This is a genomic window from Mucilaginibacter sp. 320_HR (assembly GCF_059691875.1).
Genome location: NZ_JCAWAI010000004.1, coordinates 458,397 through 516,067, shown reverse-complemented (window position 1 = coordinate 516,067; position 57,671 = coordinate 458,397). Strand labels below are relative to the sequence as shown.

Here is a 57,671-nt window from a genome sequence, read left to right as displayed (position 1 = left end):
TCATGTTGGTAAGGATGCAAACGGTACACTCATAGCCGGCCTTCTCAACAGCTACGCAGGCGGAAACGGCGTTGCTGTTGCAGGTCTGACCAACATCAGTTCGAATGGTAATGGTACCCAGGTCAGCGGCGTTTTAAATAAGGGAGGAAACATCTCCGCATTGCAGGTTTCAGGCCTTGTAAATATAGCCGGAAATGTAAAAGGCCTTCAAGTCGCCGGATTTTTAAATACAGCGAAAAAGGTAAGGGGCCTGCAGCTGGGCTTTATCAATGTAGCAGATAGTGCCTCGACCCAAATCGGAATCATTAACATTTCTAAAAACGGTGAACAGGCACTTGGCCTGACCATTGATGAGAATAGGACGCTCATGCTGACTTACCGCACGGGTGGCAAAACGATCTACGGGATCATTGGTACCGGCTATAATTTCAAGAACAAGCGCGACAAGTATGCCTTTGAGGCCGGTCTTGGAGCTCATGTATTAAAGATCAAAACTTTTGCACTTAACGCAGAACTTGTTGGTGGCGGTATCCAAAGCTTCAAATCGGGTGAATATTTTAAATCGTCATTCAGCCTGATGCCTGCCTTCAGGATCACGCCAGCCATAGAGCTCTTTGGCGGGCCGTCAATCAATTACATGAACACGAATACAGACGATGGCCGGAAGTTAACGAGCAATTATATCTCTAGTTGGTCAAGAAATAACGGACGTGATCTGTACGGATTCTACTTCGGTTATACCGCCGGTGTTAAGGTATCCCTGCTCTAAGCTCAGTGTACAAGAACGGTAACTTATCCAATAAATCTCAGAAGCCTTTAATCAACAAGTACATAACATGAAAACAAACAAAAAAACAGACAACATGAAAATGATCAGATCGTTAACAGCAGCCGCATTTGTGATGCTGCTTGGCATCACTACTGCGAAAGCGCAGTCAGCTTCAGAAGTAAATTTCGGCGTCAAGGCCGGTGTGAATTTCTCTACGCTGAAAACCGGTCTCAATGCGGTAACCGACAAGTCCGGCAAAATCGGCTTTAACGCAGGCGTTTTCGCCAGGGTTGGTAATAACGTATTCTTCCAGCCCGAGCTGAACTACGTGACCTTCAGCGACAAGTACCGCTTCAATGCGAATTCTTACGAAGCAAAATTCAGACAATTGAATGTGCCTTTGTTAGTGGGATACAAAGTTGTGAACACCAGTGATTTCAATTTCAGGGTATCGGCAGGCCCGGACCTGTACTATAACCTAAAAAAGCCGGTTGCCCCGGCAGGATTTGACTATAAAAAATTCTCGGCAGGTGCTGCACTGAATGCAGGTGTGGACATAGGTCCGCTTACACTGGATGCAAGATACAGCCTTGGTTTAAAGAAAGTGAATCCAGAATTAGGACAAAAGGCCAATATTTTCAGCCTTACGGCAGGATTTAAATTTCAATAGCATTAAGTTTGATGGTCAGGACAGGTGCTCGCGTACCTGTCCGCCTTCAGACCAATAAACATTTGGTTACGCTGGTAATGGATTCAATCGAAAGTACTCCCGGTAATTATGATAGCCGATTCGTGTGTGCCTTTGATGAGCAGTAAACTCACCAATACAATAATGATTAAGGCCGGCAGGTTGATCAGCCCGTGAGCACCTGTTGCCGCCTGCTGGAACGGCGAATGCGAAAGTGCATACGGGATGGCGGGCAAGTGCAGTACATTCACTAGTAAGTTGTTCAGGTACTGGCTCCAGGATATGGCTACGGTAGCGGCGCCTACGGCATATTCCAAAATCAGGTCCCAGCCAATTATCCAGGCCACCAGTTCGCCCATAGTGGCATAAGTATAGGTATAGGTATAGGCGCTGCCGGATACCGGTATAGCCGAGGCCAGTTCGGCATAAGAAAAGCCGCTTAATGCGCAGCCCAAAGCTGCCACAAAAAATGCGATGGTTACGGAGGGTCCAGCATCGTCGGCAATGGCGGTTGCCGTGCTTACAAACAGGCCCGAGCCTATAACCGCGCCTATGCCGAGTGCAATGAGTGACCAGGCAGTGAGTGTTCGTTTAAGGCCTTTGCTTTCACCAGTCTCTTCAAGCAAAAGTTTGATTGATTTCTTTTTCCAAACAGAGGGCATATATCAGCGGTTTAGTTTTGATTTAAGTGCGGTAAGTTCTCCCAGGGTACGGGTGATGGTAACTTCGTCTTTCAAGCCAAAGGAACCGGCAATGGCGGCTACCTCGAGATTTAAGGTATTGATCTCGGTGGGCCGATGGTTTCGAATATCTTGTAAGGTAGAAATGAATTGGCCGTCTGAAGCACGGCTGATCGATAGCAAGGTTTCCCTGATCTCATCCTGCTTGAGTGCTATGGCTGACCGTCTAGCGATCACAATACATTCATCAATGATGCGGTTTGCGATTCCCATCGCTGAAGGATCCCGGTAAAAAACACCGTTATCTACTTCTAGTAAAGGGCAAACTGAATTAAAAACGCAGTTGACGATCACCTTCTGCCAAACCAGTTTGTTAATATTATCCTCTTGCCGGAATGGAAACCAGGTCGTATCAAGTTTGTTGACGATCAGTTTGCTAAGAATAGCCTCATCGGTGATGCTTCCGATTGGACTGGCAGTGACCGTCCGGAATCGCAATTCATTTGCACTAGTGAACTGGCTGGTGGCCATCAACACGCAGCGGTATAAATTAGTGAACCCATCGCTTTGGAATGTCTCTCAATGTTCAAGCCATTCTGAAGCAACACTATAGGTGCGTTTATCGCTACCTTTCTTAACTTTTCGGCAATTACTCCATTAGCGAATGACTTACTGGCAACAACGAAAATACTGTTGGATTCGCTTAGGGAACTGAATGTTCTTACGTCCAGATCTGCATAGAGCATTGAACCGTCGGGTAAGTTTAGCCTGATGGCTTCTACCTCGTCAGGCTGGCGATCCAGACTACTTCTTACTAATACCACGTCTTTTCCTTCGTTTGCAAGGCAAACAGCAAGGGCTTTGCCGATGGCACCGGCGCCGATAATATAAATGCGCTCCGCCATATCATTTCTTGCAATACACGATAAGCGATGCTTTTGCGATAGCCGCCTTGTTCAGCAGGAAACCCGTTAAAGCTGCGGTTGCGTTTGGCGGCGCCGGAAGCTTGTCGGTATTCAAGGCATAAACCGTGATGAGGTAGCGATGCGGTATATCGCCGTCAGGGCACGGGCCTTGGTAGCCCTGTCCGCCCGTATCATTCCGGCCATGCAGGCTACTGGCAGGTAAAAGCTTAAGGTCGGTATTGCCGGCACCTTGTGTAAGTTGCGTGGCAGAAGCCGGTATGTTGATAACCACCCAATGCCAAAAGCCACTACCGGTTGGTGCATCAGGGTCGTACATGGTAACCGCAAAGCTTTTGGTTCCGGATGGCGGGTGGGACCAGTGCAGTTCCGGAGACTGATTTTTGCCGTGGCAACCAAAGTTGCCGGCCACAAACGCATGGGTAAATTGCCCGCCCAGGTCTTTACTGGCCAGCGTAAACGTCTGTGCAAAAAGACTGCTGTAAAGATTAATAAAGCAAACAAGGATGAACATCTTTTTCATGCCCAAATATGGGTGCTAACCATATCACCCTGTTATTGCGCGGAGCTCAAAACATTTTGCAAAAAGTTCAGATTAAGTGGCAGACCGGTAATTTGATGGGGTTAAACCAAACTTGCGTTTAAACGCCGTGTTGAAGATGGATAAATGCTGGTAACCGTAATCCAAATAAATTTCACTGGCTGACATCCCTTTGAGTAGTTCTTTTCCGGCCATTTCCAGCTTGCGATCGCGAATATATTGTTGCGGAGGCACACCGTACATTTTAATAAAATCACGCTTAAAGGACGAGACGCTGCGGTTGGCCAAAAATGCCAGCTCTTCCAGGCTAAGTTCTTTGAATAGGTTTTGCTCAATGACACTCCTTAAAGAAAGGTCTTGCCGGTCGCTGAACAGCGAGACAAGCAGTTTAGCATTCAGATCATATAATGCAGTCAGTAATTCGTTTACTTTAATTACCGCTAATTCGGGTGAAAGCCTTTGTCCACGGCTGATGAGCGTTTTCAGACTTTTAACATACTCGTCAATGTAACCGTCGATCCCGAAATGAATATAAGGTACAAGATCGTTGCCCATCTCCTGTGGCTTCCGGGAGGCTATGAATTCTTTACCCAGTGAGGCAGGGAAGAAAATGATGATACTGTTGTAAGACTCGTCCGAATCGCTATGCTCTGCAATAATAGAATGGCCCTCGGGTATCAACATCCCGTGTCCTGATCGCAGAATGGTGCTGCCCTCCGCGCGGTAAATCAGTTTCTGCCCATGCTGAACAAAACTGAAAGCAAACGTCTTGAAAAGTACACGGTTCCTGAACGGACCGCCTTTATCCCGGTAATCAACGAAACGAATGTTACCCGCTTCGATCTCAGGATGACCCGTAACTATTTCCGGCACATTGAAGACTTGCATTGGCTTTGTTGAAAGTAAATAGAATTAAGACTACCAAGGTAAAAGTTATTTAGGAATTCTTAAATGTTGATTGCTTGCATAAAACGCATGAAGATCCAAACATTAAGGCAAAAGACTCTATTCATTCGGAGATATCTATTTTCCCATTCGTTCTAATTCAACGATGCTACGCCTGGCATTATTATTTAAAGACATACAGCGTCAATCCACTACATCTATTTAATGGTTATATAAGTAATAGTTGAATTACAAGGGAAACAGTGTTTTTTACTCTTTTGAAACTGAGAGACCTGGTTGGAAATATTTAAGAAATATAAAAATATAAAGCATTGAACATCAATCGTTTTTTAGAACTGAGTAAAGTCCTCCCAGGTATTAAAAACCACTAAAACCCTTCAAACGTTACGTTTGAGGGGTTTTTTGTTACATCTTGGTGTCATTTGCTCACCTATTTATAGCCACTTTATTAGCAGGTTACTTTACACTTAAACTTGTTGGACTTCAACAAGCAGATTTCGGCATCAAACAACCAAATATTTGCTTTTCCTGATGCATTGTTGATATAAATCAGCTACTTAACTGCGCAAATAGGCCACTTTGAACTCTTCTGCAAAGTTTTCCAGTTTGGTCTGTCCAATCACCTTTGCTCCGCTGGCAAAAAAGTCCCTGGTGATTATACCGGCCCTTACACCCCGTCCCATTTCAACAATAAGGCCGACCAGTTCCTCGGGTAATCCTCCGGCAAGCATGCCCTGTGTTAATTGTTCATCAGGGATATTTGTCCAAACTAATTCTGGCTTATTGATAGCTTGACCAAATACTGCGGCTAATTCTGCTCCTGTCGAAATATCACTTACTACATACTTTACTTCAAAGCTGTTTCCTTTAGCTTGTAACTCTTGCGCTAAAGCCGTGGATAGATCCTCGGGATGTGTAAGCGCCAACCGGTCGTCACCGTTATAATTATTGCCGAATATGTCTTGGCTTTTGAGCAGAGGTATATCTCTCAAAAAATTGATATAGAAGAATCCGGCCCTTAAAACAGTAACATTTACACCATCTAAGCCTTGCAATATACGTTCAACGCGATGTACACCTTGTATTGGCCCCGTACCTTGACTAGCGTCTGCACCAATGCTGCTTAGCATTACTACGCGTGTTACACTTGCAGCCTTAATAGCATTTGCATAAGCATGTCCGGCCTTGGCAATGTTCTCTATCATGTTACCCGGCCCCATTGATGGTGGCATCATGGTATACACGGCGTCTGCACCATGGAAAACTTCAGTTAGAAATGTTTCGTCGCTGATAGAGCCGACTGCGGCCTTTGCGCCTAATTCCTCAATTTCGTCTTTTCGGTCGTCTTTCGTGCTGATCACGGTTACTTGGTGACCGGCTGCTATCAATTTTTTAACTAATGGTTTGGCTACATTTCCTAATGAGCCTGTTGTTGTAATTTTCATTTTATATGTTTTTTAAGGAGTTGATAATTAGTTTAATTCAGGATAATCCGTGTATCCTTCGTCACCGGGAGTATAAAGTGTATCATAGTCTAGCTGGTTCAGGGGGGCGTTTTTTTCAATCCTCCTCATAAAATCAGGATTAGCTAAAAAGCTTCTGCCAAAAGCGACAAGATCCGCGGACCCATCCTGTAATTTGGCCTCGGCCGTTTCTGCCGTAAATCCATTACAATAGATAATGGTGTTGACGAAGGACTTACGAATATCCTGATGGGTTTTTTCGGGAATGCCCGGATTGTTTGATATATGCAGGTATGCAATACCCAACTGGTTTACTTGCTCAGCAAGGTGAATGTAGGTTCCATGAACTTCAGCTTCTTCGTAGGCAGGCATATCGTTAGAGGTTAGAAACGGTGATATGCGCAAGCCAATCTTATCTGCTCCTATAGAAGCTGCTATTTTTTGCACAATTTCGAGTATCAGCCTGCTGCGGTTCTCTATGGATCCGCCATAATTATCTTTACGGTTATTTATGTGCGGATTTAAGGATTGCTCGAGCAGATACCCGTGTGCTCCGTGCAATTCAACACCGTCAAAGCCGGCGGCAACAGCATTTTCGGCCGCCTTGATATGATCTTGTACGATACGAGCTATGCCACTTTCATCTAAGGCTTTTGGAGCTGAGTATTCAAACATGCCGGCATCTGTATAGATTTCGCCAGTTGCTTTTATGGCTGACATTCCTACAACGTGGTGGCCCTCCGGCAAGTTAGAACTGTGCGCTATTCTGCCGGTATGCATCAGTTGCAGAAATATCCTGGAACCTCTATCGTGAACGGCATCGGTAATTAATTTCCAACCTTTTATCTGGGCATCTGTAAAAATGCCCGGTATGCGGGGATAGCCTAAACCTTCGGGACTGGGTGAAGTACCTTCGGTAATGATCAGTCCGGCACCTGAACGCTGTTTGTAGTAGGTGGCCATCATAGCGTTAGGCACATTGCCAATGGCACGGCTTCTGGTCATGGGAGCCATCACTACATGGTTCTTCAACTGAAGAGAAGCTTTATTATAAGGCTCAAATAATTTTTTCATTTTGCTTTTGTTTTTATTTACAAAGCAAAATTGCACCTTATACTAAGCTAATAATAGCTGAATAAGATATAAAATCAGTCCGATACGGCGAGTTAATCAAGTTTGCGACGAAAACCGCTTAGGGGCAAATCCGTAATGTTTTTGGAAGAGCCTGCTAAAGTGACTAAGGTTTGTAAAGCCCAGCTCATATCCAACTTCAGCAACCGATCGTTTACCTTGCTTTAAAAGAAAAGCAGCTTCCTCCATCCGGGCACGTTGATAGTAATTGTAAATAGTATCGCCAAAGGCCTGCTTAAAGAGTTGTTTAAGTTTGGTTTCGCTCATGGTGGCAATTTGTGCCAGTTCGGCCAGGACCGGAGGAGTGCCTAAGTCACTAATAATTTCATTTCGGATATGCAGAAGCCTGGCCACATCCGAACTGTTGATACTCTGGTGCTGTAAACTTTCGCGTTTGGACAGCTTATGAAAAAGCAGGTAAAGCAGCTCCTGTACTTTAATTTGCATGTAGAACTGGCTTAACCCGTCGCTCATATCCACTGCACTTAAATTTTTGAGCAGCAACTTAGCCTCTGCCGTCATGTTCTCGAAAAAGAGGAATGTACTACCCGGGCTGGTTATTGTTTCAAGCGTAGAGTTAAGTTTATTTAGGGCTAGCAGGTTTTTTAAATAAGTTGGCATAATGGCGATCACAGCATACCTTATGATGTGCCCAGCCGGGAAACGAATGGTTGAGTTCAGGTTGTTAGAGGTAACCTGGATTGCGGATTCATCCCGTTCGGAAAACTGAATATCTGGGTTATTGTCAAACGCTATCCCGAGCGTTTGCTCATTACTGTAAAAAAAGATTGTAATCAGTTCATTTCCTAAGCCGGAGCTATTGCGTTTGATAATCAGGTCCTCTTTTAGCACGTAATGGTGCATGGTGATCTTGAATTCTGCGCTGAAAGACAACTTTCGAATATATCCGGTACCAATGTGGTCGGGAATGACCAGCAGATCATTATCTATTATTGCACCGATGTGCCGGGCAAAATAGGTCATGAAATCAAACCCGGGTGTTGAGTTAAAACTGAAGATCATTAATTGATGACGTGCTGATCACCAAAACTAAGCATATTAAGTATTTCTCACATGCACTTTGATTTGGAATTAAAAAGAGGAACATAAAACCCCAGGCTACTTACCGCCTGAGGTCTTTACGGGTATTTAAAGGTTAGTTAAGGGAGATTCCTCTAATATCCCTTATAACTGAAACCATGTTAAGTGCCTCACGGATCAGTTTAATTTTTCCGTTCTCGGCAACTACACGCCCCATATAGTGTTGAGCATATTCTTTTCCGTTGGAAGCAATTGTAGCGGTAGCTTCGTATTCACCAAAAGCCTGGTCAGGAGTGTCTATATGAATTTGGATGTTTTTAAACTTGAAGCCTGGGAAAGTTTTTGGCAAGTTGCTTAAAAAGTTGTACAATGCTTCGCGTCCTTCCCAACGCGCTGGTATCCCCAGGCTTGCCAGGTAAGGTAATTCAAATACAGCATCATTGGCGAAGAGTTCGATCTGAAAATCTGGATTGCCTATATTTTCTAAATAATCCAGTAATAATTCTTTTGCGGTTTTCATGACTTTATTTTTATATTTTTATGTTATTGTTAACTCCACAAAAGTGGAATGTTTGACTAACCCGCACATTGACGTATCATAAGAAATAAATTGATTTATATCAACTAGTATGACATCCAATGCGGAAAATACACCGCTGTTAAAAAACAAAGCCTAACTAGCTATAATAGCTAATTAGGCCTAAGTAGGGATATAATATTATCGACTCTGGTTTCCTAAAAACGTAGTTTATCTCCAGCCGCCGCCGAGGTTGCGGTAAATAGTGTTTACAGCAGTAAGCTGCGCTTTTTTAGTTTCCACTAGTTCTAGTTTTGTCGCGAGTGCATCTCTCTGGGTCATCAATACCTCAAAGTAATCAGCACGGGCAGATTTAAACAATGCATTGGAAATTTCTACTGATTTTGTCAAAGCATCAGCCTCTTTTGTTTTCAGGGTATAACGTTTGTCTAGGTTATCTATAGCGTACAGTTGGGTGTTAACTTCTATGTAGGCGTTCAAAATTACCTTCTGATAATTATACATGGCCTGCAGCTGACGTGCGTTAGCACTGTTAAACTCAGCTTTTATACCAGCCCTGTTTACAAGAGGCGCGGCAATGTCTCCAGCTATAGAGTAAAGCAGCGATCCCGGGTACTTAAACAGGTAGCTTGGCTTAAAAGCCTGAAAACCCAACGCAGCGGAGATACTAAATGACGGGTAAAACTCGGCCCGGGCAACCTTCACATCCAGCTTAGCGGCTATCAAGTCAAGCTCCGCCCTTTTAACATCTGGCCTGTTCGCCAGCAATTGCGACGGAATACCTGTATAAACAGCTGCGGGTGTGAGCGTTAAGAAATTGCTTGTGTCTCGTTTTATTTCCTGCGGATAACGCCCGAGTAATAAGTTAAGATCATTTTCTGTCTCCCTTATTTTCTGCAGGGTTTCAAATTCAAGTCCTTGTGAACTTAATACTTCTGCCTGAAATTTCTGTACAGCCAATTCGGTAACCCTGGCTGCATCCTTTTGCACCTTTACAATCTCAAGTGCATTCTTTTGTAACTGGATGCTTTGGCGTACAATTGCCAGCTGGCAATCTAACGATTGCAGTTCGTAGTAAGCGTTGGCAATCTCACTGATCAGATTGGTAACTACAAAATTTCTACCCTCCACTGAGGACAGGTACCGCGTTATGGCTGCCTTTTTCGCATTGTGCAGCTTCTTCCAGATATCTATCTCCCAATCAGCATAAGCGGCAACTGTATAGTCGGCTAATGGGTCAGGCACTTCCTGCCCTGGTGTAATATCCGTAGATGCATCGCCTGCTCCCTGGCTGGTATAACGTCCTGTTTTCTCCAGCCCTGCCCCTGCCCTTAAACCAACTGTCGGCGATAGCTGGCCTTGCCTGATGCCGATATCGTTTCTGGCAATTTGTATCTCCTGCAGAGTGGTCATCAATTCCTGGTTATTCTTTAAGGCAGTATCTATCAGGCTTACCAAATTAGCATCTGTAAAAAAATTGCGCCATTGCATAGCGGCAATATTGGTAGTGTCTGCGCTGTTACCGTACATTCCAGGCAGAGGCTTATTTTCACCTACCTGCGTAATTGCAGGTACTTTGCAGCTGGCAATTCCCAGGCAGATCGCCAGTACAACAAAACCTTTATATTTATTTAGATTATACATGATTATTGTCTATTTCTTCGGTAAACGGATTTTCATCTTCATACTTAGCAAGCCTGCTTTTTTCTGCTATAGTGCCGAATATGTAGTACAAACCCGGTATAACAAATACACCGCAGATGGTACCCAAAAGCATACCGCCCGCAGCGGCTGTACCAATGGTTCTGTTTCCTACCTTACCAGGTCCGGAAGCAATTACCAGTGGTATTAAGCCAGCAATAAATGCGAAAGATGTCATCAGAATTGGGCGGAACCTGGCTTTGGAGCCCTCCATTGCTGCCTCTAATACAGACCTACCTGCAGCATGGCGCTGTACAGCGAACTCTACTATCAATACAGCATTTTTACCTAACAGACCGATGAGCATTACCATGGCCACCTGCGCATATATGTTATTTTCCAGCCCGGTTAGTTTTAGCAACAGAAAGGCGCCGAAAATACCCGCGGGTAAAGAGATGATTACCGATAGCGGCAGTATAAAGCTTTCGTATTGCGCGGCAAGAATGAGATAAACAAAGCCCAAACAAATTAAAAAGATGTACACCGCCTGGTTACCCTGGGCAACCTCATCTGCAGAGATACCTGCCCAACCAATACCGAAGCCGCGCGGCAAGGTTTTCTCTGCTACTTCCTGGATAACTTTAATTGCTGTTCCGCTACTGTATCCGGGTGCGGCAGAACCGCTAATCTCAGACGAGTTATACATGTTATGCCGTGTGATTTCCGAAAGGCCATAAACTTTCTCCAACTTCATGAAATCAGAGTAAGGCACCATTTCGTCACGGTTGTTTTTCACATACAGCTTTAAAATGTCGTCTGGCTGTGCACGGTACTCTGGGCCTGATTGCACAATAACCTTATAATTAATGCCGAATTTGATGAAACTGATCTCGTAATTACTACCCACCAGTGTAGAAAGGGTATTCATTGCATTATCAACAGTTACTCCTTTTTGTAAGGCCAGATCATTATCGATCTTTAACATATACTGTGGGAAACTGGCGCTGTAAAAACTAAATACCGACGAAAGCTCCTTGCGTTTGCTCAGCTCTTTTACAAAGTCGTTGTTTACAGTTTCCATCAGCTTGTAATCACCCGACCCAGCTTTATCAAGTAAACGCAACTCAAAACCACCCGCAGCACCATAACCCGGTACAGCAGGCGGCTGAAAGAATTCGATGTTTGCTCCTGGTATATCTTTAGACTTCTCCTCCAATTCGTTTATAATTTCCTGTACGGAGTGCTTGCGTTGATCCCAATCCTTCAGGTTAATTAAACACGTGCCAGAGTTAGATCCGGTACCTTCTGTAAGTATCTCATAACCTGCTAATGCAGATACTGATTGCACACCATCAACTGTTTCGGCAACTTTTTGCAGCTTTAAAGCGATATCGTTAGTGCGTTCCAGTGAGGAACCGGGCGGCGTTTGTATAATAGCATAAAACATCCCTTGGTCTTCATTCGGGATAAAACCTGTCGGAACTGTATTGTTTAATAAATAAATGCCCGCACAAAAAACAATAAGGCTAACAAAAGTCACCGATCTGCGGCTTACAATACGCCCCAGAAGACTTTGATATTTATCCTGAGTTTTGTTGAATCTGTTATTGAAGCCATCTAAAAACATGTTTACAGGCGTCTTCTTTCGTGGCTTGCCGTGATTGTTCTTTAGGATCATAGCGCATAACGCAGGCGTTAACGTGAGCGCTACAATACCCGATAATACAATGGCTGTCGCCATAGTAATAGAGAACTGCCGGTAGAAAATACCTACCGGACCAGACATGAACGCTACAGGCACAAATACCGCTGCCATTAAAAATGTGATAGCTATAATAGCTCCGGCTATCTCATGCATTGCTTTTTTGGTTGCATTCAACGGCGAAAGATGTTCCTCTTCCATTTTAGCGTGTACGGCTTCAATCACCACAATGGCGTCATCCACAACAACACCAATGGCCAGTACCAACGCAAAAAGAGTGATTAAGTTGAGTGTAATACCGAAGAACTGCATGAAAACAAACGTGCCTATTAAAGAGACAGGAACGGCCATGGCTGGAATTATTGTGGAACGCCAGTCGCCCAAGAACAGGAATACTACAAGCCCCACCAATATAAAGGCTTCCACCAGGGTGTGAATTACCTTCTCTATCGAGGCATCCAAAAATTTCGAAACGTCATAGCTGATCTCGTAATCTACACCTTTCGGGAAAGATGTTTTTTTGATCTCCTCCATTTTGGCCTTAACGTCTTTAATAACCTGGCTGGCATTGCTCCCGTAGGACTGTTTTAATACAATCGCTGCTGATGACCTGCCATTCAGGTTAGAATAGATATCGTACATGGAGCTGCCAAATTCAATATCAGCTACATCTTTCAATCGTAGTATTTCGCCGTTAGCATTAGCCCTTAAGCCAACATTTTCGTACTGTTCCTTAGTAGTAAACCTGCCGGAATATTTGAGAACGTACTCAAAAGTTTGTGACCTCTTGCCCGAGCTTTCGCCGGTTTTACCCGGCGATGCTTCTAAGCTTTGTGCAGCCAGCGCCTCCATTACCTCGTCTGCCGAAATTTTATAGGCCAGCATACGATCCGGTTTCAGCCATATCCTCATGGCGTAATCCCTGTTACCCAAAATATCTGCAAAGCCTACACCGTTTACCCTTTTTAATTCAGATAGGATATTGATCTCCGAGAAGTTGTATAAGAACTTCTGATCCATTGTTTTATCCTTACTGTAAAGGTTAACATACATAAGCATGTTAGACTCCTCACGGGTGATCTTCACCCCTTCGCGTACTACCAACGGTGGTAATTTGTTTACAACAGATGCTACACGGTTCTGCACGTTCAGTGCTGCCTGATTAGGGTCGGTACCAAGGTTGAATATGATTTGTACAGATGCTTCACCATCGTTGCCTGCATCTGACGTCATGTACTTCATACCCGGCACACCGTTCAGAGCTCTTTCGAGCGGAATTACTACTGATTTGATCATCAGCTCGCCGTTGGCTCCAGGGTAATCGGCGGTAACGTTAACCTTTGGCGGAGAAATGGATGGGAACTGCGTTACCGGCAGCGTTGTGATAGCAAGCACCCCTAAAAAGACGATCATGAGCGATATTACTATCGACAGAACCGGCCTTTGAATAAATTTATTAAACATCTAATTACTTGATTAAGAATTGAGTGTGATTATTCCGCTTTTAATTTCAATTGAGAGATAACCTCTTCGGGCTTCTGGAATTTGTACTTGATTTTATCATTATCACGCACCTTTTGCACGCCATCAAGCAGAATTTTGTCACGAGCAGATATTCCGCTTTGAACAACATACAGGTCAGGCATACGGGCACCTATCTCAATATTGGTTGATCTAACCACGTTTTTATCATCAATTACAAACACGTAAGTTTTATCCTGCACTTCATAAGTGGCTTTCTGTGGAATAACCAAGGCATTTTTAAAAGGAACCGTCATTAATACTTTGCCCGTTTCGCCATTCCTAAGCAGTTTTTCCGGGTTATTAAATCTGGCCCTGAAAGCAATATTGCCTGTTTCACTGTTAAATTCACTTTCTACGGTCTCAACATCACCTTTGTATTTAAATGGCTGACCGTTTGCAAGTAACAGGCTTACCTGGCTGTTGCCTCTGTCTTTAACATCTGTTTGGTAGTTCAAATACTCAGGTTCTGATACATTAAAATACGCAAACATCTGATTGTTATCAGATAAGCTGGTTAACAGTGCACCTTCGTCTACAAGGCTCCCCAGTTTTAATGGAATACGGTCTATTATGCCATTAAAAGGCGCTTTTATCTCAGTAAATGCAAGGTGCATTTTAGCGAGCGCACGTTCTGCCTTGGCCTGATCAAGCTTTGCCTGACCTAACAGATACTCGTTTTTTGATACGATATTTTTGTCTGCCAGCGTTTTGGTGTTTTGCAGTTCGATTTCCGCAGAACGCGTTTCAGCTTCAGCTTTCTGTAATTCGGCTTCGAAAGCTTGAGGCATTATTCTGAAAAGTGGCTGGCCCGCTTTGACAAACTGACCTTCATCCACATAGATTTTTTGAAGATATCCTTTCTCCTGTGCCCGTACTTCAATGTTACGCACAGATTTTATCTGCGATACATACTCCTTGGTATAGGATGTATCAATTTTTAAAGGACTAGTTGCCGTGTAAGTGGCAGTTTCTTCCGTTTTTTCTTCCTTGTTCGAGTTACAGCCTGTGGTATATAAAAGAACACACAGGGCAATGAACATCACATTCCTATTCATGGTATATTAAAAAAATTAAATTTGATGGCTGGCAACAAAGCGGTTGTAGAAGTTAAAAGCATCAGCTGCGTAAAAGCAGTAGCAACAGGTAACCGGTTTGTTATCTAAAAATTGTTGCTTTGACGCACTCAACGGCACAAATAACATTGTACCTCGTGCAAATCTGATGCGCGGGAGTGCTTCAGATCCTTAAAACCCGTTGGGTTATATACCTGTCTGTGAACGTAATTAACGATCCGGAATAGCTAAACTGATTTTTACCTGGGTCTTGAAAAAAACCCGAGAAAAGCTGTAAATAGTATTGAACTATTGGCGATTTTACCAGTAATACATACTTCCTGGCAGATACAGTATCATTATCGTCATCGTCTATAACAACGACAAGATCATTCTGATCGCTTTCGATACCTGACTGAATATAAATATCTTGGTGACTTTCACCACTGAAAAGAGAATGGCTTACCAGGCGACTATTTTTAGCCCCGCCGGTATGATCATGAGCCTTTGTAATAAGGTGGCACAGTGACAATAAAAGGATGAAAACGAACCTCATGTATCTTCCGCAAAAATAGCACGATTAATCGTTCTTAAAAATATAAAATGTATTATTTACAGTCACCTGTCTTTCGGATGAACTGACAAGGTTGTGTCACCACATTATTCAAATAAAATGACGATATTGAATTGTCCAAAAGTTACCAGATAAGCCCCGCCAACAGTTTTTTTATGAGCAAAAATCTGCAAAAACCACATTTTTTTATCCGCTAAATTCGCGTAGAAAACACACTTGAGATTCAGTTCGCTAAAATCAGCAAAATACTCGTTTTTAACGTGCTTTTGAGAACCCAAAAACTTTCCTGACTTTTGGGAAGAATACTGGTTAGTGACCTGTGTCGGTAGCGTTATGCTGGCTGTTCTTTTGATCAGCGCGGCGGTTGCTTTCGTTGGCAGATGTGCTGACCTTCTTCTTACGGCTACCGCCCTGTTTGGTGTGCGGCGGAGAAGGCTGCATGGTCTTGGTTTCTTTGTTATCTTTTATAACCGTACTATTAAGTTGAACCGAACTTATGGATGGTATGTTTTCTGATGGTCGTAAGCAGCAGGCTTAGCACCGTTGTTCTTCCCCTCGGGTGTTTCCAGCGCGGCATGTGGTTGGTTACTTTCCTTAAAAGTATTAACCCCGTTCTTAATATCTTCCTGGCTTAAGCTATCCTTGTCGACCCCACTCTCCTGCTCTTCACCGGCAAGTAGCGGCTCATCGCTTTCTGTTTGCTTGTTCTTTATCATGATCTGTTGTTGCTTACTTTATTAAGCTAATCACCTGCAATTAAGTTTTAATTGGTAAGGTTTTTTCCTGATTATCTACTCGAAAAAAAAACCGTAAAAAAAGAGCCTTCAAACAAAGACTCTTCTGTTTTCATAGGTATATATGTAGATCAGGCAATGAAGCCTGTAAATTGCGTTGTCTGAGTTCCTGAAGCAGCAGCTACCAATCGCTCGTGAATTGTTTTAAGGGTGATCTTTTGTTTAGTAAACAGATCTACAATAGCGTTGGTGGTGGTTTTAACTGGTGTACCAGCGTTTAAGTGTACTACTTTCATATTATGTTCATAACTAAAGCTGTGCCAAAACAGCCACCAACACTCCAAAACTTTACAATTACCTGTAGTACAGCGATTTTAGTTTGTTAAATTAGCTTAAAAGATGTAGTGTTCAAACTTCTGTACAGTTCACCGACCTACCTTCCATTCACCAATTGTATTGCGTTGTATTTCTTCTTTTGTTTTTAAATACATTATCTATCTTTATAAAAACCAGACACTTACCATATAATGAAACTAAACCTAATCCTCACTGGCCTGGCACTTGCCGCCTGCAGTACAATTACAATGGCACAACAGGAAAACCCTGATACTGCAGTGTTCCGTCGTATCCGTAACGCGGAGATGAACAGCTCACAAATACCGCAAATCGCACATTATCTTACGGATGTATCCGGCCCGAGGCTAACCAACTCGCCCGGCTATAAACGCGCCGCCGAATGGGCTGTAGCTACCATGAAAAAATGGGGATTGACCAACGCCACGCTGGAGCCCTGGGGCGAGTTTGGCAAGCAGTGGGAGATTAACGACTTCAGCATCAGCATGACTGCGCCTTACTCAGCACAACTCCGCGCTTACCCCGTGCCATGGAGTGCAAATACAAATGGTATGCAGCGTGGCAGTGTGGTAATACTAGCGCCTCAGCAATCTATAGATACCACCTATCTTGCCGGACACGCTGCAGAATTTAAAGGTAAAATCCTCTTGATAACCGGCGGCCCTTACAATGGAGAAGGAAATTTTAAACCAACAGCTACCCGGCTGGCAGACACCTCCCTGGCTAATCTTAAAGATTCTTACCTCGTAAGCCGGAAAGAAATTGAAGGCGCTTTCAACTATATGGCCATGTTCCGTAAAATAGACCTGATACTTAAAAAAGCAGGTGTACTTGCGCTTATCTCCGGCGGCAGAAGAAATATCAATGGTACCGTGTTTGTTCAATCGCAGTATGGCCACAAGGTTACCGACCCTGAAACCATTCCGCAGGTAGACATGTCCCTTGAGGATGCACAAAAGATAAAACGGCTCATAGCATCAGGACAAAAAGTAGAGATAGCCATAAACCTGCAAGGCACTACATCTACCAGCGATACCAAAGGTTATAACGTAATTGGTGAGATACCGGGTACCGACCCTAAACTTAAAGCACAGGTAGTGATGCTTGGCGGCCACCTCGACTCGTGGTCTGGCGCTACAGGCGCTACCGACAATGCGGCGGGATGTATAGTAATGCTGGAGGCCGCGCGCCTGCTGGATTCGCTGGGCATTAAACCAAAACGTACCATTCGCATTGCGCTGTGGGGCGGTGAGGAACAAGGGCTGTATGGCTCTTACAACTATGTTAAAAACCACTTTATAGATGCGCGCACCTTTACCCCCAAGCCAGAACAGGGCAAAATATCCGCATACTTTAACCTGGATAACGGTACCGGCAAAGTAAGGGGTATTTACGCGCAGGGAAATACTGCTGCCGCCGCAATTTTTAAAGAGTGGTTTAAGCCATTTCATGATCTCGGCGCTACAACGGTGACGATGAGCAACACAGGTTCTACCGATCATCAGAGTTTTGATTGGGCCGGAATACCGGGCTTCCAGTTTGTACAGGACGAGCTGGACTATGAGACCCGCACTCATCACAGCAACCTGGACGATTATGACCACCTGAGCATGCCTGACCTTAAACAAGCTGCTGTGATTGTAGCATCGTTTGTTTACCAAACCAGCATCCGCCCTGCTATGCTGCCGCGTAAACCGCTAAAGAAAGAAGTTTTTGTATTTGACGGCTTGTAAGCACACCAATTGGAAAAACAAGAGGGCTGCCGTAATAGGGTAGCCCTCTTGTTGTTAGTAAACGTTGTGATGGGTGTAGGATGTCCATCCAAGGAAGCCTACATCGCCGCCGGGTAAACCGTATGGCGGACTAATGTTGCGTATAAAGCTGGTCTCGGTTGTATGGTAGCGGCGGTCGGCAATCTCTATGCCCGGCCATATCGGGCTCGACGGCGAACCGTTAACGTTGCAACCCGGCGATACCGTGCCCTTGATCAGTTTGTACTGATAATTGTAGCCGGCCAGTAAACGGCTGTTTGATGCCGTGTAAACCGAAATATCGTTAAACTGCATGGCAGCCAGGTTAGCCGCGTAAGTGATGCCGGTAAGCGAGTATTGAAAGTGCGTATAATCACTGTGGCCGCATATCTCCCCGTTCATAGATCCGTCTGTTGCTATAATCTCCGGTATAACTGTTTTAATCAGCGCTAAACCATTATCATACACCGCCTGGCTGTCCTCAAAAATACCGATGGCCATTTTAGCATACCCCTGAGATACCACCCAGTTGTTATGGTAATTTGGTGTGTTGTTTATATAGTTATCCTTAAGCTTGTTCAAAAAGCTTTTAAACTGGTTATCCTCAGCGGTTGTCCACCCGCCGGTTTGGCCGTTGGGCAGTTTAAAATGCTTAATAATTTCTGCAGCAGCGGCAAAGGTAGGCGCTGCCCAGGCAGCTTCAAGCGCGCCCTGGTTAGGGTTAGGGTTGCTGCCGGTAACTACAATTCCCTGGAAAACGTTGGCCCAGCCATCTAAAATTTGCTTAACGGTAACCGCATAGTTGTTATCGCCCGTTTTTGCCCAGCGCAGTGCAAGCGCGTACGACAGCAGGGCATCGCCTTTAAAGTTAGTTTCGTCTGTAGTGCCCGCGCTGGAAGCTACCGATATAGTTGCCTTATAACCATTGCTGGGGCTATGGCTGTTGCAATAATCAAGCACTTTTTGGTAAGCGGCAAGGCGTTCGGCATTATTGGCGTTCGCCTCGCTGGCAATCTGTGTGAGGCTGGCCTGCGTGTTTAGGAGACCCGGGTGCACAAATGTAGTGGCCAGTGCAGCAGCAGGCTGCGCCGCAACAGCAAGTTTGTCGGGTTTAATGTTGTTGGATACCGCTTCGCTTTTGGTACACTGTACCATTGCGGCGGCAACTGCAATGCCCATAAGCGAGCATAGCAAAAGCTTTAGTTTTTTTGTGTTCATAAAATAGGTATTATTGGTTTAAGTACAGCAGGCGCCGGTGAATTGGCAAAACCGTATGCAAACCGTACAATACAAAGCTTGGAAGAAAAACCAGCAGTTTACAAACGGCCAAATGCGTTGATACGCCTGCTGCGCAAGGCAAAACATTTAGCTGAAATTAGCCCGTAAGCCAACTACATCGTTATAGCAAATTTTTGAAATATTTTGGCTGATACGTTTGGCGCGCAAATAATCAGCAGCTTACAATTATGAAAATGCACGCTGGTTAGCTAGAGGGGCACAAGTACACAATGCTTGGTCACCGCTCATACTTGCGCCAGCGAAGCCAGCGGGGATACACGAACACAGATGCTCGGTAAAGGATTACCTCTTTAGATCATTTAAAATCCGGAGCCTTGTTAATTCTTTGTAAATTAAGGTAATTCGTTTTTGTTCACTTTGATTACATTAACCGTTAGCGCATCCCTGCTCTTACTTATCGAGTCCCCAATCTCGAAATACTGTTCCCATTCCGGCCAAATTCTATATTCGTACTAGTTACGTTAAACGACCATCATCACATTATGATTGCGACTGTCACGATATATGGTATCTATTTTCCCACTAAACTTTATTGACTTTGCTCCAATCAAGAATTCCTTATAATCATCTTTTTTGTGTGTTAGGCAATAAAGAAAGTATATCATTACAACAAATCCTACTATTGTGGCTAGTTGCTTTAGAATATTCTTCATCAAATGTGATTTTAGTGTTCGCTGCTTGCTCAAGTACACAGCGCCATCAAACGGCAGTGTAATAGTCCTGTCTTCAATATTTATGTTAGCTAAAAACAGCCTACCACTCTCCTAAAATCTTCATGAAAAAAGGCGTTGCCTCATCCGCCATAATGCCGTGATCTTCTACACTGGGGTGACCTCCGCAGCCACGGCCTTCCATTGGCGGGAAGAAGAAGGTCTCCACCGGCTTGGCTGACGGGTAATCGGCATCAATTTTCTTCTTTACGGCAGCCAGGCAGCTTTCCAGCATTTTGGCATCTGCACCTTTAACCATAGGGCTACTCAGTAATGCTATGCGGGCCTTAGGGTACTTGGTTTTAACCAGGTGCACAAATTTAACGTAAGACGCTGTAAAAGCTTCCGGGTCGAAAGGCTTGCGCGGCGATTTACCGTCGCCCCTGCTAAAGTCGTTTGTGCCCAGGGCTATGCTCACTACTTTAGGGCTATAGGTATTAAAATCCCACTTAATGGTACTATTTACCTGGAAATCCGCTTTCTCATACACTTGTGGCATGGTTGGGCTAAGCGTATTCCAGTTGCGGTACATACCTATACCGCTCACGCTGCTCAGTATAAAGTTTGCACGCAGGGCGCGTGCAACACGCGGACCATAAGCCATATAAGCGTTGTGCTGATCCTGGTAGTCGCCCGTGCCGCATGCGTATTCAGATGCGTCGGCCGCAGCGCCGCACGTGATACTGTTGCCGATAAATTCAATGAGAGGAGCGTTTGCCACCTTCAATGGTTTAATCTTTTCTGCAGCTACCTTGCTAACAATTATGGCCCCTGTATGCGCCTCGGTAGCTTTGTATATCCATATCTCGTGTTTGCCACTAGTCGGTGCTGTAATAATCAGCGGATCGGTTGAACTACCGTCTACCCGGATACGCTTTTGGTACACGCCATCCAGTTCATACTGGAGGTAACCATGTCCGTTTTCGTTGTTAAGGGAAACATACAGAGCACACTTATTACCTTCAAAACTAAACCCAAAATGCACAGCGGAACTAATGAGCTCCAACTGCTTTTTATCATTGTAATGATAACGGCCGTAAGGGTTCAACTTTTTAGCATAAAGCGTGTCTGCAGGAGCGTTTGCAAACGCAGCAGTATAGAGGCAAACAGCCGCAAGTGATAGATATAAGTTTCTGAAATTCATGTTAGGGCAGTAAGCATGATTGGTATGCTTATACAATAATACTAAACCGATTAAATATGCCGCGATTTTGAAATTCAGTAATCATAATTTGTTAAAATAGTACAATTGGGCAGCCATTAAAACCCTTGCGAATGGTTTGCGATGCAGTACAATAAACTACCTGTCCAATCTTGTCATTCTGAGCTTGTCGAAGACCTATACGCTTTGCAAATGGTTCGACAGGCTCACCCTGACAAATTGGTAAGCCCTCATTCCTGCACCTTTGTTTCGTCCTTTTTGTCTTCGGGTTCTTTTTCTTCTAAAGGTTCATCAACCGGGTTAAAGGCTTCAATAGGTTCTTTTTCTTCTACAGGTTCAGCCGTTTTTGCTCTACGACCAGTAAACAGTTTTTTAATAAAGCTGCCAACAGCCACAAAACCAATCATCACCAGTTTCCAGAATTTAAGTATCAGCGCAAAGAAGCCAACTTTGGCTAAAATCTTCCCTGCCACCAGGCCGCCGATAGTCCATGCCGCAACTTCATCAATACCGGAGTCGTAGTCGCTGTACTTGTATCCTTTAGAAAAGTTTACCACATTAAGCACATGCGGTACATCTGCCTTAACAGCAGCCAGTTCGTTCATGGTTGCTATGGCGTTAAGTACCAGTACGCCTTTACGGCCCAACACACGCACGTTGTAGTTAAGCGTATTAACGCTGTCCTTACCAAACTTAATTTCTTTTGCCCAATGCAGTATATGCCGCTTGCCGTCATAAAACGGCGAGGATGCCCAGCCTACAAAGCTTAACGGCGGATAGCCTGCCTTTTCGCGTTCGGGGTTTTCTTCCAGAGTTTCCTTTTGTAATTGGGTAAGCAGTTCGGAGTAATCTATCTCGTTGGCGTCATCATCCTTTACATACCCTATAGGGTTGTACTGAATGTTGAAGACGTAACCACCAAGCTGCAATACACTCTGCTTTTCCGGCACCAGAAAGCCGAGGGTCATGTTGTCTGTTTTAGGGTTTCCCCATACGTCGGTAAGTATCTTAAGAGCCTGTACCGAATCCAGGTACTTAAAACCCGGCGGAACGGTAACTGTAGCTACACCATTGCCGATAGAAATGGTGCCGTGCTGGTATTTAAAAGATTTTTCGAACTCCGCAATTTTAACTTCGGTACTGTCCTGAGCTGATGCGGCAGCAGTGTACAGAACAATAGCAAAAATAAGCGAGTAAAGTATTCTCATGTGATAAGGTTTGTGAAGCCTAAATATAACACGTTTACTGTTAATAGAAAATTAAGTAATTGAATTGTGACGGGTGATTAAACCAGGGATTGATTTACAAAAGCCTGCCAATACAGGACCTGCCTCCTGACAATTAGATGGTAAACAATTTAAAATACATGTGGTTATACCTGTGGTTACCAAAACGAAATCTCGTGCAAAAAAGCATCCAACAATACGTATTATCGGGCATTATCCTGCTGGCAACGCTTGCTGGTAGCGGCATTGTAAAGGCGCAAGTGGCCCCTCCTATCGACTCACTTAAGGCTGACTCTTTACGCAATCATAAAAAGGTGTACCCGCCCAATCCGGGGCTTGCCTCGCAGTATGACATTGGTGACCTTGCGCGTGACCTGCTGCATCCCAATAAAAAGCCGGATACTACCAAAAAGCCGTCCGGTATAACGGTGATTCCCAATATTGCATCAAACCCCAGTATAGGTTTTCAGCTGGGTATAAAAGCAGTTGCCGGAAGGGTTTTAGGTACCGATCCAAGCACGCTGCTGTCTGTAGCGGCAACATCCGCATCTATCACTACCAAAAACATCATTTACTTTTACGTAACGCATAACGTCTTCACCAACGGTAACAAATGGAACCTGCAAGGTAGCCTGGTGGCTGCAAAAACCGTTACGCCAGACTTTGGTATCGGCATTGGCCGGGGTAACTTCAGCAGTTCGGAGGCTATAGCATTAACCAATCCCGACCGTAAGGGTTATGCGCTTAATGCATTGTATTTCCGCTTTAGCGAAAAGGTTTATAAGGAAGTAGCCGAACACCTATTTGTTGGCGGTGGTTTATCATTCGAACTGCGCCGTAACATTGAAGACAAGCGATCCGAACCTACTGCGCTTACACCATATTATGTTTACAGCGACCAGCATGGTTTTAATAGAAACGGTTACAGTGCCAACGGCATGCTGTTCAACGTACAGTACACCACACGTGATAACCAGAACCGTGCCTATAAGGGCATTTATGCTGATGCGGGCATCCGCGTAAACGAAACGTTTTTGGGCAGCAGTAAAGATGCAGTACAATTAACAGTGGACCTAAGAAAGTATATCAGCTTATCCCGGTCGCACCCGGAGCATGTTATTGCTTTCTGGGCTTGGGGGTCTTACCTCCTAAGCGGCGATTTGCCTCTACTTGAACTACCGGGTTCCGGCAAGGACCCTAACTTCAGGAGCGCCAGGGGCTATACTGTAGGCTACTTCAAAGGCACCAAATACTTTGATGGTGAGGTGGAGTACCGTTTCCCTATCACCAGGAACAAGTTCCTAAGCGGCGTGACCTTCTTCAGCATGCAAACCGCTGCCGATAACCTGGGCACCAATCTGTTTGAAGTATGGCAGCCTGGCGGCGGTGCAGGTTTGCGCGTGCTGTTTAATAAGGCTACCCGTACTAACTTGTGCCTGGATTACGCCTGGGGTAAATACGGCTCGAGAGGGTTTTTCCTTGGCTTGAACGAGGCATTCTAACGCCACGGTGTAACGTTTTACAATAAACTGTCAATTAAAGGGCGGGAGTGTATTAGGTTTGCACGTTAAATTAGCATCTACTACACATTATGCCTGAGTTAAGCAACCCGGCTGCTTCAAGCCGAAAGATCAACAAAATAGAAATTGCATTGCTGACCATTGTTTTTGCACTGGTAATAGCAGGAATTGTTATTTGTTTTGTAAACAAGCAGTGGTTTGAGGATGTATATACCAGCGAGGACGGCTTTATAGAAAACTTTACTGTTTTCCCTTTATCTGTAGCTGTAGTTACGGCTATGGTTTACCTAATTAGGCTGGCAAGCAAACGCAGCTGGATGTTTATTCTGTGTATGAGCGTGGCTGCGCTGTTCGGCTTGTTTGTAGCAGGCGAAGAAATAAGCTGGGGTCAGCGAATATTTCATGTGGAATCATCTGAGTTTTTCCTGGAAAACAATGCACAGCACGAAACCAACCTCCATAACATGGTTGTAGATGGCGAAAAGGTGAACAAAATTATTTTTACCTGGTTGCTGGGCTTAACAGTGGCTTTATACCTTTTCCTGCTCCCATGGCTTTACGCTACAAAGGCAGGCGTTAAGCGGTTTATAGATTGGGCAGGTATCCCGGTGCCGCACCGTGTACAGATCATTGCCGCTATTGCGCTGTTCGTTTGCATTGGTATTATCCCAAGCTCTAAAAACTCCGAGCTGCTGGAGTTAGGCATTTCATCCATCTTCCTGCTTATACTGCTTTACCCGCAAAATGTAGCTGTGTTCCGCACGGATAAAGCATAACTCACGTATAAATTATACTTTATAGTGATTACTATAAACAAAAAACGCCCCGCAAATTGCGGGGCGTTTTTACGCTAAATTGTATTATTATAATTAAACAACTTTTACATTCACTGCGTTTAAACCTTTGCGGCCGTTCTCTACGTCAAATTCAACGCTATCATTTTCGCGGATCTGATCGATTAAGCCTGTAGAATGAACAAATACTTCCTGGCCACCTTCTGAAGGGATAATAAAGCCAAAACCCTTTGTTTCATTGAAAAATTTTACTGTTCCTTTTTGCATTGTATATTTTATTAAAGTGCGCAAGGTAAGTATAATAATCGGCAATGGCATAATTTAAAAGCAATAGTTGCTTTGTAGCTGGTGTACAGGCAGGCTATAGGGCCACTCTATTGCTCGTTACTGCTTAGTACAACTCCTGTGGTGTTCAGGAACACTTTGCGTACGTTAGCAGGCTGAGACACCTTCCAGATAGCGCGTCTTACGGCAAACAATCGACTTTTAGCTATCCAGGTAAACCCAACCGTGTCGCCCTGGTTGCCACCATATATCAGGTAATTCTCTTTGCTCTCGCCTATGTAAAAGGCAACGTGGCCGCCGCCGGGGCGTATAAACACCAGTGTATCGCCCAGCATGGCTTTGTCATCATCAACATGTTTGCCCCATTTGGCCCATGCCAATGCCGAAAGCAGCTGCGTGTTGTACGGGAAGCCCGCGCGTTTGGCGCAGATGCCCATAAAAAGGCCGCACCATGGCACACTATCATCTGTATACCAGCCGGCAACGCCAACTTCTTTGGCCCATTTCATAATATCTGGATTACTACCGGTGCCTTTATGCTCCAGTAAACCGTAGTGAGTTAATGCTTCTTTCAGCATTTTAGGGCCGGGTTCTTTAGCAACCCAGGCATAAGGTTCAGGGATGGTTTTCATTACTATAAATATTTACATAAATATAGCTAATATTTTTAGCAAAACAAGGGTGTTTACACTAAAAATACCCCGTAAAAACACGGTAGTTGTAGCAACGGCAACTTTTAGGCTACGATAGACAAACGGCGACCGTGAAGTGTTTCTTCAGAATCTTTAACTATTCCACGGATCTTTTCATCCAGTTCGTTAATGGTAACTTCCATCATGTTGAAATAATTAAACTCAACCTGCTCCATTTTCAAAAGGTCCATAATGCCCAATAAAGACGCTACAGGGCGGCGTAGTTCGTGCGACTGCATAATAGCAATCCGCTGCAATGCTTCGTTCTGTACGTTTATGTAAGCTTCCTGATGTTTACGGTGTGTTATATCGGTAGAGTTTAGGGCCACTCCTATTACCTCGCCATCTGTATCGCGCACTGGAATAAATGTGGTAACCTTCCAGCACTCGTTAGCTGTGCCGGATGAAAGCAACCATTCGCGCTTAATAGGTCGGCCTGAAAGTGCTATGTTGTAGTATTTTTTAAATTGCGAAAGTATATTACGATCGGTGTAAGCCAGCAAATTGTCACCGGTGGCCAACTTGTGCTGATGATGTGTACGCACAAATAAAGCAGCAGCACGATTGAACGCCAAAACCTCAAAATTTCGCCCTGCCAAAATATGATCATCTACCGAGCTGTCGAATATTGCTTTTAGCTTGATCTCCGATTCGCGATGGGCGGCAGCCATCTCCTGTTCCCGGCGATATTGTACATCAAGCGAACCCAGGCTCCAGTGTAATTCCATTAGGTTTACCACTTGTTTGGCCAATATCTTTATAGAGGTTAACTGGTGCTGGGTAAGCTGCCTCGGCTTCATATCCACTACACAAAGGCTGCCCAAGGCGTATCCATCTTTAGTTATCAATGGTGCACCGGCATAAAAACGCACGTTTGGCTCACCGGTAACTAAAGGGTTTGTGTTAAAGGTGATATCCAGCAACATATCAGGTATTACCAGCACTTCTTCCTGCTCAATTGTGTAATTGCAAAAGGATACACCACGGTCGGTACATTCCAGATCGGTGCCTTTAGCTGCCTTAAACCATTGGGTGTCCTTATCAAGAAGCGTGACCAAAGCAACGGGCGTTTCACAAATTTCGGCGACCAGATTCACCAGGTCATTTAGATCCTTGGCGATACCATCATCCGGACTCATGAATCTGCTGACAGCCGTTAGGCGTTCCTGCTCGGTATATTTCATTGCAGCATTATACAAATAAATGTTTAAACAGTTTTGTGGTAAATGCAAATTTAACCACCACTTTAACCTCGCTTTAATTACAAGGCAATTGCCTTACGATTAAGTATTTGCATCAGCATTTATGGGTATATATCAGGGGTTTATATACGTAGAAAAATACCAGCAAAAAAGCCCCTGGGCTGTTGCCATGGGGCTTACCAAATCATTAATAATACGCATACTCACCACCAAGCGCAGCTATTAATATTTGGCCATATTGTATCATATAAAATGTGAAAGTCGTAAGCTATCTGATATACGACGATTACAATTGCGTGGTTTTGGCTATAAAGGTTATTTTTACCAGCAATGAAAGCATTTATTTTTGACCTTAACGGTACCATGGTAAACGATATGCCCTATCACGCCAAAGCATGGACACGGCTATTGAACGAAGAATTACACGCAGGCTTTAGCGAAGACAAGATAAAAGCAAATATGTACGGCAAAAACCCTGAAGTACTGGCAAGGCTTTTTGGAGAAGGCAAGTTTAGCCATGATGAGGCAGAAAGGTACTCCAATGACAAAGAGGAACAATACCGGTTGGAATATAAGGACCACATGGAATTGCTCCCCGGCCTAAATGAGTTTTTAAAGGACGCTTACCAGGCAGGTATACCTATGGCGATAGGATCTGCCGCTATAACAGCTAATATTGATTTTGTATTGGATAATCTCAACATACGGCATTACTTTAAAGCAATTGTAAGCGCCGATGATGTTACCCACAGCAAACCAGATCCGGAGACCTTTATAAAACCGGCAAAAATGATGGGTGTAGCTCCGGAGGATTGTGTTGTGTTTGAAGACGTACCTAAAGGCGCGGAAGCTGCAAAGAATGCAGGAATGAAAACTTTTATACTTACAACTACGCATGATCCGGAAGACTTTGAAGACCGGGAAAACATCCTGGGCTTTGCAGCAGATTTTAACGACCTTAAAATAAAACAACTGATACAAACCTAAAACCACATTGAAAAAGTACCTAAACCTTACCGCCTTTATTTTAATTGCAATCGCCGTATCATCCTGTAGCAGGAGCTACTATGCGCCAGGCCTTTACCATAACGATGTACAATTCATGATAAAACCGCATTCGAAAGATTCGGTAAAAACAAGGGTTTATGCATCCGGGGTTTACCTGGCTCAAAATGGTGCAGGCAGTCAGGGCGGTTCTCAAAGCGGATTGCTTAATGTTTACCGCTCCCACACGCTACGTCATTTCAACCTCAGTTACGGTGCGCTGGGCTATACCGGCGTATACAGCCGCACCAAAACAGAAGATAATGGTACTATTACTCCGCTTGTAAATAAATCTTTTTACGGGTATGGCTTAAACGGATCAGGGTCATTTTACCTCAGTACAAGAAAGACGGATTTCCGGATAATAGGAATTGACCTTACCTATTCGCATGAAAGCGGTAGTTTTCTCGCGTTTAGAAAAGAGCAGGTAGGCCAGCCTAATGTATCCAGTGCAGCGCAGTCAGGTATGTTTAGTTACGGCATCTTCACAGAGGTTGTCGTAAAGCCCGGCAAAAGCACCAATTTCGGCTTCAAACTGTTTGTAAACCAAACGCCAGGCAACATAACCCGCGACCTAAACCGTGTGGACGAGGATCTACACGTGCATACAGAAAGCAGCGCGATGCTGGGTTTAACTTCTTTTGTGGGCTACAAGCACTTTAACTTCCACACTACTATGGCTTCCGGATCAACCGTTGGCGAATTCAGCGGGGCGGTACAATTTGGCCTTGCCTATAAGTTCTAAGCGTAAACTGAAGGAGCTTTTTCGCGCAGGTTGTAGTTTGAAGCCATTACCTCGCCGTAGGCGCCTGCTGTACGCACAGCTATCAGGTCACCCCGTTGAGATACCGGTAGCTCCACATCTTTACGGAAACAGTCTGTGCTTTCGCAAATAGGGCCAACCACGTCATAATGAAGATGTGCGTTAGCTTCCTGATCTCCGGCTCCTGTTGTCCGGCTAAGATTCTCTATCTGATGGTATGCCTGGTAAAGCATCGGGCGGATCAGTTCGGTCATGCCGGCATCCAGCACCAGGAAGTTCTTCTTCTGCCCCATTTTAACATAAAGCACGCGTGATATAAGCGAAGCACATTGAGCTACCATTGCCCGGCCAAGCTCAAAATGAACTTCCTGACCCGGCTTTACATTAAGGAACTTTTTAAAGACGGCAAAGTAACTCTCAAAGTCAGCTATGCCGTTGCTGTCCGGGTTGTGGTAATCAACGCCAAGGCCGCCGCCTGTGTTTAATACTTTTATTTGGAAGCCATGATCTTCAAACCAGTCCTGCATTTCATTTATGCGGATACAAAGGCTTTTGTAAACCTCCATATCGGTTATCTGCGAACCTATATGAAAATGTATGCCTAAGAACTTAAGATTGGCGGATTTACGCAATGCAGCAACTACATCGTTCAGCTGCCAGGTATTTACACCAAACTTGTTCTCGTCTAAACCGGTGGTGATAAAATGATGCGTATGCGCATCAACATTGGGGTTTATACGGATAGCAACACCGGCAACTTTACCCCTGGCTGCGGCTAGTTCATTTATAATCTCCAGCTCCTGTACAGATTCCACATTAAAACAGAATATATCTGCATCAAGCGCTTCGTTTATCTCCTTGTCAGATTTTCCCACGCCCGCAAACACAATCTTGCTTTTATCAAAGCCGTGTTCAATAGCGTAACGTACTTCGCCGCCGCTCACGCAGTCGGCACCAAACCCATAAGATTGTATGGCATCAACCACGGCGGGGTTGAAGTTTGCCTTCATCGCATAATGCACATGAAAGCCGTATTTTGATGATGCATCGCGGCAGGCGTCCAGCGTGCTCCGCAGCACTTCTGTATCGTAGTAATAAAACGGTGTTTCCAGTCCTTTTAAGCGTTCTATTGTATCTTGTGTGAACATCTTTTCTCTTTCTTATCAACTTCGTCATTGCGGGCAACGAAGCAATCTTTTAGCTATAAAGTTATCGTTCCCTGATAAACATGCTAATCCAAGATTGCTTGTCTTCATGCAACGACGTGTTTGTATTAGTTGGCTGGTTTAAAACAACCTGTTATGCAAGCTCCTTAATGCCTCCACCTTGTCTTCGGTTTTCACCAGCAGGCTCATGTTGTGGTCGCTGCCGCCGTAAGATATCATCCTGATTGGAATATGTTTCAGCGCTTCAAGAACACGGGCTGCGTAACCGTGCTTTTCCGCACCAAAATCGCCTACAACGCATATAATAGTATGGTTCACATCAATTTCCACTGTTCCAAATGCAGCCAGCTCTTTCGTGATCTCGCCCAGGTAGGTAGTGTCATCAATAGTTAATGATACGGCCACTTCAGATGTGGTTATCATATCTATACTGGTGCGATAACGCTCAAAAACCTCAAAAACCCGGCGTAAAAAGCCATGCGCCAGCAGCATGCGGCTGCTTTGTATTTTAATGGCAGTAATGTCGTCCTTAGCAGCTATTGATTTGATCCGGTCTTTCTCACTATCGTTGGTAATGAGTGTACCAAGCGCCTGCGGGTCCATGGTATTAAGCAATCTAACCGGAATCTTATATTTCTGCGCCGGAAACACACTTTGCGGGTGCAATATTTTCGCGCCAAAGTAGGCTAACTCAGCAGCCTCGTCAAAAGACAGCTGCGCTATTGGCGTGGTGCCTTTAACAATGCGCGGGTCATTGTTGTGCATACCGTCAATGTCCGTCCATATCTGAACTTCCTCGCTCTTGATGCCCGCACCTATTAACGAAGCAGTATAGTCGCTGCCACCGCGGCGCAGGTTATCTATCTCGCCAAAAGAATTACGACATATAAAGCCCTGTGTTATAAATAGATTGTTATCCGGGTGCTGCTCCAGCAACGGAGTTAATTCTGATGTGATGTGGTCAACAACAGGTTCGTTATCCTCATCTATCTTCATGAAATCAAGAGCCGGTAACAGTACAGATGGCACGCCTATCTCCTTCAGGTAGATGTGATATAAAGTGGTAGAAAGCAGCTCGCCCTGAGCAAGTATGATCTTGTCTTCTATAGTAGTGAACAGATCATTAGCCAGGTTATTAAGTAACCTGAAGTGGTAATCTATTACTTCTTTACCTTGCTCGTAGAACTCAGGTTTCTCTAAGAGTTCGGTGATGAATACTTCGTACTTGTCTTTAAGTATAGTGATCAGGTTAGCTGCCTTTTGCTTATCACCCCTTAGGTAAGCCTGGCCAATTTCTACCAGGCTGTTAGTGGTTCCGGAAACTGCGGATAGCACCACTATCTGGCGCTCGTTGGGATTAATGATATCCAGCAACTTTTTCATACGGGCGGGACTGCCGACCGATGTACCGCCAAATTTTAAAACTTTCATCTACTTGTGCTATTAACCAACCGCAGCTAACACGCTGCTGCAATTGAGGGGCTAAAAATAGGATTTTAAAGCAGTTCTATCTATAAGGTAGGAAAATATTTTGGCGACTTCATCACCCCTAGCTTCGTCTTTCACGTTCGGAGAAAAAGCAGGTGCCTTCAATTAACAACTCTGACTAGCTTTCCAATAAATTCTCATTATTTTTAGCTGCCAACATAAACTATAATGAGATACATTTTCCTGCTAATGTTTGTGCCCTTGTTTGCAACAGCGCAGCGTAAGCCTACAAACCAAAACCTGTTTGATACTATCCCGTTCATACCGGAGCATACTGTGCAGAGGCTTGCCGAGTTTAAGAAACAGCCTGTGACCACCGGCGGTATTATGTTCCTGGGGAACAGTATTACGGAGATGGGTAATTGGGCCGGCATCCTGAAGGACACCACGGTAGTAAACCGCGGCATTGGTGGTGATATCACTTATGGCTTACGGAAACGATTAGATGATGTTACCATTCGCAAGCCTAAAAAGATCTTCCTGATTATTGGAATTAACGATATTGGCAAGGATATACCCGACTCGGTGATTGCTTACAATCACGCTATTATCGTGCGGGAGATACATGCTAAGAGCCCCGATACCAAAATCTATGTAGAAAGCATCTTACCGCTCAATCCAACAATGCCGCATTTTCCGCAGCATTACGACAAAGCCGAACATATCCCACGGATTAACAAAATGCTGGAGGCAAATGCCGCGGCTTTAAACTACACCTACATAAATCTGTGGCCTATCTTTGCAGACAAGAGCGGGCGTTTAAAAGCGGAGTTTACCGCCGAGGGCCTGCACCTTAAACCTGCCGCTTACGAAATTTGGGTGGCTTATCTAAAAAAACTTAAGTTCCTGTAAACTTGCTATGAATAAAACGAAAGTAGCCATTCTTGGCGCAGGCTTTATATCCGACATACACCTGGAATCATATCACCGCTTTATTCCCGAAGCTGAAGTAGTGGCGGTTTACGCCCGCAGTGCGGAAAAGGCCAGCGCATTTGCTGCAAAGTACCACATATCGCAATCGTTCACTAGCGTTGACGAACTGCTTGCAAACACCGATTGCGATATAGTGGATATATGTGTACCAAACTACCTGCATGCCGAATACTGCATTAAAGCAGCAAATGCGGGCAAGCACATTATCATAGAAAAGCCACTGGCTGTAACGCTTGAAGAAGCCGATGAAATGATTGCCGCATGCAAAGCAAACAACGTTAAACTGATGTATGCAGAAGAGCTATGTTTTGCACCTAAATACGAGCGCGCCCGGCACCTTGTTAATGAAGGAGCCGTGGGAGAGGTATACATGCTAAAGCAGTCTGAAAAGCACAGCGGCCCACATACAGATTGGTTCTATGACATTAATCTGGCTGGTGGAGGCGTATTAATGGACATGGGATGCCACGCGCTGGGCTGGTTCAGGTGGATGACCAATCATGCAAAGCCTAAAAGCGTTTACGCAACCATGGCTACTGTGTTTCACAAAGGCCGTACTAAAGGCGAGGACAATGCAGTTGTAGTTGTAGAATTTGAGAACAGCGTAACCTGCATAGCAGAAAGCAGCTGGGCCAAGCACGGCGGCATGGATGATAAGTGTGAGATCTACGGCACTGGTGGGGTGATATACGCCGACTTATTCCTGGGTAACTCAGCGCTTACTTACAGCCGAGAGGGTTATGGCTATGCTATGGAAAAAGCCGACACTACCGCTGGTTGGACGTTCACCATATTTGAAGAAGTATTTAACCAGGGTTATCCGCACGAATTAAAGCACTTTATTGAATGCGTTCGTGAGGACAAAAATCCGCTGGTTACCGGCGAGGATGGTCGTGCCGTAATGGAACTGATTTACGCAGCGTACGCTTCTGCCGGACTCGGCAAAAAGATCATGCTTCCTTATTCTGCACAAGTGAAAAAACCGGTTGATCTTTGGCTGAACCCTATACAAGAATAACATGAAAATCAAAATATACGACACTAACGACGAAATGTCTAAAGCAGCTGCCGACCTGGTGGTACAGCAGCTACAGGAAAAGCCTGATTCCGTTATTTGTTTCCCGTCCGGCGAATCGCCCACGGGTATGTTGCGCTACCTGGTGCAATATGCTCATGAGGGCACCGCCGACCTGAGTCGCTGTTATATTGTAGGGTTAGACGAGTGGGTGGGAATGGATGAAAGCAACCACGGGAGCTGCAAACATTACCTGCACACCAACTTTTTTAACCATTTGGACATTGATCCGGAGCGCGTGGTGATGTTCAACGCCAAGGCAGATGACTTGGAAGCCGAATGCGAGCGCATAAACAACTTTATCAGCAGTAAAGGCGGATTAGATATAATGATGGTGGGCGTTGGCATGAACGGGCATCTAGGCTTAAATGAGCCTGGGACTGAGTGGGACCTGTATGCCCATGTGTCTGATCTGGATCCTATAACAGTGCAGGTAGGTCAGAAATACTTCCAGGAAGAAACAGCTTTAACAAAAGGCATTACACTTGGCTTAAAGCACTTGCAGGAAGCTAAACAACCTATATTACTAGCAGCAGGCACCAAAAAGGCCGGTATCATTGCAGAGTCGTTACAAGGCCCCATCGGCACTGATGTTCCGGCTACCATTTTGCAAACGCTTCCGCATGCCCGCATCCTATTGGACAAGTTCGCCGCTTCAGAACTGGAACACGCTTCCTGATGGATCAGCAGTTATCGCAGTTAATTACAGCGCTAAACAATGCGCCCGCACTTTTATCCTGTAAAAAGGTAGCTGCCGGGTTTGATGGCTTTGTAGACTCCATTGTAAAGGTGGTCAACAACAAAACTGTTGAAGGTGAAACAGTGTTTTTCCAAACTATCAGAGAGTTTGGAAACTACATATCTGCAAAAAGCGGTTCGGGATTTAGCCTGGAAAGTGAGGAACTTGTCCAAAAGCTTGGCGGTAACATGCCCATCATGAGTAATGCGCTGGGTGCCCTTGGCGTTAGCGTAAGCTGTGTAGGCGCTTTCGGTGTGCCTGCCTTAAATCCCGCGTTTGCCGCCATGCATCCAGGCTGCAAGCTATACAGCTTTACCAACCCGGGGTTTACCACGGCGATGGAATTTGCCGATGGCAAAATCATGCTGGCGCAGATGACCGACCTCAACCATGCCGACTGGAATACCGTTAAAAATGCAATCGGCTTAACCCAGTTGAAGGACATTTTTTTAAGCTCAGAATTAGTTTGCCTGGTAAACTGGAGCGAGTTGGAACACTCCAATGCCATTTGGCAGGGTTTATTAACAGATGTATTCTCAACCATCGCGGCGCCCTCTCGCTCTAAACGGTTTTTCTTCGACCTATCCGATTGTTCTAAACGCAGCAGCGAAACTATCACAAACGCACTAAAGCTTATAGCAGAGTTTGGCGGCTACGGCAACGCCATGTTGAGCCTCAACCGCAATGAGGCAGGCATACTGTACAGTATCCTGGTGAATGAGCAGACCCCAACAGATCTCGGACAGATCGGAGAGGATTTGTTTAGTTTGCTTAATGTATCTACCCTCATCATTCATACTTCCAAAATCTCCCTGGCTTGGGATGTAAATGGCAATTATACTGATGTTCCACAGTTTATTGACAATCCTCACATTTCTACTGGTGCAGGGGACAACTTCAACGCTGGTTATTGCCTCGCTAGCCTTTTAGGTTTAGAAGCCGGTTTGTCGCTCATCCTCGCAAACAGCGTATCAAATTGTTACATAAATACCGGCGAAAGCCCTGCAATTAGTACGTTGGTTGGGTATTTATCTCAGAAAATATCAGCATCTTTATAATACCAATTATACTTCTTCATGTCTGTAAATACACCCCCGGGCGATGCTGCGTCGCTCACGTTTGATGCCATTGTTATCGGTTCAGGAATTAGCGGCGGCTGGGCTGCCAAGGAGCTTTGCGAACAGGGACTCAAAACCCTGGTACTGGAGCGCGGCCGCAACGTAGAGCACATCAAGGACTACCCTACTGCTACAACCCCACCGTGGGAATTCAGGTACCGCGGCCGCATAAACCGTGAACAGCAGGAACAAAACCCGCTTATTACGAAAGCTGCAGGTTACGGCGATGACTGCGATCATTTTTTTGTAAAAGATGCTGATCACCCCTATGTACAGGAAAAGCCTTTTGACTGGATCCGCGGATACCAGGTTGGTGGCAAATCGCTCACCTGGGGGCGTGCTACACAACGCTGGAGTGAATTTGAATTTACCGCTCCAGAGCGCTTTGGTTATGGTATAGGCTGGCCAATTGGTTACAAAGACGTTGCACCCTGGTACTCCCATGTAGAAAAATTTATAGGCATATGCGGTAATAAAGATGGCCTGGAGGCTATGCCTGACGGCGAATTCATGACGCCGTTTGAAATGAATGCCCCCTTGAAACACATCCGTGAATCACTTAAGCAAAACTATACCGACCGGCACCTGGTACACGCCCGCTGGGCGCACCTGACGGAACCTGGCGAAGTACACCTGCAGCAGGGACGCGGCAAATGCCAGGCACGTAACATGTGCATGAGAGGTTGCCCATTCGGAGGATACTTTAGTTCGGTAAGTTCCACCCTTCCTTGGGCAAAAAAAACCGGGAACCTCACCATTCGCCCCCACTCCGTAGTGCATTCGATAATTTATGACGGGCATTTAGGCAAAGCTTCAGGCGTAAGGGTGATTGATGCCGAAACTAAAGAGGTAATAGAATATAAAGCACGTATCATCTTCCTTAATGCATCTGCACTAAACAGCAACCTTGTACTGCTTAATTCAAAATCTAAGCGTTTCCCCAATGGTTTGGGGAACGACAACGGTTTAATGGGCAAATACATCGCTTTCCATAATTATCGCGCCTCGGTAACAGCAGACCTGGACGGTTACCTCGACAGCTATTATTACGGCCGCAACCCTACAGATCTTATCTTGGTGAACTTCCGCAACCTGCACAAACAGGAAACTGATTTTAAGGGTGGCTACACCACTTTCATGAATGCGTATCGTGATCAACATTCTGAAAAAACCACGGAGCAAATCGGGGCGAAATATAAGGACGAACTTTGTGAGCCCGGCAGCTGGCATGTGTTTGCTTATTTACAGGGCGAGACAGTACCTAAAGAAAGCAACCATGTACGCCTGAGCGATGATAAAAAGGACCAGTGGGGAATACCACTGTTGGTTACCTCCGTAGCGTATGATGACAATGACGACCGGATGATTGCAGACTTTCACACGCAAACGTCGCAGATGCTGGAAAAAGCCGGCTGCAAGAACATACAAACACACAACACCAAACAAGCGCCCGGGCTGGACATCCACGAGATGGGTGGTGTGCGTATGGGTAAAGACCCAAAAACATCGTTGTTAAATGAATGGAACCAGCTGCACTTATGTAAAAACGTTTTCGTTACCGATGGGGCCTGCATGGCCAGTACAGGCAATCAAAGTCCATCTATATTGTATATGGCTTTAACCGCCCGGGCGGCAACCTATGCAGTTAACCAAATGAAAGAAGGTAAGCTTTAATATTTCTCAACAGTAATTTTATGTCAAACATGAAAACCGTTCTTGTTACCATAATAGCCGCCGTTGCAATGGCAGGTTGTAACTCATCGTCAAACACTAAATCTGTTCCGCAAGACAGTGTTAATACTGCTGCCGACACATCCTGGACAGTGCTATTTGATGGTAAAACAACTAACGGCTGGCATACCTACGGCAAAACAGAACCCGGTAAGGCCTGGAAAGCTGAAGATGGCGTTTTACATCTTGATGCGCGGCAAAAAGCCGACTGGCAAACCAAAGATGGCGGTGACCTGCTGACGAACGACGAATATGAAAATTATGAGTTTACTACGGAATGGAAGATATCCAAAGCAGGAAATAGCGGCATCATTTTTAACGTTAAAGAAGACCCTAAAAAGTACGAGTACTGCTGGTACACCGGGATAGAAACACAGGTGGCCGACAATCAGTTTAACGAAGACGGCCAGATACCAAAACACCGCACAGGTGATCTTTATGATCTCATCTCCATTTCAAAGGATGTAGCCAAGCCATATGACCAATGGAACAAAACTACCATCATCCTGAAGGATGGCGTGGTTAATATTTTACTAAACAACGAGCAGGTACTTAGCACAAAGCTTTGGACCGACGATTGGAAGAAGCTAGTTGCCTTAAGTAAATTTAAAGAGTGGCCAGACTTCGGAACCTTTCACAAAGGCCATATTGCCTTACAGGATCACGGCGCTGATGTTTGGTACCGGAATATCAAGATAAGAAAACTATAAGCAACAGACTTAGAAGAGTGTTTCCGTGGTGAAATTACGCTTGTAATTTCGATATTAGCCATCACATGAAAACACTTTTCCGCTTTGCCCTTCTATTTACTTTATCCTTATCGTTGTTGTCTGTGGCTAAAGCAGCACAGCCGGTAAATTTACGCTGCGAGTACCTGGTAAACCCGCTGGGTATAGATGCAACACATCCGCGGTTCACCTGGATGCTGAACGACAGCCGACAGGGGGCAAAACAAACTGCATACAAACTAACAGTGGGTACAGATTCTCTGGCAGTGTTATCAGGCAAAGGCAATAAGTGGACAACAAGTAAAGTGCCGTCGCCGGCAATCCTGGTAAGCTATAAAGGCAGCGAACTGCAGCCTTACACAAAATATTATTGGAAGGTAGAAACATGGGATGAAAATGGTGTTAAAGCGGCGCCATCTTCCATTGCCAGTTTTGAGACAGGCGTTATGCAGATGGACAACTGGAAGGGCACCTGGATAAGCGACGAGCAGGGCTATAATGTTAAGCCTGCGCCTTATTTCCGTACTACATTCGGCACCGGTAAAAAGGTAAAATCGGCAAGGGCATATATTGCCGCCGCAGGCTTGTTTGAGCTTTCTTTAAATGGGGAAAAGGTAGGTAACCACCGGTTAGATCCTATGTACACGCGGTTTGACAGACGCACGCTTTACGTAACTTTCGATGTAACCAAGCAAATATTAGCCGGAAAAAATGCAATCGGCGTAGTATTAGGCAACGGCTGGTACAACCACCAGAGCACCGCCGTATGGGACTTCCACTTAGCATCATGGCGCGCACGGCCTACGTTTTGCCTGGACCTTCGAATTATTTATGAAGATGGCAGCATCGAAACCATCAGCAGTAATGAACATTGGAAAACAGCGCTGAGCCCGGTAACGCTGAATAGCATTTACACTGCTGAACATTACGACGCACGCATGGAGCAAGCCGGCTGGAATACCATAAATTTTGACGACACTAAGTGGAAGCCTGCTTTTGCGCGGCCAACTCCTTCGCAAAACATCGTGGCTCAGCAGGTGGTGCCTATAAGAGCCGTGGAAACTATTCCATCAAAATCTGTAACAAAGCTGGACGATGGTAATTATGTGTTTGACATCGGGCGTAATATCTCCGGTGTCAGCAAGATAAAGGTTAAAGGTAAAGCAGGAACAATTATCCATCTTAAGCATGGCGAACGCCTGTACAAGAACGGCCACGTCGATCTTTCGAACATTGATATTCACTACCGCCCGACCGACGATAAAGATCCGTTCCAGGTAGATGAATTAATACTAAGCGGCAAGGGCGAAGAAAGCTTTATGCCTAGGTTTAACTATAAAGGCTTTCAGTACGTTGAGGTTAGCAGCAGCGAACCTGTAGAGCTTACCAAAGAAAGCCTTACCGGCTACTTTATGCACAGCGATGTGTCGCCCGTGGGTAATGTAAGTAGTGCAAATCCTATTATTGACAAAATATGGTACGCAACCAACAACAGCTATTTAAGTAACCTCTTCGGCTATCCTACTGATTGCCCCCAGCGAGAGAAGAACGGCTGGACAGGTGACGCTCACATCGCTATAGAAACTGGTTTATACAGTTTTGACGCCATAACTGTATATGAAAAATGGATGGCCGATCACCGCGACGAGCAACAGCCCAACGGGGTATTACCATCTATAATTCCGACGGCTGGCTGGGGCTACGAGTGGGGCAACGGACCTGACTGGACCAGCACTGTGGCACTTATCCCATGGAATATCTATATGTTCTATGGTGATACAAAGATCCTGGCCGACAATTACGACAACATCCGCAGGTATGTAAACCATATTAATGACCTATATCCTACTGGCCTTACTAGCTGGGGACTGGGTGACTGGGTTCCGGTAAAGTCGGTATCGCCGGTGGAGATGACCTCTACCGCTTACTACTACGCAGACGTAACCATACTTGCGCGCATTGCAAAACTGCTGGGCAAAACGGCAGATGCTGACAAATACAACCAGCTAGGCTTGAAAATTAAGACCGCTTTTAACAACAAGTACCTTAACCGGGAAACCGCAATGTACAACAAAGGCCTACAGACAGAACTTAGTGTTCCGCTGTATTGGGGCCTGGTTCCCGACGACTTTAAAGCCCGTGTAGCAGACAACCTGGCTAAGCGGGTTGAAGCCGACAACTTCCATCTGGACGTGGGTATACTTGGAGGCAAAGCCATCCTGAATGCTTTAAGTGATAACGGGCATGCAGACGTAGCGTACAAAATAGCTTCACAGGAAACGTATCCGTCATGGGGTTGGTGGATGGTGAACGGTGCTACTACGCTTTACGAGAACTGGAAGATAGATGCCAAGTCTGACATCTCTTTAAACCACATTATGTTTGGCGGTATTGGAGCCTGGCTTTACAAAGGTATAGCTGGTATCGTACCTGACGAACGGCAGCCCGGCTTTAAGAACGTGATATTACAGCCAAACTTCGTACCCGGCCTGGCGCATTTCGAGGCGGAGCATACGGGGCCGTACGGTAAAATCATGTCCTCCTGGAAACGAAATGCTAATGATGTTACCTACACTGTTACCGTTCCTGCAAACTCAACCGGCGAGGTGCGTTTCCCTGAAGGAACAAAAGGGTACCTGAACGGCAAGGCTGTCGCAAAAATCTATCAAATAACAGCAGGTAATTACCAGTTTACTGTAAGATAAACATATATACTTCACAAGCAGCAAAAAACGTTTTAGCTTTGTATTAACATGAAAACAAGGCACGAAATAGCAGGTCTGGACGACATCAAACTGCTGGTTGATACATTTTACCAGCGGATACAGGCAGATGAACTGCTCGGCCCAATATTCAACGAGCGAATACAAGACCGATGGCCAATACACCTGGAGAAGATGTACCGCTTTTGGCAAACTGTGTTACTTGAAGAATATACTTACGGCGGTCGCCCGTTTCCACCTCATGCTCAACTGCCGGTTGATCACGAACATTTTGCAACGTGGCTGGCGCTGTTTACAGCTACCGTTGATGAGCTATTTACAGGTGATAAGGCAGATGAAGCTAGGTGGCGAGCCGGAAAAATGGCGGAGATGTTTGAGCATAAGATTGCCTATATTAAACAGAACAAGTTCAATATTCAATAGGGTAACCAATCCATTCGTACCAATTGGTTAGCGTAAAATCATACTTTATGGTTTCGCCAAGCACTTCGCTGGTAACTACTTTCCACTGTTTTAACTCAGGCACAAACTGCGGCAACTCCAACCCGGCTTTCCGCGCCGCTTGGGTATAATAAATAAACTTTGCAGGATGATGCGGTGTACAGGCATTAATCGTACACCCGAACACATCTTGCGTCAGGATTGCCTTTGTTATACCGATACAATCGTCCAGATGGATCAAGTTTACAGGAGCTAACCCATTGGGGACATCTTTCTTTCCGGCAAAGAACCTGCCCGGATCCCGGCCAGGACCAACTAGTCCACCAAATCTGATGATGGTAGTTTTAAACGCTTCTTTATCAGTAAACAACTGCTCGGCGGCAAGCAGAATTACGCCCGATGGTGTGTCGGGTTGAGGGTTGGACGTTTCGGTTACAGTTTTATTCAGGTCGGCATATACGCCTGTCGAACTAATGAATATCACCTTTTCAACTCCAAAGCGTTCTGCTGCGACTGCCACCTTTTGCAGCTTTGTAACATAACCGTCACCTTCCCCCTTCCTGGTTTTAGGGGGGATGGAAATGACGAGTACATCGCAACTGAAAAACTCACCCGGGAGTTCGGCATCTAACCCTGTATCTATCAGGAAAGCAGTCATGCCCGCTTCAGTAAGCATTGCTACTTTGTCGGCAGAAGTGGTGGAACCCTTAACGGACATACCCTCCGAAATAAGTTGCTTAGCGAGTGCTAAACCGTACCATCCGCAGCCCAGAATACTTATTGTCATAACGGCGAAGATAATAAGCCCTTAGCAATGTTTCGGTGCTGATATAACGTTGGCATCAAATCAAACAATATTATATTTGTGCATGGATACACCTCAATCTTTACCGGTACTGAACGACGCTGAACTACGAGTGCTGGGCTCGCTGATGGAAAAAAGCAAAACCACGCCCGACTACTACCCTATGACGCTGAACAGCCTTACCGCGGCGTGCAACCAAAAGTCGTCACGCAAGCCGGTGGCTGAGTACAGCGAGAGCGAGGTGACCATTGCGCTAGACACGCTGAAAAGAAAGGGACTGATTTCCACTGCAACGGGCGGCAGCAGCCGCGTCATAAAGTACAAGCACAACTTTGCTATTGTGTTCCCTGTTGTTCCGGCAGAAGTATCCATATTGTGCCTGCTGATATTGCGCGGACCATTAACGCCCGGCGAGATCAACTCTAATTCGGGACGTTTATATGAATTTGAAAACCTCGACGAAGTTCAGTCCATATTGGAAAAACTTGCCAGTGGTGATGTGCCTTATGTGGAGCAAATGCCAAAACGCCCCGGCCAAAAAGAAGTTAGATACCGGCATCTGCTGGGCGGCACCGTTCCGGAGGATGACGCGATAGATGAACCAGTTCGTCGTGGAAGTACTGATCTGGAAAGCCGCTTGAGCAAAGTGGAAAACGAATTGGCCGAGTTAAAGGAAGCTTTTGATAAGTTGATGAAAGAGCTAAGCTGAATTCAACTGGCTTAACTTTGTTCGTGCAGTTCATCACTGCCGATGCGTTTTTCTATTCGCCGGTCTGGTATAAACCAGATACAGGCAACCACTACATATAGTGCAAAAGCAATCCACGATTGCCAAAAGGATACGGCTACAGATATCACATAAATAGCCACCGATACTTTTCCTTTAAAATCGTTACCCAAGGCACGAGCAAGCAGCGAATGCTCTCCGTGTCGCCTGATAAGCACCTGCACCAGTATGCTGTAAGCAACTGCGCACATAATAAGCACAAAGCCATAGCAGATCACCGGCCATTGCGCAAAATGGTTCTCGCCCATCCAACCAGTAACAAAAGGGATAAGTGAAAGCCAGAACAGCAGGTTCAGATTTGCCCACATTACTGCACCATTAACAGATTTTACCGCCTGGAACATGTGGTGATGATTGTTCCAATAGATGCCTACATATATAAAGCTTAGCAAATAACTTACAAAAACCGGCAGCAAAGGGCGCAGACCTTCTATAGTTGCATCATGCGGAACCTTTAGTTCCAGAACCATAATGGTGATAATAATCGCTATAACTCCGTCGCTAAAAGCCTCTATACGCCCTTTACCCATATTTTAAATCTATCTCGCCGCAAATGCTTTGTACCGTTCCATTGCCTCTACAAAGTAGTAATCAGCATAGGTTAGTGGTACATCCACCTCGGTACCGGCAGGAAAATGGCCTACACTGTGCTGCAGAATAAAGCCGCCGTTCGTACCTGGCTTTGCTTTGTATTGCGGTGAAGATAATGATTTAAGGATAATTTCAGCGGTATTGAAGTATTTCCTGCCGTCTTGTTTGTCGGTATACCTGGCAAGCTCCAGTAACGCCGAGGCCAGGATAGCGCCGGCAGAAGCATCCCGGAGTGCATTTGGAATGTTGGTTGCGTTGAAGTCCCAGTAAGGGATCTTATCAGCTGGCATATTCGGATTGTTAAGGATGAACCCGGCAATGCGGTTGGCCTCATCCAAGTACTTTTCATCCTTTGTTTCGCGGTACATTACAGTAAAACCATACAGGCCCCATGCCTGTCCCCTCGCCCATGCAGATTCATTTGCAAAGCCTTGTGCAGTTTTCTTCTCTTTTACAGCACCTGTTTGCGCATCGTAGTTGATAACATGATAAGAGCTGTAGTCCGGGCGGTAGTGGTTCTTCATGGTGGTATTGGCATGAGTAACGGCTATCTTGTAAAAACTCGAGTCACCTGTCTCGCGCGTCGCCCAAAACAGCAGCTCAAGGTTCATCATATTATCAATGATCACCAGGAAATCCGACGGTTTGGAGTCCCACGATTTAATGCAGCCAACGGCAGGGCTAAAGCGGGTAGACAGGCTTTTAGCACTATTTAGTAATATTTGCTTGTACTGGGGGTTTGGCGCTAACCTGTTGGCGTTGCCAAAGCTGCAGTACATCATAAAACCAAGGTCGTGCGTGTGCGTGTTGTATTGCTCCTTTTCCAGCAGCTTTAATATTCTGTCTGCCTCAGTTTTAAGGGCAACGTCATGGGTTTGTTCATAAAGTTCCAACAGGGTGCCCGGGTAAAAACCGCTGCACCACCAGCCAGAGTTACTTGTTTCCGCCTTGCCTGTAGCAGGGTAAAAAGTTTTTGGGAACTGTTCCTGCGGCAATTGCGCAGACATGTACTTGTACTGGGATACGGATAGCTTTATATTATTCCCTAGGGTGTCCAGCAATGCCTTCTGTGGCTTAAATGTATTTCTTTGCTGAGCAAACAACGAACAGGACATAAAAACTCCGACTGCTATCAAGCTGTGTTTAAAATACTTCATCAGCTATGGCTTACAGGTCAGAATATTCCGTCGGATGCAGGAAGATGATATCTGCCTTAGATACATTATGCTGGTACTCTGGCCTTGAAGACAAGTTCTTCCATTCTGCATCGTTAGAGAACCCTTCCCAATGTTTATCACGATCAGCTTTGTTCTCAAAAGTGGTCATATACATCAGGTTAGGCATACGGCTTCCGGCCAGCACACCGGCGTAAAAAACAGCATTAAACTTTAAACGATTAAAAAGCACCGTCTCCCCTCCTGCGTTAAACATCTGTACCTTGTTCTTATAAAAGGCTTCGGTAGGGCCCTCATAGCTACGCAGTTCGTAAACCCTCTCTGCTTTGGGCGACTTTAATTGCGGAACTGTTGTATCCGGCCATTTTTCAAAGGCTTTCAGCAAAATGTCTTCAAAACGGGTATATGGTGTGGCGTTGTAAGCAGCGTTCAAATAATCTTTAGCCGCCAACAGGTACTGTTTATCTTTTTCCAATTCGGCATCTGCCTCAACAGCTTTTTTCAGGTTGTCGTAAGTAAGCAGCACGTATACTCGTTTGTCGGTATCCTGTTCCATTGTTTTAAAAACACCAACAGGCGAAGTGGTTTGCCGGTGAAGAGCTGGCAGGTAAGCATCTTTAAGGTAGTTATCAATAAGTTTCTCCTGTGCAGGAGTTTTAAAGTGATATACTCTTAAACGGTAATAATGTACAGATGCGCTTGCGCTTGACATACTAACAAATGCCAGAAGCAACGCGGCCAACAGGGTAGAAAGTTTTTTCATTGAGGTTATAATGGATGAGGTAAATATAGCTATACAGTGCTAAAAACAACAAATATTAGCATCAGTATCACTACAACGATTTCGTTACACGCTTGTTGGTTTCCATTTCTCCAGGGCGGCCATAATCTCCGGCAATTTAAGTGGTTTACTCAGGTAGTCATCCATCCCGGCTTTAAGGCATTGGTCTTTATCCTCTGCCATTGCATTTGCGGTCATCGCAATTATCACCGGTTGAGCGTCCATGTTCTGCCTGATAAACCGGGTGGCTTCCAGGCCGTCCATTTCGGGCATTTGCACGTCCATTAAAACCATATCGTATTTTTTGTTAACGATAGCGTTCAAACACTCGTGCCCATTCTCAACCATATCCGGCTTGTAGCCAAGTTTGTTCAGAATATATTTTGCAAGCTTTTGGTTAATAGCGTTATCCTCAGCAATGAGGATGTTCATTGGATGCTGTTTAGCAAACTCCTCAGAGAAAGGTGAAGGCACTGATTGTGGCTCCTGCTTAACTCCTTCGCTTAACTTTAGCTGTTCTATAATGTGGCGGTACAATACCTGGTGCTTAGTTGGCTTGGTTAATGATGCATTAAACAAATGTGCGTTCTTCTTGCTTTGCTCGTTCCCCATTGATGTAAGCAGGATTATAGGCAAATCAGCGTCATGCTGCCGTATTTGCTGCGCAAGGTGAATGCCATCCATCTCCGGCATGTTCATATCTGATATTACCAGGTGCACCGGCTCTTCGGACGTAATCTCCTTAAGGGCAGCCTCGCCCGACTCGGCCATTACCGGTACAAAATTCCACTGCCTAAGCTGCTCCTCCAGAATGTCCCGGTTGGTTGAGTTATCGTCTACAACTAAAATGCGCTTATTTTGCACCTGCTCCACATTTAAGTGAACATAGTTGCGCTGCGATGCGGTGCCCGGCTTTGTAAGTATGGTAAACGAAAACGTAGTACCCTTACCTACCTGGCTTTTTACGCTGATATCGCCACCCATCAGATTAACCAGCTTCTCGCTGATGGCCAAACCAAGACCAGTACCCCCATACTTACGGGTTGTACTGGAATCTACCTGGGAGAAAGCTTTGAACAGCCTGTTGAGCTTATTAGCCGGTATACCAATACCGGTATCTCGTATCTCGAACATTAGTTCTAACCGATCATATTTATGGCTCTTTAGCTTAGCGCAAATGAAAATCTCTCCTTTTGCGGTAAACTTAACCGCGTTGCCAACTAAATTAATCAGTATCTGCCTCAAGCGGAGTGAATCGGCAATTATCTGCGCAGGTACGTTATGCTCCACCTGATATACCAGGTCAATATTTGTTCGGGATGCTTTTTCCGCAAAAATATCCAGTACACTTTCAATACAATCGCGGAGGTCGAAATCCTGTTCATCCAGTTCCATATTACCAGATTCAATCTTTGAGAAATCCAGTATATCGTTTATCACGTTCAACAAAGCATCACCGCAGTTCTTAATGGTTTCGGTAAACTCCCGCTGTTCCTCGTTCAGCGGAGTATTAGATAGCAAGGTAGCCATACCCATAACACCATTCATAGGGGTGCGGATCTCGTGGCTCATTGTCGCCAGGAAGATGCTTTTGGCTTTATTGGCTTTCTCGGCCTCTTCCCGTGCTTTTTCCGCCTCTTCACGCAGTATACGCTCGTCCTTGCTCATCTCTTTCAAGCGTTCGGTACGTTCTTCTACCTGCTTTTCAAGAATGGCTTTTTGCGCTTTTATAGCACGCACCCGTAAACGGAACACAGTAATAACACCACCCGCGACAACAAGCACCGCAAACGTTTTAAACCACCAGGTAAGCCAAAACGGCGGCTCGGTAATAATCTGCAATCCGCTAGTGACGGGCGACCAATCACCTGCGCTATTACGATATTTCACCTTGAATGTGTATGTGCCGGCAGGCAAATTGGTATATGTTGCGGAATGGCGCGAGCCCACATAATTCCAATCGTTATCAAAACCTTCAAGAATGTAAGCGTAACTTTTTTTATCTGCAGATGTATAATCAAGCGCAGCAAATTCAAGTGAGATAACTGATTGTTGATGATCTAGCTTAATTGTTTTGGTATCAGCTATGTCCTGCTTTAATGGCGACGGATCATCGGCGCTTTTAGCGGGCACTACCTTTTTGTTAAATATCTGGAAAGACGTGATCACCAGCGGCGAAAACCCCTCGGGCTTTAATATTTGTCTTGGCGAGAAAGCGTTAAAGCCGTTCACTCCACCAAAGTAAAGCCTGCCTGATGCACCTTTGTAGGCCGAATGCGATTTAAACTCATCCTCCTGAAGCCCATCTTCCACCGTGTAATTCTTAAACTTGCGGATAGCGGGATCATAAACCGACAATCCATTATTGGTACTAATCCATATTTTACCGTCATCATCCTCCCGGGCTGCGTAGATGATATCGCTTGGCAAACCATCTTTTTTGGTAAATACAGTAAAATGGTGGCTGATAGGATCAAATAAATTAAGGCCGTTGAAGGTGCTTATCCAGAGCCCGCCTTTATGGTCTTCATAAATGTCGGGTACGTTATTATCGCTCAGGCTGTTCTTTTTAGGATCATGCTGAAAGCGGGCAAATGTACCATCGTTCTTATTAAATAAGTTCAGGCCACCATCAAACGTGCCCACCCAAAGGTTGCCGTGGCTATCCTCCAGTAAGGAATAAATACGGTCGCTGCTTACGCTGGCAGCGTTACTGTTATCATGGTGATAAACAGTCATTTGCCCGGTGCTCTTATTATAATGGTTCAGTCCATCGTTGTAAGTGCCTATCCAGGTAGTTTTATCGCGTGCTTGTATCAACGCGTAGATATTGTTACCGCTCAGGGTACCCGGCTTGCCCCCCTCGCTTTTTATGTTTCTGAAAACGCCTGTTTTTGGGTTAAAAATGCTTACCCCATCCGCCCAGGTCCCCATCCAGAAATCGCCTTCCCAGTCCTGGTTTACTGTAAGTACATAGTTGCCAGTAATGCTGTTCTTGCCGGGTTTCTTTTCATAATGAGTTACCTGGCCAGTTTTAAAGTCGAACTTGTTTACGCCGCCGCCATCGGTACCTGCCCATATATTTTTGTCGGCATCTTCGTAGAGTGATAACACAAAATCATTACTTAAGCTATTAGCCGACGAGTTATGCCTGTAATGCGTAAAGCTCCCCGTACTGCGCTTATACAGGTTAATACCACCGCTAAAAGCGCCCAGCCACATGTTACCGTGGTTATCCTTTAAAATGCTGTAAAGGGTATTGCCGTTGATGCTGTTCTTGTCTATATCATCGTGCAGATAGGTGTAGAACTTACCAGTCTCCGGGTTCAGGATGCGGAGGCCACCGTTCTCGCTGCCTATCCATAGGTTACGGTTCTCGTCCATGTTTAAGCTGTAAATGGTACCCAGCTTAGGGCTGTTAGCGCCGCCATCGTGCGGGTAGCGGGTTACGGCGCCGGTGGCCAGGTCTATACGGTTAAGCCCATTATTTACCAGGCCAACCCACAAACGGGCGCTTTTATCAACATAGAGGCTGGCGATGAAGTTCTCACCGATGGTACCTGCATCTTTAGCATCAAACTTACGCGAGGTAAACCTGCCTGTACGGGTGTCCAGCATGTCTAGCCCGCCGCCGGTAGTGCCTATCCAGAGGCGCTGCGCGTCGTCCATTACAATGTAGCTTACTTTGTTTTCGCTGATGCTTTGCGGGTTGCCGGGCTGGTGCTTGTAGTGCTTGGTAAAGGTGTTGGTTTTGGTGTCGAGGTAGTCCAGGCCGCCCTGGCTGGCCACCCAAACGTTGTTCTTCTCGTCTACAACAAGTTTGTTGAGGATGTTATCCGATAACGACCGCGGGTCTTTATCGTTATGTAAGTACTTGGTAATGGCGCCGGTACGACCGTCGAGTTTATTGAGGCCGATGATGGTAGCTATCCAGATATTACCTGCTTTATCCTCGGCAATGTCCGAAACCATGCTGCTGCTGAGCGATGTTGGGTCCTGCGAATCGTGCTTGTAGCTGGTGAAAGTGTAGCCGTCGTATTTACTGAGGCCGTCGCGGGTGCCTACCCAAATAAAGCCGCGGCTATCCTGTAAAAGGCAACTCACGTTTATCTGCGAAAGCCCTTCCTTTTTGCCCAAGTGCTCAAATTTAAGGCTCTGATCTTGCGCGATTGTAGTTATATAGCTCAGCAGCAGGCATATAAGTAAAACGCCCTTGCAGGTTAATCTGGTGAAATAGGTTCTCAAGAAGTTTAAAAATAATTGGTTCGTACTTATACGGAGGGCGTATAAATAAGTTGAAAAGTACGAAAAAGAAATTGATTTTCAAGCTTCAAGAACTCAAGAGACAAGAATCAAGAGTCAAGACCTTGAAGTGTCCCGCTTTGAGAGCGGGACACCCGGGACACTTTGGGACACCCTACCATTGACTATCAGCTACTTACAGTTTTATTTTTGCAAAAGCGGGACACTTTGGGACACTTTGAAAAATACGTCTAATCTGCAAATCATTAATTATCAAAGTTTTATGTATATCGCTTGCTGTCCCGGCTGACGGTTACCGGGACACCCCGCCGCGGGGCAAATGCGACATATAGATTGGACCGGCGGGAATGCCCTGCCTTGTTTACACCCTGCACCAACCGCGCGGCGGAGCATGCCGGAGGTAGTTTGGCTGACCAAAATCTGCAAAAACCACATTTTTTTATAGCCGATGGCAACCCGTGTTCTGCTAGCCTGTAGAACAAATTTGCCGCGGTGCTGTTAGCCCTTCATACCAACAGATACCCGCTCATATGACGCCACACATTGCCACCGGAACCTTCGACGATAACAGCCATGCCGAAGACGCGAAAGAATACCTGCTCTCTAACGACTTTGAGGAAACCGACATCGAGCTGATCCCTGCCGCGCTTGGTACCGCCGTTATCATGAACATTGGCACCCCTACTGCCCGCCTGGCCCAGGAAGCGGTAGACGTACTGCGCAATTACGGTGCAAACGGCATCAGCTTTTACGAGGTGGTGTAACCTTACGCTGCCTCCCGCTTTTTAGCGAATATTGTTGCAGCGACCTGTAACAACCGGCACCCGCGCTTATCTAATTTCAAAAAAGCATACTTAGCAACCCATCACATGAAAAAGAATCAAAACCTGTTTGTTATTGGCGTGGGCATCGGCATTGCAATGGGCGTTGCACTTCATAACGTAGCTGTAGGTACCGCGCTGGGTGCCGGCATCGGTCTCGCGCTAAGCGGACAAAGTACTGCTTGCTGTAAACGGGCGTTTGCCTGGGTTAAACGTTCGTAAGGCTTTTGCACCATAAGCTATAGGCTTCTAATTATTCAGTTCCCTGGTGAATTTGCGCCAGCGAGGATCTCCATGACCGATTTCGATGAAGAATCAAAAACCAAGACGCGTGCTGTAAGGGGCCCTACTCTGTGATCTTCTGAACTCGCTTCAAGACCTCGCCTACTCAGCCCTTCGTCACCCTCGTGATTGCGCGCGTAAGCCTGACAATCCTCGTCGGACGAACCAGTGGACTTTTTCTTTCGATGTTGACTTCAAAGAATGACATTCCGATAAACGAGCCCGGCTGCGGCAAAACCTAAGAGGATGGCGCGGTTCTAATTAGGAGATGATAAATGCCGGGTACGGGCGTAGGACGAACAGAAACTTGACAAGGCAATTGCAATGCTCCTTATTAATAAGTAGAATTATTAACATAAGAAATCTATAACTCGTTTTGGTTTTTATTATCTTACGGTGATCAAACCTGGGTAATGGAACAACACAAACATAATATTGTAGCTCTTGGTGGTGTGCTCTTAAGTGCCGCCGCTTTTTTTCTAAGTACACCTGCAATTGCCACTGCAACAGGTTTGGCGGTATCATCCGGAGCATTATTGAATTTAGCAAATACTTTTGCTGGCGGTCTTTTAGGAACTAATTTCTCAAAATTAGGCTTACACGATAAATTACTATCGAAACTTCGATCCAAAGACCCCAATAAGATCAATCACGATCTGGAGCGTTTGATAAAACAGTCCACTATTATCGCATTTGCCTATATGCGTGAGCTGTATTTGTCAGACTTACAAGATGATCAACTATTATGGAATAGATATAACGAACGCGAGAAAAAAACTTACATTTCAGCCATAAAAAGCTTTTTCAATGATGCAGAAGAAGACCTTAAGGATGGTATTACAGTCGCGGATATTGATAAGATCATTATCAACAGCCCTGATGAGTATCTCGAAAAAATCATTAATTATATTATTACCATATCCGATATAAGATTTGATGAAGATGGCCGAAAACGATTTATCGATTTTTACAAAAACAAAATGACGTCTTGTTTTCAGCTTGCTTTCAAAGAAACATTAAAAAGAGACGAGCTTGGTTTTAAATCTTTTCAAATATGGGTACTTCAGGATCTTCAGGCTCAAACCACCAAAATAGCTACCGATCAAAGAACAATACTGGATGCAATCGCTAGGGTTGAAAGCGGACAAAACCTGCTAAGCAAAAATGAGCTTGAACAATTGCTAAATAGAGAAATAAATCAAATCGTACATCTCTTGGCAGAAAGTTTCCAAGATGTAGAATATAATTTCACAAGACTTACTGAAAAGATCGATCGGAATTTCGAAAAGCAATTTCGAATAAGCGAAGAGATGCTGATTGCATTAAGAGATTTAAGAGGGGACTTAGGCACGGCAACAGAAACCATCATAAATGCAATAAAAGAGCAAAATAAGTCATCTCGTAAAAAAGTTCTAAGATACATAGGAAGTCCTTTTCGCACAGACGTTTTTCTCGGTCGCGAAGAGCAGATGAAAGATGTTAAAGAGCAACTAAAGCTTCATAAGAAAATATTTTTAATAAGTGGAGAAGCCGGAATGGGTAAAACTACCCTCGCATCGCAATATTGGCTCGCAAACGCCAACGCTTACAAACATCTTATATGGTTAACTATTGAAACCGACATTGTACGATCTTTGATCTCGCTTGGGCCCAATCTCGACATAAACTTTCCATCACAGAGTTTAGACAATGAAAGGCTAAATAAAACTATTGATACGTTGGTAAGCTTGCCTGGCCCATGTTTACTGATCATAGATAATGCTAACGATCGCAAAGATCTTGTTGCTAACATCCAACAATTAAAAAAACTGGTTAATTTTGACATACTGTTAACTACTTGGTGTAACGACCTACCAGGCACTAAACAGATCAAACTTCCGCCATTAAGAATCGAAGTTGCTATAAAGCTGTTTGGATATCATTATTGTGAAGATGAAGCGAATTTAGAAGAAAAAGACTTGCCTGTAGTCAGATCGATATTAAATGCGATAGGATCTAATACACTTATTATTGAAGTGCTGGCCAAAAACCTGCGTGAATTAAATAATTCGTTAGGTTCAAGCATATCAATAGATCAATATCTGATTGATCTTAAAAAAGGCATTTTAAAATTTAAGAATCAAAAGAAGGTTGTGGTTGACTATCACAACGACGCGCTTGAAGAGGCAACTCCTCTCGAAATTATTGAAGCTATGTATAACCTTGCCTTATTGACGTCTGATGAGATCAAACTTCTGAATAACCTTGCGGTGCTACCCGCCGAAAGTATACGGTATGATCTCCTTAAACTTCTGCTTAAGCCCGATGATGAAGACGTTTTACAGGGTCAATTACAGTCTCTTTATAGAAAAGGATGGCTTGATCTAAACACGCAAGAGAGCAATTTAAAATTATCGCCTGTAATACAACAAGTGATCCTTGAAAAAAACCGGGAAAGTTTACTAGACGACAATACCCGTTTAATCGAGAATATTAAGTTTTTGCTTTTCAATTATAACACGAATTTCGTAGCCAAAGTCGTTTCTCCTCTGGCATTATCAGTAGTTAACATACTTAACCTGGAAGATCGCCGGGTTAGCTTTTTAGCGCATGCGTTAGCAAAGCATTACCATGAAGCAGGTAATCTTACCTCAGCTGAAGCGATGCTAAAAAACATAATAGATACCCCGCACTTTCAGCAAGAGAATAACGAGTTGCTTCGTTTTTACGTTTTTACAGATTATGCGGACGTTTTAGATTCACTTGACAGGCTGGTGGAAGCCGATGCATATTATACGCGTCTTCTTACTTTGGTAGCAGATTCTAAAAATCCGGAATTGGATGAAAAGTTTAATAAAGAAACTTACGCAATGTTTCTTGGGCGATTCGGTAAGTATGCAGAGGCTGAACCAACTATTTTTGGATCATTTAAATCAAAATGGCGAGAGTTACGTGAAGACGACCATATAACCGTAAACGAATATGCAATTGCAGCACATAATATGGCGAAGCTTTTACGCAGACAGGGCCGTTATGACGAGGCTTTAACCTATCACTCAATAGCAAAAAGCCGTTATGAGAAAATCATTGATCATAAAAATTATACGGTTTCAAGCTATGGTATTATATTGTTAAATTTTGCAGATACGTTGTTACAAGTTGGCGATATTGACATTGCTGAGAATTTCGCAACTGGCGCATATGATTATATGAAAACTGACTTTGCCGAAGATCATCATTATATAGGCTATGCATGTATGACCTTAAGCGATATCTATCGTGTAAAAAAAGATATTCAAAACATGCAAAAATTTTCAAAAATGGGTGTGTCTATTTTAGAAGAAAAAGTAGGTCCTACTTGCAGGGACATTTGTGATGCTTTGATCTTAGATGCAGAATTTGCATACGATTTATATTGCGAAGATAAGATCTCTCCCGAGCAATTACTGAACATATCAGCATCACTAATCGAACTAACCACCGAAAAACTGATGCTGCTTTTGAACAGGTACGGACCTTACAACGATATTTTACATAAAGGATTAGAAATTGCTGAGAAAATACTACGGCTTGACAGTAAAGAAGAGGCGGAACAAAAGCTTTATAATATCAGGCAAGAATTAATAAGGCTTACGATCGTAAGGGGTAACATTCGTACTATCGATTTCGCGTTCGAAACATTAAGTGATGACGAAAGAATCACTCAATTGCAGAATTGTCGTTCGTTAATGTCGTTACCAGTCAATTTGGATAATGTACGGATAGAAAAATTCAATCTTCCGTTTTATAAGAGCTTTAGACTTTTTAAAATTACATATAAGAATACAGTTCAGCCTGTATTTAGATATGTATTAAGCAACGAGGAAGAACTTGGACTTATTAATTATAAAAATGGTGTAATTTATCACGTAGGAAAATCCGACGGATCATTTGACATGAATAATATTGCATCATATATGCGTTTCTTTTTTGACAGTGTTTGCGGCCGGCATGGTTTCTTTCACTTGATGCACGAAAATGACGAAATGCCATGGATCTACGACGAAGAGATAAGTGATGAGTTTAAAAAAAATGTATTAAATAAGTTACCTAAAGAAAGAGAATACCAATTTGTAAATGATATCTATAGTTCAAACGTACTTATCTTGTTTCGAAAAGCACTTTTTAAAGCTACATTCAATGTAGCTTTAAATGGAGAATGTGAATTAGTAAATCAAACACTTGGCGGATCAGCTGATGATAAACCGTTAGTATTTGGCCTTGATGATGAAGAAGATAACGACAGTAATTTAAAAGAGTTTTCAAGTTTTGAGGGCGAAATAATTAAAGGTTATGTAAAGGATTTCAAAGATGATTTCTTACCTGCGAGAATTGATTTCGAGTTTAGCGAAGATGATCTTGAACTATTAAATGAAATCAACCAAAAGGAGCCAAGATTGACATTTCATGACTTTTCAGAATTAGCTTGAGCGTAAGTGTTATTCAACAAAAAAGGCAGGTACATTATTATACCTGCCTTCCTCGTTATAAGAATCAGTGCTTAAAAGATATTCTTCAACACACCACCTAAGCCGCCGCTAATGCTGTCCGGTGTGATGCTTGGGTCGTTAGGGTCTTTGGCTTTATGGGCAAACTTTTGTAACAGGCCGGGCAACGCGGCAGATATAGCGCCGGTTACTGCCGGCGACAGGCCAAATTTGCTGCCCAGGCTGCCTACCAGCCCGCCTTCTATAGCGCTGGTTACGGGGCTGCCGGATGTTGCCGCGTTAGACAACGAGTCGAGCAGGCCGCCTACGCCGCCCTGCTGGCTCACCTGGCCCTGTATGCCGTTGTTTATGTGTGTGGCAATCTCGTGGTGCACGGCGTCTGCTTGCTGCGGGGGAATAGATTGCGCTATTTCGGGGTGACCGCCTATCTGGCCTTTCACCATATTCAATATTTCGTCGAACATTTTTTCTTGTTTTATAGGTTTATACCTGTGTTAAGTATTGGCTGTACGCGTAGCCTTCTACACCGCCGGCGGTGCGTACCAGGCTCCATTGTTCGTTAGGGCGGCTTAATACCGTCACCTCTTCGTTATGGGCGGCTTTGCCCAGCACCTGCTGATCGGTACCCGGCCCTTTGCGGATGTTCAGGTTTGATGATTCCGTAGTAACCTTTGCCTTTGTGCCCGGCGCCGCGGTGGCATCTATGTTCAGGACCAAGTCGCCGGCGCGGTAGTCCGGGTCTATTTTGTTATAGGTGTCCCAAAGCTTGTCTTTAAGTTCGCCGCTGCCGGTGCTGCCATCAATATACAACACGTTGTCTTGCTCGCGCACCTGCAGGCTGGTAATACCACCTGTTTTTGCCTGCTGTATCAGCTCGGCATATTTCTCTTGTAGTGCCATGGTGTTATTTGCTGATGGTTAAGTTGTTGTTTATCTTTTTTGGGTGCAGCGCGTTCAGGTTCATCATCAGCCTTTGCAGCTTGTCGCGCGTAATGTTACCGGTTAGGGTTACCACGCCGCTGTCTACACTGGCGGTTACACCGGGGAAGTCTTTAGTAGCGTCGGTTACGTCGGTTTTTAGCTTGCTGTCTTCGGCAACAACAACCGGCGCGGTTGGGGTGGTGTCGGCAGGTGCTGCTGTTGTAGTAGTAGTTGTGTCGGCATTGTTGGTTTTGTCTTTGCCTTTACAGGCCGGCAGCTGAGTGGCGGCCAGCATAAGCGCTGCCATAAAAGCTGTTTTAACGATGTTCTTTTTCATTAGATAGCGTTGTTGTGAGTGGTTATAAAAACTATTATTTTGATAATTTTATTAACCAAAGAAGAAATTTTTTAATTAAATGTTTGTATTGAGTGCGATTTAGTGAATGGTGAGAGAGCGGAGAGCGGAAAGCGGAAAGACACACCCCTGCGGCGCTTCTGTCCGGCGCACCCCCTCTCGAGAGGGGATTTATGATCACATGCGTCTTCTTTCGCGTTAGGGATTGTAAGGGTTTAGCCCGGAGGGCCGCAGCGAAGCGAAGCCCTGTAAAGCCCGGCCCGCAGGGAAACGCCGTTATGGAGCTGAAAGCGAAAAGCTTAGAGCTGAAAGCGGAAGAACACGCCCCTGCCCTCGCTTCTTTCGGCGTGCCGCTTTCGATTAGGAATTTATTTAGTGGGGCTGAAGGACATCCGTGCCTACCCTCTTTCCCTCGCCTCCAGGGAGGGATTAAACCTAAACAACTCCAGCCAACTGTCCGCTTTTATAATGATTTAACGTTTAAGAAAATTATCTAAAATATATAATGTCAATCAACTGAAACATTCCGTATTGTTTTATGGTTTACTTAGTAACTAAATTATTTTCATTTACCTTAAAAAAATTCCAGATATGTTCCATCACGTAAAAGACCTTCAATTCAACGCCCGTGTGTCGCGTCCCGACCCACGCTTTGCTAACTTGTTATTAGAACAATTTGGCGGCGAGAACGGCGAGCTGGCCGCGGCCATGCAGTACTTTACCCAGGCCTATGGCGCCAAAGTGCCTTATCCGGACAAGTACGATATGCTGATGGATATTGCGACCGAAGAGTTTAGCCACCTTGAAATTGTGGGTGCAACCATACAGATGCTGCTGAAAGGCGTTAACGGCGAACTGAAAGACGCCGCGGACCAGTCGGAAATTATGCAGGTAATGGATGGCAAAGCCGCTAAAGAGAACATTATACATGATGCACTTTCTAACCCGCAGTTCTTGTCGCTTAGCGGCGGCGGCCCAAGGCTGACCAACAGCCAGGGCATACCGTGGTGCGCATCGTACATACACTCTAACGGGGATTTAACTGTTGATTTACGCAGCAACCTTGCGTCGGAATCAAGAGCCAAGCTGGTATACGAATACCTGATGCAGTTTACTGATGACCCGTATGTAAAAGATACCTTATCGTTCCTGATGACGCGTGAGGTATCGCACTATAACATGTTTAAAGCAGCGCTGGATACTATTGAGCCCAACTTCCCGCCGGGTGTGTTACAGGCGGATCCACGGTTTACGCAGCAGTACTTTAACATGTCGCCTGCAAACAGCGCACGTGGCCCATGGAACGAAGGCACCATGCCGGAAACCGGTAAAGAATGGGAATATATTGCAGACCCGATTGCACACGTGCAGGAAACGCAAGGCCTGACCACCAAAGACAAAGGAATCGACAAACAGCTTGCCCAAACCGAGAAACTGAACAAGGAACTGAGCAAAACCAAAAGCAAAGAGGTTAGCGCCCCGCAGCCAAAAGGCGTAGCCCAGTGGAGCGATTACAGCGGCTCCGGCGAAATACAATAAACTATAACGCTATAAACTAAGCAGCCCGCCTCTT

General features: G+C 44.9%; 54 protein-coding genes (1 of these 54 only partly in view). 22 read left to right on the top strand and 32 right to left on the bottom strand.

Annotated elements, in window-relative coordinates; all coding sequences use genetic code 11:
* Both AC59GT_RS17010 and AC59GT_RS17005 read left to right on the top strand, forming a co-directional pair.
* Positions 1-769 carry the 3' portion of a hypothetical protein gene (locus AC59GT_RS17010; protein ID WP_497238733.1) on the top strand. It extends 299 nt beyond the left edge of the window, so the window shows 769 of its 1,068 coding nt (coding positions 300-1,068); the start codon falls outside the window, past its left edge; it ends in the stop codon at positions 767-769.
* A 67-nt stretch (positions 770-836) separates the two neighbouring features.
* Entirely contained in the window at positions 837-1,439 is a 603-nt protein-coding gene (locus AC59GT_RS17005) for a porin family protein (protein WP_497238732.1), read from the top strand.
* Positions 1,440-1,522: 83 nt separating this feature from the next.
* Here AC59GT_RS17005 and AC59GT_RS17000 read toward each other — a convergent pair whose 3' ends face one another.
* From AC59GT_RS17000 to AC59GT_RS16925, 16 genes are all read right to left on the bottom strand, one after another.
* A complete protein-coding gene (locus AC59GT_RS17000) occupies positions 1,523-2,119 on the bottom strand; it encodes an amino acid permease (protein ID WP_497238731.1) in 597 nt (198 codons plus the stop codon).
* A 3-nt stretch (positions 2,120-2,122) separates the two neighbouring features.
* Positions 2,123-2,668, bottom strand: coding sequence for a ketopantoate reductase family protein (locus AC59GT_RS16995; protein ID WP_497238730.1), 546 nt, complete (start codon positions 2,666-2,668; stop codon positions 2,123-2,125).
* A complete protein-coding gene (locus tag AC59GT_RS16990) occupies positions 2,668-3,042 on the bottom strand; it encodes a ketopantoate reductase family protein (protein ID WP_497238729.1) in 375 nt (124 codons plus the stop codon). Before AC59GT_RS16990 ends, AC59GT_RS16995 begins: the two co-directional genes overlap by 1 nt.
* A gap of 1 nt (position 3,043) precedes the next feature.
* A complete protein-coding gene (locus tag AC59GT_RS16985) occupies positions 3,044-3,583 on the bottom strand; it encodes a YbhB/YbcL family Raf kinase inhibitor-like protein (protein ID WP_497238728.1) in 540 nt (179 codons plus the stop codon).
* Between the two features lie 72 nt (positions 3,584-3,655).
* The gene (locus AC59GT_RS16980; protein ID WP_497238727.1) at positions 3,656-4,489 is read right to left on the bottom strand and encodes a helix-turn-helix domain-containing protein; all 834 of its coding nucleotides are present in this window, start codon (positions 4,487-4,489) and stop codon (positions 3,656-3,658) included.
* A 575-nt stretch (positions 4,490-5,064) separates the two neighbouring features.
* Entirely contained in the window at positions 5,065-5,952 is an 888-nt protein-coding gene (locus AC59GT_RS16975; protein WP_497238726.1) for an NAD(P)H-binding protein, read from the bottom strand.
* A 27-nt stretch (positions 5,953-5,979) separates the two neighbouring features.
* Complete coding sequence (locus tag AC59GT_RS16970; RefSeq protein ID WP_497238725.1) at positions 5,980-7,044, bottom strand: alkene reductase; 1,065 nt, start codon at positions 7,042-7,044, stop codon at positions 5,980-5,982.
* Between the two features lie 96 nt (positions 7,045-7,140).
* A complete protein-coding gene (locus AC59GT_RS16965; protein ID WP_497238724.1) occupies positions 7,141-8,124 on the bottom strand; it encodes a helix-turn-helix transcriptional regulator in 984 nt (327 codons plus the stop codon).
* Between the two features lie 133 nt (positions 8,125-8,257).
* Complete coding sequence (locus AC59GT_RS16960) at positions 8,258-8,662, bottom strand: nuclear transport factor 2 family protein (protein ID WP_497238723.1); 405 nt, start codon at positions 8,660-8,662, stop codon at positions 8,258-8,260.
* Positions 8,663-8,890: 228 nt separating this feature from the next.
* Entirely contained in the window at positions 8,891-10,324 is a 1,434-nt protein-coding gene (locus AC59GT_RS16955) for a TolC family protein (RefSeq protein WP_497238722.1), read from the bottom strand.
* Positions 10,317-13,487: an efflux RND transporter permease subunit gene (locus AC59GT_RS16950; RefSeq protein ID WP_497238721.1), complete on the bottom strand. Its 3,171-nt coding sequence runs from the start codon at positions 13,485-13,487 to the stop codon at positions 10,317-10,319. Before AC59GT_RS16950 ends, AC59GT_RS16955 begins: the two co-directional genes overlap by 8 nt.
* 29 nt (positions 13,488-13,516) lie before the next feature.
* Positions 13,517-14,602 carry an efflux RND transporter periplasmic adaptor subunit gene (locus AC59GT_RS16945; RefSeq protein ID WP_497238720.1) on the bottom strand — a complete coding sequence of 362 codons (1,086 nt, stop codon included), beginning with the start codon at positions 14,600-14,602 and terminating at the stop codon, positions 13,517-13,519.
* Positions 14,603-14,783: 181 nt separating this feature from the next.
* A complete protein-coding gene (locus AC59GT_RS16940) occupies positions 14,784-15,155 on the bottom strand; it encodes a hypothetical protein (RefSeq protein WP_497238719.1) in 372 nt (123 codons plus the stop codon).
* A 327-nt stretch (positions 15,156-15,482) separates the two neighbouring features.
* Positions 15,483-15,614, bottom strand: coding sequence for a hypothetical protein (locus tag AC59GT_RS16935; RefSeq protein ID WP_497238718.1), 132 nt, complete (start codon positions 15,612-15,614; stop codon positions 15,483-15,485).
* Positions 15,615-15,667: 53 nt separating this feature from the next.
* On the bottom strand, positions 15,668-15,889 hold the full coding sequence (locus AC59GT_RS16930) for a hypothetical protein (protein WP_497238717.1): 222 nt from the start codon (positions 15,887-15,889) through the stop codon (positions 15,668-15,670).
* Positions 15,890-16,038: 149 nt separating this feature from the next.
* On the bottom strand, positions 16,039-16,203 hold the full coding sequence (locus AC59GT_RS16925) for a hypothetical protein (RefSeq protein WP_497238716.1): 165 nt from the start codon (positions 16,201-16,203) through the stop codon (positions 16,039-16,041).
* A 231-nt stretch (positions 16,204-16,434) separates the two neighbouring features.
* Between AC59GT_RS16925 and AC59GT_RS16920 the strand changes: the two genes are divergently transcribed.
* Positions 16,435-17,994 (top strand): M20/M25/M40 family metallo-hydrolase, encoded by a 1,560-nt coding sequence (locus tag AC59GT_RS16920; protein WP_497238715.1) that lies wholly within the window; start codon positions 16,435-16,437, stop codon positions 17,992-17,994.
* Positions 17,995-18,048: 54 nt separating this feature from the next.
* Here the strand turns inward: AC59GT_RS16920 and AC59GT_RS16915 are convergent, their stop codons facing one another.
* The 3 genes from AC59GT_RS16915 to AC59GT_RS16905 form a co-directional block, all read right to left on the bottom strand.
* On the bottom strand, positions 18,049-19,230 hold the full coding sequence (locus AC59GT_RS16915) for an alginate lyase family protein (RefSeq protein ID WP_497238714.1): 1,182 nt from the start codon (positions 19,228-19,230) through the stop codon (positions 18,049-18,051).
* An 834-nt stretch (positions 19,231-20,064) separates the two neighbouring features.
* Positions 20,065-21,165, bottom strand: coding sequence for an SGNH/GDSL hydrolase family protein (locus AC59GT_RS16910; RefSeq protein ID WP_497238713.1), 1,101 nt, complete (start codon positions 21,163-21,165; stop codon positions 20,065-20,067).
* A 248-nt stretch (positions 21,166-21,413) separates the two neighbouring features.
* Positions 21,414-22,391 carry a DUF2167 domain-containing protein gene (locus AC59GT_RS16905; protein WP_497238712.1) on the bottom strand — a complete coding sequence of 326 codons (978 nt, stop codon included), beginning with the start codon at positions 22,389-22,391 and terminating at the stop codon, positions 21,414-21,416.
* Between the two features lie 194 nt (positions 22,392-22,585).
* Between AC59GT_RS16905 and AC59GT_RS16900 the strand changes: the two genes are divergently transcribed.
* Positions 22,586-23,911, top strand: a complete 1,326-nt coding sequence (locus AC59GT_RS16900) for a BamA/TamA family outer membrane protein (protein ID WP_497238711.1) — start codon at positions 22,586-22,588, stop codon at positions 23,909-23,911.
* 89 nt (positions 23,912-24,000) lie between these two features.
* The gene (locus AC59GT_RS16895; RefSeq protein ID WP_497238710.1) at positions 24,001-24,705 is read left to right on the top strand and encodes a hypothetical protein; all 705 of its coding nucleotides are present in this window, start codon (positions 24,001-24,003) and stop codon (positions 24,703-24,705) included.
* 93 nt (positions 24,706-24,798) lie between these two features.
* Here the strand turns inward: AC59GT_RS16895 and AC59GT_RS16890 are convergent, their stop codons facing one another.
* The 3 genes from AC59GT_RS16890 to AC59GT_RS16880 all read right to left on the bottom strand — a co-directional run bounded on the left by AC59GT_RS16890 (position 24,799) and on the right by AC59GT_RS16880 (position 26,884).
* The gene (locus AC59GT_RS16890) at positions 24,799-24,990 is read right to left on the bottom strand and encodes a cold-shock protein (protein ID WP_117382983.1); all 192 of its coding nucleotides are present in this window, start codon (positions 24,988-24,990) and stop codon (positions 24,799-24,801) included.
* Between the two features lie 107 nt (positions 24,991-25,097).
* The gene (locus tag AC59GT_RS16885; RefSeq protein ID WP_497238709.1) at positions 25,098-25,640 is read right to left on the bottom strand and encodes a TIGR02594 family protein; all 543 of its coding nucleotides are present in this window, start codon (positions 25,638-25,640) and stop codon (positions 25,098-25,100) included.
* 104 nt (positions 25,641-25,744) lie between these two features.
* Positions 25,745-26,884, bottom strand: coding sequence for a GAF domain-containing protein (locus tag AC59GT_RS16880; protein WP_497238708.1), 1,140 nt, complete (start codon positions 26,882-26,884; stop codon positions 25,745-25,747).
* Between the two features lie 121 nt (positions 26,885-27,005).
* Here AC59GT_RS16880 and AC59GT_RS16875 point away from each other — a divergent pair, with 121 nt between their 5' ends.
* The 3 genes from AC59GT_RS16875 (at position 27,006) to AC59GT_RS16865 (ending at position 28,691) form a co-directional block, all read left to right on the top strand.
* On the top strand, positions 27,006-27,128 hold the full coding sequence (locus AC59GT_RS16875; protein WP_497238707.1) for a hypothetical protein: 123 nt from the start codon (positions 27,006-27,008) through the stop codon (positions 27,126-27,128).
* A 104-nt stretch (positions 27,129-27,232) separates the two neighbouring features.
* Positions 27,233-27,889: an HAD family hydrolase gene (locus tag AC59GT_RS16870; RefSeq protein ID WP_497238706.1), complete on the top strand. Its 657-nt coding sequence runs from the start codon at positions 27,233-27,235 to the stop codon at positions 27,887-27,889.
* 7 nt (positions 27,890-27,896) lie between these two features.
* Entirely contained in the window at positions 27,897-28,691 is a 795-nt protein-coding gene (locus AC59GT_RS16865) for a hypothetical protein (protein ID WP_497238705.1), read from the top strand.
* Here the strand turns inward: AC59GT_RS16865 and lysA are convergent.
* Positions 28,688-29,857, bottom strand: a complete 1,170-nt coding sequence (gene lysA / locus AC59GT_RS16860; RefSeq protein ID WP_497238704.1) for a diaminopimelate decarboxylase — start codon at positions 29,855-29,857, stop codon at positions 28,688-28,690. The two genes, AC59GT_RS16865 and lysA, sit on opposite strands and share 4 nt — an antisense overlap.
* 138 nt (positions 29,858-29,995) lie before the next feature.
* Complete coding sequence (locus AC59GT_RS16855; RefSeq protein WP_497238703.1) at positions 29,996-31,306, bottom strand: aspartate kinase; 1,311 nt, start codon at positions 31,304-31,306, stop codon at positions 29,996-29,998.
* A 225-nt stretch (positions 31,307-31,531) separates the two neighbouring features.
* On the opposite strand from AC59GT_RS16855, the gene AC59GT_RS16850 reads away from it, so the two are divergent.
* From AC59GT_RS16850 to AC59GT_RS16815, 8 genes are all read left to right on the top strand, one after another.
* A complete protein-coding gene (locus AC59GT_RS16850) occupies positions 31,532-32,215 on the top strand; it encodes a GDSL-type esterase/lipase family protein (protein ID WP_497238702.1) in 684 nt (227 codons plus the stop codon).
* A 7-nt stretch (positions 32,216-32,222) separates the two neighbouring features.
* Positions 32,223-33,314, top strand: a complete 1,092-nt coding sequence (locus AC59GT_RS16845; RefSeq protein WP_497238701.1) for a Gfo/Idh/MocA family protein — start codon at positions 32,223-32,225, stop codon at positions 33,312-33,314.
* 1 nt (position 33,315) lies between these two features.
* A complete protein-coding gene (locus AC59GT_RS16840; protein WP_497238700.1) occupies positions 33,316-34,050 on the top strand; it encodes a glucosamine-6-phosphate deaminase in 735 nt (244 codons plus the stop codon).
* Positions 34,050-35,168, top strand: coding sequence for a hypothetical protein (locus tag AC59GT_RS16835; protein WP_497238699.1), 1,119 nt, complete (start codon positions 34,050-34,052; stop codon positions 35,166-35,168). Before AC59GT_RS16840 ends, AC59GT_RS16835 begins: the two co-directional genes overlap by 1 nt.
* 18 nt (positions 35,169-35,186) lie before the next feature.
* Complete coding sequence (locus tag AC59GT_RS16830; RefSeq protein ID WP_497238698.1) at positions 35,187-36,902, top strand: GMC oxidoreductase; 1,716 nt, start codon at positions 35,187-35,189, stop codon at positions 36,900-36,902.
* 29 nt (positions 36,903-36,931) lie between these two features.
* Positions 36,932-37,669, top strand: coding sequence for a 3-keto-disaccharide hydrolase (locus tag AC59GT_RS16825; protein WP_497238697.1), 738 nt, complete (start codon positions 36,932-36,934; stop codon positions 37,667-37,669).
* 65 nt (positions 37,670-37,734) lie between these two features.
* Positions 37,735-40,392: an alpha-L-rhamnosidase gene (locus AC59GT_RS16820; RefSeq protein ID WP_497238696.1), complete on the top strand. Its 2,658-nt coding sequence runs from the start codon at positions 37,735-37,737 to the stop codon at positions 40,390-40,392.
* Positions 40,393-40,440: 48 nt separating this feature from the next.
* A complete protein-coding gene (locus AC59GT_RS16815; protein WP_497238695.1) occupies positions 40,441-40,833 on the top strand; it encodes a group III truncated hemoglobin in 393 nt (130 codons plus the stop codon).
* On the opposite strand, the gene AC59GT_RS16810 is transcribed toward AC59GT_RS16815, so the two are convergent.
* Positions 40,820-41,638 (bottom strand): SDR family oxidoreductase, encoded by an 819-nt coding sequence (locus AC59GT_RS16810; protein WP_497238694.1) that lies wholly within the window; start codon positions 41,636-41,638, stop codon positions 40,820-40,822. The two genes, AC59GT_RS16815 and AC59GT_RS16810, sit on opposite strands and share 14 nt — an antisense overlap.
* 82 nt (positions 41,639-41,720) lie before the next feature.
* On the opposite strand from AC59GT_RS16810, the gene AC59GT_RS16805 reads away from it, so the two are divergent.
* Positions 41,721-42,365 carry a YceH family protein gene (locus AC59GT_RS16805; protein ID WP_497238693.1) on the top strand — a complete coding sequence of 215 codons (645 nt, stop codon included), beginning with the start codon at positions 41,721-41,723 and terminating at the stop codon, positions 42,363-42,365.
* 11 nt (positions 42,366-42,376) lie between these two features.
* On the opposite strand, the gene AC59GT_RS16800 is transcribed toward AC59GT_RS16805, so the two are convergent.
* The 4 genes from AC59GT_RS16800 to AC59GT_RS16785 form a co-directional block, all read right to left on the bottom strand.
* Positions 42,377-42,973, bottom strand: coding sequence for a TMEM175 family protein (locus AC59GT_RS16800; RefSeq protein ID WP_117382291.1), 597 nt, complete (start codon positions 42,971-42,973; stop codon positions 42,377-42,379).
* A gap of 9 nt (positions 42,974-42,982) precedes the next feature.
* On the bottom strand, positions 42,983-44,191 hold the full coding sequence (locus tag AC59GT_RS16795; RefSeq protein WP_497238692.1) for a glycoside hydrolase family 88 protein: 1,209 nt from the start codon (positions 44,189-44,191) through the stop codon (positions 42,983-42,985).
* 10 nt (positions 44,192-44,201) lie between these two features.
* Positions 44,202-44,972 carry an NIPSNAP family protein gene (locus AC59GT_RS16790; RefSeq protein ID WP_497238691.1) on the bottom strand — a complete coding sequence of 257 codons (771 nt, stop codon included), beginning with the start codon at positions 44,970-44,972 and terminating at the stop codon, positions 44,202-44,204.
* An 84-nt stretch (positions 44,973-45,056) separates the two neighbouring features.
* Positions 45,057-49,235 carry a response regulator gene (locus AC59GT_RS16785; protein ID WP_497238690.1) on the bottom strand — a complete coding sequence of 1,393 codons (4,179 nt, stop codon included), beginning with the start codon at positions 49,233-49,235 and terminating at the stop codon, positions 45,057-45,059.
* Between the two features lie 548 nt (positions 49,236-49,783).
* Here AC59GT_RS16785 and AC59GT_RS16780 point away from each other — a divergent pair.
* The 3 genes from AC59GT_RS16780 to AC59GT_RS16770 all read left to right on the top strand — a co-directional run bounded on the left by AC59GT_RS16780 (position 49,784) and on the right by AC59GT_RS16770 (position 54,804).
* Positions 49,784-50,017, top strand: a complete 234-nt coding sequence (locus AC59GT_RS16780; protein ID WP_497238689.1) for a hypothetical protein — start codon at positions 49,784-49,786, stop codon at positions 50,015-50,017.
* A 105-nt stretch (positions 50,018-50,122) separates the two neighbouring features.
* On the top strand, positions 50,123-50,296 hold the full coding sequence (locus AC59GT_RS16775) for a hypothetical protein (RefSeq protein WP_497238688.1): 174 nt from the start codon (positions 50,123-50,125) through the stop codon (positions 50,294-50,296).
* 473 nt (positions 50,297-50,769) lie between these two features.
* On the top strand, positions 50,770-54,804 hold the full coding sequence (locus AC59GT_RS16770) for a hypothetical protein (RefSeq protein WP_497238687.1): 4,035 nt from the start codon (positions 50,770-50,772) through the stop codon (positions 54,802-54,804).
* A 71-nt stretch (positions 54,805-54,875) separates the two neighbouring features.
* Here AC59GT_RS16770 and AC59GT_RS16765 read toward each other — a convergent pair whose 3' ends face one another.
* From AC59GT_RS16765 to AC59GT_RS16755, 3 genes are read right to left on the bottom strand one after another with little or no spacing between them, the layout of a single operon-like run.
* Positions 54,876-55,286 (bottom strand): DUF937 domain-containing protein, encoded by a 411-nt coding sequence (locus AC59GT_RS16765; RefSeq protein ID WP_497238686.1) that lies wholly within the window; start codon positions 55,284-55,286, stop codon positions 54,876-54,878.
* A gap of 19 nt (positions 55,287-55,305) precedes the next feature.
* Entirely contained in the window at positions 55,306-55,722 is a 417-nt protein-coding gene (locus AC59GT_RS16760; protein ID WP_497238685.1) for an SH3 domain-containing protein, read from the bottom strand.
* Between the two features lie 4 nt (positions 55,723-55,726).
* Positions 55,727-56,080, bottom strand: a complete 354-nt coding sequence (locus AC59GT_RS16755; RefSeq protein ID WP_497238684.1) for a hypothetical protein — start codon at positions 56,078-56,080, stop codon at positions 55,727-55,729.
* Positions 56,081-56,376: 296 nt separating this feature from the next.
* Between AC59GT_RS16755 and AC59GT_RS16750 the strand changes: the two genes are divergently transcribed.
* Together AC59GT_RS16750 and AC59GT_RS16745 are read left to right on the top strand one after the other, a co-directional pair.
* Positions 56,377-56,595 (top strand): hypothetical protein, encoded by a 219-nt coding sequence (locus AC59GT_RS16750; RefSeq protein WP_497238683.1) that lies wholly within the window; start codon positions 56,377-56,379, stop codon positions 56,593-56,595.
* Between the two features lie 94 nt (positions 56,596-56,689).
* A complete protein-coding gene (locus tag AC59GT_RS16745; RefSeq protein WP_497238682.1) occupies positions 56,690-57,637 on the top strand; it encodes a manganese catalase family protein in 948 nt (315 codons plus the stop codon).
* Positions 57,638-57,671: the final 34 nt, after the last annotated feature.

Excerpts from the sequence above, each read along its gene's own strand:
- AC59GT_RS17005 (WP_497238732.1), top strand. The coding sequence starts at position 837 with ATGAAAACAAACAAAAAAACAGACAACATGAAAATGATCAGATCGTTA.
- AC59GT_RS17000 (WP_497238731.1), bottom strand. The coding sequence starts at position 2,119 with ATGCCCTCTGTTTGGAAAAAGAAATCAATCAAACTTTTGCTTGAAGAG.
- AC59GT_RS16995 (WP_497238730.1), bottom strand. The coding sequence starts at position 2,668 with ATGGCCACCAGCCAGTTCACTAGTGCAAATGAATTGCGATTCCGGACG.
- AC59GT_RS16990 (WP_497238729.1), bottom strand. The coding sequence starts at position 3,042 with ATGGCGGAGCGCATTTATATTATCGGCGCCGGTGCCATCGGCAAAGCC.
- AC59GT_RS16985 (WP_497238728.1), bottom strand. The coding sequence starts at position 3,583 with ATGAAAAAGATGTTCATCCTTGTTTGCTTTATTAATCTTTACAGCAGT.
- AC59GT_RS16980 (WP_497238727.1), bottom strand. The coding sequence starts at position 4,489 with ATGCAAGTCTTCAATGTGCCGGAAATAGTTACGGGTCATCCTGAGATC.
- AC59GT_RS16975 (WP_497238726.1), bottom strand. The coding sequence starts at position 5,952 with ATGAAAATTACAACAACAGGCTCATTAGGAAATGTAGCCAAACCATTA.
- AC59GT_RS16970 (WP_497238725.1), bottom strand. The coding sequence starts at position 7,044 with ATGAAAAAATTATTTGAGCCTTATAATAAAGCTTCTCTTCAGTTGAAG.
- AC59GT_RS16965 (WP_497238724.1), bottom strand. The coding sequence starts at position 8,124 with ATGATCTTCAGTTTTAACTCAACACCCGGGTTTGATTTCATGACCTAT.
- AC59GT_RS16960 (WP_497238723.1), bottom strand. The coding sequence starts at position 8,662 with ATGAAAACCGCAAAAGAATTATTACTGGATTATTTAGAAAATATAGGC.
- AC59GT_RS16955 (WP_497238722.1), bottom strand. The coding sequence starts at position 10,324 with ATGTATAATCTAAATAAATATAAAGGTTTTGTTGTACTGGCGATCTGC.
- AC59GT_RS16950 (WP_497238721.1), bottom strand. The coding sequence starts at position 13,487 with ATGTTTAATAAATTTATTCAAAGGCCGGTTCTGTCGATAGTAATATCG.
- AC59GT_RS16945 (WP_497238720.1), bottom strand. The coding sequence starts at position 14,602 with ATGAATAGGAATGTGATGTTCATTGCCCTGTGTGTTCTTTTATATACC.
- AC59GT_RS16940 (WP_497238719.1), bottom strand. The coding sequence starts at position 15,155 with ATGAGGTTCGTTTTCATCCTTTTATTGTCACTGTGCCACCTTATTACA.
- AC59GT_RS16935 (WP_497238718.1), bottom strand. The coding sequence starts at position 15,614 with ATGCAGCCTTCTCCGCCGCACACCAAACAGGGCGGTAGCCGTAAGAAG.
- AC59GT_RS16930 (WP_497238717.1), bottom strand. The coding sequence starts at position 15,889 with ATGATAAAGAACAAGCAAACAGAAAGCGATGAGCCGCTACTTGCCGGT.
- AC59GT_RS16925 (WP_497238716.1), bottom strand. The coding sequence starts at position 16,203 with ATGAAAGTAGTACACTTAAACGCTGGTACACCAGTTAAAACCACCACC.
- AC59GT_RS16920 (WP_497238715.1), top strand. The coding sequence starts at position 16,435 with ATGAAACTAAACCTAATCCTCACTGGCCTGGCACTTGCCGCCTGCAGT.
- AC59GT_RS16915 (WP_497238714.1), bottom strand. The coding sequence starts at position 19,230 with ATGAACACAAAAAAACTAAAGCTTTTGCTATGCTCGCTTATGGGCATT.
- AC59GT_RS16910 (WP_497238713.1), bottom strand. The coding sequence starts at position 21,165 with ATGAATTTCAGAAACTTATATCTATCACTTGCGGCTGTTTGCCTCTAT.
- AC59GT_RS16905 (WP_497238712.1), bottom strand. The coding sequence starts at position 22,391 with ATGAGAATACTTTACTCGCTTATTTTTGCTATTGTTCTGTACACTGCT.
- AC59GT_RS16895 (WP_497238710.1), top strand. The coding sequence starts at position 24,001 with ATGCCTGAGTTAAGCAACCCGGCTGCTTCAAGCCGAAAGATCAACAAA.
- AC59GT_RS16890 (WP_117382983.1), bottom strand. The coding sequence starts at position 24,990 with ATGCAAAAAGGAACAGTAAAATTTTTCAATGAAACAAAGGGTTTTGGC.
- AC59GT_RS16885 (WP_497238709.1), bottom strand. The coding sequence starts at position 25,640 with ATGAAAACCATCCCTGAACCTTATGCCTGGGTTGCTAAAGAACCCGGC.
- AC59GT_RS16880 (WP_497238708.1), bottom strand. The coding sequence starts at position 26,884 with ATGAAATATACCGAGCAGGAACGCCTAACGGCTGTCAGCAGATTCATG.
- AC59GT_RS16875 (WP_497238707.1), top strand. The coding sequence starts at position 27,006 with ATGGGTATATATCAGGGGTTTATATACGTAGAAAAATACCAGCAAAAA.
- AC59GT_RS16870 (WP_497238706.1), top strand. The coding sequence starts at position 27,233 with ATGAAAGCATTTATTTTTGACCTTAACGGTACCATGGTAAACGATATG.
- lysA (WP_497238704.1), bottom strand. The coding sequence starts at position 29,857 with ATGTTCACACAAGATACAATAGAACGCTTAAAAGGACTGGAAACACCG.
- AC59GT_RS16855 (WP_497238703.1), bottom strand. The coding sequence starts at position 31,306 with ATGAAAGTTTTAAAATTTGGCGGTACATCGGTCGGCAGTCCCGCCCGT.
- AC59GT_RS16850 (WP_497238702.1), top strand. The coding sequence starts at position 31,532 with ATGAGATACATTTTCCTGCTAATGTTTGTGCCCTTGTTTGCAACAGCG.
- AC59GT_RS16845 (WP_497238701.1), top strand. The coding sequence starts at position 32,223 with ATGAATAAAACGAAAGTAGCCATTCTTGGCGCAGGCTTTATATCCGAC.
- AC59GT_RS16840 (WP_497238700.1), top strand. The coding sequence starts at position 33,316 with ATGAAAATCAAAATATACGACACTAACGACGAAATGTCTAAAGCAGCT.
- AC59GT_RS16835 (WP_497238699.1), top strand. The coding sequence starts at position 34,050 with ATGGATCAGCAGTTATCGCAGTTAATTACAGCGCTAAACAATGCGCCC.
- AC59GT_RS16830 (WP_497238698.1), top strand. The coding sequence starts at position 35,187 with ATGTCTGTAAATACACCCCCGGGCGATGCTGCGTCGCTCACGTTTGAT.
- AC59GT_RS16825 (WP_497238697.1), top strand. The coding sequence starts at position 36,932 with ATGAAAACCGTTCTTGTTACCATAATAGCCGCCGTTGCAATGGCAGGT.
- AC59GT_RS16820 (WP_497238696.1), top strand. The coding sequence starts at position 37,735 with ATGAAAACACTTTTCCGCTTTGCCCTTCTATTTACTTTATCCTTATCG.
- AC59GT_RS16815 (WP_497238695.1), top strand. The coding sequence starts at position 40,441 with ATGAAAACAAGGCACGAAATAGCAGGTCTGGACGACATCAAACTGCTG.
- AC59GT_RS16810 (WP_497238694.1), bottom strand. The coding sequence starts at position 41,638 with ATGACAATAAGTATTCTGGGCTGCGGATGGTACGGTTTAGCACTCGCT.
- AC59GT_RS16805 (WP_497238693.1), top strand. The coding sequence starts at position 41,721 with ATGGATACACCTCAATCTTTACCGGTACTGAACGACGCTGAACTACGA.
- AC59GT_RS16800 (WP_117382291.1), bottom strand. The coding sequence starts at position 42,973 with ATGGGTAAAGGGCGTATAGAGGCTTTTAGCGACGGAGTTATAGCGATT.
- AC59GT_RS16795 (WP_497238692.1), bottom strand. The coding sequence starts at position 44,191 with ATGAAGTATTTTAAACACAGCTTGATAGCAGTCGGAGTTTTTATGTCC.
- AC59GT_RS16790 (WP_497238691.1), bottom strand. The coding sequence starts at position 44,972 with ATGAAAAAACTTTCTACCCTGTTGGCCGCGTTGCTTCTGGCATTTGTT.
- AC59GT_RS16780 (WP_497238689.1), top strand. The coding sequence starts at position 49,784 with ATGACGCCACACATTGCCACCGGAACCTTCGACGATAACAGCCATGCC.
- AC59GT_RS16775 (WP_497238688.1), top strand. The coding sequence starts at position 50,123 with ATGAAAAAGAATCAAAACCTGTTTGTTATTGGCGTGGGCATCGGCATT.
- AC59GT_RS16770 (WP_497238687.1), top strand. The coding sequence starts at position 50,770 with ATGGAACAACACAAACATAATATTGTAGCTCTTGGTGGTGTGCTCTTA.
- AC59GT_RS16765 (WP_497238686.1), bottom strand. The coding sequence starts at position 55,286 with ATGTTCGACGAAATATTGAATATGGTGAAAGGCCAGATAGGCGGTCAC.
- AC59GT_RS16760 (WP_497238685.1), bottom strand. The coding sequence starts at position 55,722 with ATGGCACTACAAGAGAAATATGCCGAGCTGATACAGCAGGCAAAAACA.
- AC59GT_RS16755 (WP_497238684.1), bottom strand. The coding sequence starts at position 56,080 with ATGAAAAAGAACATCGTTAAAACAGCTTTTATGGCAGCGCTTATGCTG.
- AC59GT_RS16750 (WP_497238683.1), top strand. The coding sequence starts at position 56,377 with ATGGAGCTGAAAGCGAAAAGCTTAGAGCTGAAAGCGGAAGAACACGCC.
- AC59GT_RS16745 (WP_497238682.1), top strand. The coding sequence starts at position 56,690 with ATGTTCCATCACGTAAAAGACCTTCAATTCAACGCCCGTGTGTCGCGT.